The organism is Erwinia sp. PME.40.26/001, assembly GCF_055556675.1.
On the sequence record NZ_JBVHNP010000002.1, the window covers coordinates 57,672 to 113,219 of the forward strand.

At 54.7% G+C, this 55,548-nt stretch carries 61 protein-coding genes and 2 tRNA genes (2 of these 63 running past the window's edge); 34 read left to right on the forward strand and 29 right to left on the reverse strand.

Annotation, left to right across the window (positions count from 1 at the left end; translation table 11 throughout):
- The 11 genes from npr to ACZ3HG_RS07815 form a co-directional block, all read right to left on the reverse strand.
- Positions 1–91: the start of a PTS phosphocarrier protein NPr gene (gene npr, locus ACZ3HG_RS07765; RefSeq protein ID WP_191935004.1), read on the reverse strand. The gene continues 182 nt to the left of window position 1, outside the view; the window shows 91 of its 273 coding nt (coding positions 1–91); the start codon lies at positions 89–91; the stop codon falls past the left edge of the window.
- A complete protein-coding gene (rapZ, locus tag ACZ3HG_RS07770) occupies positions 88–942 on the reverse strand; it encodes an RNase adapter RapZ (protein ID WP_062744488.1) in 855 nt (284 codons plus the stop codon). The genes npr and rapZ overlap by 4 nt, the downstream gene beginning before the upstream one ends.
- Positions 943–972: 30 nt before the next feature.
- A complete protein-coding gene (gene ptsN / locus ACZ3HG_RS07775; RefSeq protein WP_062744487.1) occupies positions 973–1,455 on the reverse strand; it encodes a PTS IIA-like nitrogen regulatory protein PtsN in 483 nt (160 codons plus the stop codon).
- A gap of 176 nt (positions 1,456–1,631) precedes the next feature.
- On the reverse strand, positions 1,632–1,919 hold the full coding sequence (gene hpf, locus ACZ3HG_RS07780) for a ribosome hibernation promoting factor (RefSeq protein WP_062744486.1): 288 nt from the start codon (positions 1,917–1,919) through the stop codon (positions 1,632–1,634).
- A 22-nt stretch (positions 1,920–1,941) separates the two neighbouring features.
- Positions 1,942–3,375, reverse strand: coding sequence for an RNA polymerase factor sigma-54 (gene rpoN, locus ACZ3HG_RS07785; protein WP_191937062.1), 1,434 nt, complete (start codon positions 3,373–3,375; stop codon positions 1,942–1,944).
- A gap of 48 nt (positions 3,376–3,423) precedes the next feature.
- Complete coding sequence (gene lptB / locus ACZ3HG_RS07790) at positions 3,424–4,149, reverse strand: LPS export ABC transporter ATP-binding protein (RefSeq protein ID WP_191935006.1); 726 nt, start codon at positions 4,147–4,149, stop codon at positions 3,424–3,426.
- A 5-nt stretch (positions 4,150–4,154) separates the two neighbouring features.
- Positions 4,155–4,703, reverse strand: coding sequence for a lipopolysaccharide ABC transporter substrate-binding protein LptA (gene lptA / locus ACZ3HG_RS07795; protein ID WP_191935007.1), 549 nt, complete (start codon positions 4,701–4,703; stop codon positions 4,155–4,157).
- A complete protein-coding gene (gene lptC, locus ACZ3HG_RS07800; RefSeq protein WP_191935008.1) occupies positions 4,675–5,250 on the reverse strand; it encodes an LPS export ABC transporter periplasmic protein LptC in 576 nt (191 codons plus the stop codon). The genes lptA and lptC overlap by 29 nt, the downstream gene beginning before the upstream one ends.
- Complete coding sequence (gene kdsC, locus ACZ3HG_RS07805; protein ID WP_191935009.1) at positions 5,247–5,813, reverse strand: 3-deoxy-manno-octulosonate-8-phosphatase KdsC; 567 nt, start codon at positions 5,811–5,813, stop codon at positions 5,247–5,249. The genes lptC and kdsC overlap by 4 nt, the downstream gene beginning before the upstream one ends.
- 18 nt (positions 5,814–5,831) lie before the next feature.
- Complete coding sequence (gene kdsD, locus ACZ3HG_RS07810; protein WP_191935010.1) at positions 5,832–6,818, reverse strand: arabinose-5-phosphate isomerase KdsD; 987 nt, start codon at positions 6,816–6,818, stop codon at positions 5,832–5,834.
- Between the two features lie 15 nt (positions 6,819–6,833).
- Positions 6,834–7,814 (reverse strand): calcium/sodium antiporter, encoded by a 981-nt coding sequence (locus tag ACZ3HG_RS07815; protein ID WP_191935011.1) that lies wholly within the window; start codon positions 7,812–7,814, stop codon positions 6,834–6,836.
- Between the two features lie 228 nt (positions 7,815–8,042).
- Here ACZ3HG_RS07815 and mlaF point away from each other — a divergent pair, with 228 nt between their 5' ends.
- The 7 genes from mlaF (at position 8,043) to murA (ending at position 12,967) form a co-directional block, all read left to right on the forward strand.
- Entirely contained in the window at positions 8,043–8,864 is an 822-nt protein-coding gene (gene mlaF, locus ACZ3HG_RS07820) for a phospholipid ABC transporter ATP-binding protein MlaF (protein WP_191935012.1), read from the forward strand.
- Positions 8,864–9,646, forward strand: coding sequence for a lipid asymmetry maintenance ABC transporter permease subunit MlaE (mlaE, locus tag ACZ3HG_RS07825; protein WP_191935013.1), 783 nt, complete (start codon positions 8,864–8,866; stop codon positions 9,644–9,646). Before mlaF ends, mlaE begins: the two co-directional genes overlap by 1 nt.
- A 4-nt stretch (positions 9,647–9,650) precedes the next feature.
- Positions 9,651–10,211 carry an outer membrane lipid asymmetry maintenance protein MlaD gene (gene mlaD / locus ACZ3HG_RS07830; protein ID WP_191935014.1) on the forward strand — a complete coding sequence of 187 codons (561 nt, stop codon included), beginning with the start codon at positions 9,651–9,653 and terminating at the stop codon, positions 10,209–10,211.
- On the forward strand, positions 10,211–10,846 hold the full coding sequence (gene mlaC / locus ACZ3HG_RS07835) for a phospholipid-binding protein MlaC (protein ID WP_191935015.1): 636 nt from the start codon (positions 10,211–10,213) through the stop codon (positions 10,844–10,846). Before mlaD ends, mlaC begins: the two co-directional genes overlap by 1 nt.
- Positions 10,846–11,142, forward strand: a complete 297-nt coding sequence (gene mlaB / locus ACZ3HG_RS07840; protein WP_191935016.1) for a lipid asymmetry maintenance protein MlaB — start codon at positions 10,846–10,848, stop codon at positions 11,140–11,142. Before mlaC ends, mlaB begins: the two co-directional genes overlap by 1 nt.
- A 228-nt stretch (positions 11,143–11,370) precedes the next feature.
- The gene (gene ibaG / locus ACZ3HG_RS07845) at positions 11,371–11,625 is read left to right on the forward strand and encodes a BolA family iron metabolism protein IbaG (protein ID WP_062744541.1); all 255 of its coding nucleotides are present in this window, start codon (positions 11,371–11,373) and stop codon (positions 11,623–11,625) included.
- A gap of 79 nt (positions 11,626–11,704) precedes the next feature.
- The gene (murA, locus tag ACZ3HG_RS07850; RefSeq protein WP_191935017.1) at positions 11,705–12,967 is read left to right on the forward strand and encodes a UDP-N-acetylglucosamine 1-carboxyvinyltransferase; all 1,263 of its coding nucleotides are present in this window, start codon (positions 11,705–11,707) and stop codon (positions 12,965–12,967) included.
- Between the two features lie 49 nt (positions 12,968–13,016).
- Here murA and ACZ3HG_RS07855 read toward each other — a convergent pair whose 3' ends face one another.
- On the reverse strand, positions 13,017–13,277 hold the full coding sequence (locus ACZ3HG_RS07855; RefSeq protein ID WP_191935018.1) for a helix-turn-helix domain-containing protein: 261 nt from the start codon (positions 13,275–13,277) through the stop codon (positions 13,017–13,019).
- Positions 13,278–13,586: 309 nt separating this feature from the next.
- Entirely contained in the window at positions 13,587–14,561 is a 975-nt protein-coding gene (gene ispB / locus ACZ3HG_RS07860; protein ID WP_191935019.1) for an octaprenyl diphosphate synthase, read from the reverse strand.
- Between the two features lie 255 nt (positions 14,562–14,816).
- On the opposite strand from ispB, the gene rplU reads away from it, so the two are divergent.
- From rplU to cgtA, 4 genes are all read left to right on the forward strand, one after another.
- A complete protein-coding gene (rplU, locus tag ACZ3HG_RS07865) occupies positions 14,817–15,128 on the forward strand; it encodes a 50S ribosomal protein L21 (RefSeq protein WP_062744470.1) in 312 nt (103 codons plus the stop codon).
- Between the two features lie 15 nt (positions 15,129–15,143).
- Positions 15,144–15,401, forward strand: a complete 258-nt coding sequence (rpmA, locus tag ACZ3HG_RS07870; protein WP_013204035.1) for a 50S ribosomal protein L27 — start codon at positions 15,144–15,146, stop codon at positions 15,399–15,401.
- Between the two features lie 113 nt (positions 15,402–15,514).
- Positions 15,515–16,501, forward strand: coding sequence for an EamA family transporter (locus ACZ3HG_RS07875; protein ID WP_191935068.1), 987 nt, complete (start codon positions 15,515–15,517; stop codon positions 16,499–16,501).
- A complete protein-coding gene (gene cgtA / locus ACZ3HG_RS07880) occupies positions 16,498–17,679 on the forward strand; it encodes an Obg family GTPase CgtA (protein WP_191935020.1) in 1,182 nt (393 codons plus the stop codon). Before ACZ3HG_RS07875 ends, cgtA begins: the two co-directional genes overlap by 4 nt.
- A gap of 58 nt (positions 17,680–17,737) precedes the next feature.
- Here the strand turns inward: cgtA and ACZ3HG_RS07885 are convergent, their stop codons facing one another.
- From ACZ3HG_RS07885 to dacB, 8 genes are all read right to left on the reverse strand, one after another.
- On the reverse strand, positions 17,738–18,175 hold the full coding sequence (locus tag ACZ3HG_RS07885) for a hotdog fold thioesterase (protein ID WP_191935021.1): 438 nt from the start codon (positions 18,173–18,175) through the stop codon (positions 17,738–17,740).
- On the reverse strand, positions 18,150–18,908 hold the full coding sequence (gene dhbA, locus ACZ3HG_RS07890) for a 2,3-dihydro-2,3-dihydroxybenzoate dehydrogenase (protein ID WP_465332633.1): 759 nt from the start codon (positions 18,906–18,908) through the stop codon (positions 18,150–18,152). Before dhbA ends, ACZ3HG_RS07885 begins: the two co-directional genes overlap by 26 nt.
- Positions 18,908–19,762 (reverse strand): isochorismatase family protein, encoded by an 855-nt coding sequence (locus tag ACZ3HG_RS07895; protein WP_465332634.1) that lies wholly within the window; start codon positions 19,760–19,762, stop codon positions 18,908–18,910. The genes dhbA and ACZ3HG_RS07895 overlap by 1 nt, the downstream gene beginning before the upstream one ends.
- Before the next feature lie 18 nt (positions 19,763–19,780).
- Complete coding sequence (locus ACZ3HG_RS07900; protein WP_191937064.1) at positions 19,781–21,394, reverse strand: (2,3-dihydroxybenzoyl)adenylate synthase; 1,614 nt, start codon at positions 21,392–21,394, stop codon at positions 19,781–19,783.
- Between the two features lie 11 nt (positions 21,395–21,405).
- Positions 21,406–22,581, reverse strand: coding sequence for an isochorismate synthase (locus ACZ3HG_RS07905; RefSeq protein WP_191935025.1), 1,176 nt, complete (start codon positions 22,579–22,581; stop codon positions 21,406–21,408).
- Between the two features lie 252 nt (positions 22,582–22,833).
- Positions 22,834–23,889 carry a two-component system sensor histidine kinase PmrB gene (gene pmrB / locus ACZ3HG_RS07910; protein WP_191935026.1) on the reverse strand — a complete coding sequence of 352 codons (1,056 nt, stop codon included), beginning with the start codon at positions 23,887–23,889 and terminating at the stop codon, positions 22,834–22,836.
- A complete protein-coding gene (gene pmrA, locus ACZ3HG_RS07915; protein ID WP_191935027.1) occupies positions 23,886–24,548 on the reverse strand; it encodes a two-component system response regulator PmrA in 663 nt (220 codons plus the stop codon). Before pmrA ends, pmrB begins: the two co-directional genes overlap by 4 nt.
- Positions 24,549–24,552: 4 nt before the next feature.
- Entirely contained in the window at positions 24,553–25,986 is a 1,434-nt protein-coding gene (gene dacB / locus ACZ3HG_RS07920; protein ID WP_191935069.1) for a serine-type D-Ala-D-Ala carboxypeptidase, read from the reverse strand.
- Positions 25,987–26,235: 249 nt separating this feature from the next.
- On the opposite strand from dacB, the gene greA reads away from it, so the two are divergent.
- Positions 26,236–26,718, forward strand: a complete 483-nt coding sequence (gene greA / locus ACZ3HG_RS07925) for a transcription elongation factor GreA (RefSeq protein ID WP_062744462.1) — start codon at positions 26,236–26,238, stop codon at positions 26,716–26,718.
- Positions 26,719–26,872: 154 nt separating this feature from the next.
- On the opposite strand, the gene yhbY is transcribed toward greA, so the two are convergent.
- Complete coding sequence (gene yhbY / locus ACZ3HG_RS07930) at positions 26,873–27,166, reverse strand: ribosome assembly RNA-binding protein YhbY (protein ID WP_062744461.1); 294 nt, start codon at positions 27,164–27,166, stop codon at positions 26,873–26,875.
- 128 nt (positions 27,167–27,294) lie between these two features.
- Between yhbY and rlmE the strand changes: the two genes are divergently transcribed.
- The 17 genes from rlmE (at position 27,295) to ACZ3HG_RS08015 (ending at position 45,452) form a co-directional block, all read left to right on the forward strand.
- Positions 27,295–27,924, forward strand: a complete 630-nt coding sequence (gene rlmE, locus ACZ3HG_RS07935) for a 23S rRNA (uridine(2552)-2'-O)-methyltransferase RlmE (protein ID WP_191935028.1) — start codon at positions 27,295–27,297, stop codon at positions 27,922–27,924.
- A 114-nt stretch (positions 27,925–28,038) separates the two neighbouring features.
- On the forward strand, positions 28,039–29,973 hold the full coding sequence (gene ftsH, locus ACZ3HG_RS07940) for an ATP-dependent zinc metalloprotease FtsH (RefSeq protein ID WP_191935029.1): 1,935 nt from the start codon (positions 28,039–28,041) through the stop codon (positions 29,971–29,973).
- Positions 29,974–30,058: 85 nt separating this feature from the next.
- Positions 30,059–30,898, forward strand: a complete 840-nt coding sequence (gene folP / locus ACZ3HG_RS07945; protein ID WP_191935030.1) for a dihydropteroate synthase — start codon at positions 30,059–30,061, stop codon at positions 30,896–30,898.
- A gap of 1 nt (position 30,899) precedes the next feature.
- Positions 30,900–32,234: a phosphoglucosamine mutase gene (gene glmM / locus ACZ3HG_RS07950; protein WP_191935031.1), complete on the forward strand. Its 1,335-nt coding sequence runs from the start codon at positions 30,900–30,902 to the stop codon at positions 32,232–32,234.
- A 321-nt stretch (positions 32,235–32,555) separates the two neighbouring features.
- Positions 32,556–32,888 (forward strand): preprotein translocase subunit SecG, encoded by a 333-nt coding sequence (gene secG / locus ACZ3HG_RS07955; RefSeq protein WP_191935032.1) that lies wholly within the window; start codon positions 32,556–32,558, stop codon positions 32,886–32,888.
- Between the two features lie 73 nt (positions 32,889–32,961).
- Positions 32,962–33,048: transfer RNA gene (locus ACZ3HG_RS07960), tRNA-Leu, on the forward strand.
- A 48-nt stretch (positions 33,049–33,096) separates the two neighbouring features.
- A tRNA-Met gene (locus ACZ3HG_RS07965) sits at positions 33,097–33,173 on the forward strand.
- 209 nt (positions 33,174–33,382) lie between these two features.
- Entirely contained in the window at positions 33,383–33,835 is a 453-nt protein-coding gene (gene rimP / locus ACZ3HG_RS07970) for a ribosome maturation factor RimP (protein ID WP_048914488.1), read from the forward strand.
- A gap of 24 nt (positions 33,836–33,859) precedes the next feature.
- A complete protein-coding gene (nusA, locus tag ACZ3HG_RS07975) occupies positions 33,860–35,365 on the forward strand; it encodes a transcription termination factor NusA (RefSeq protein ID WP_465332635.1) in 1,506 nt (501 codons plus the stop codon).
- A 24-nt stretch (positions 35,366–35,389) separates the two neighbouring features.
- A complete protein-coding gene (infB, locus tag ACZ3HG_RS07980) occupies positions 35,390–38,083 on the forward strand; it encodes a translation initiation factor IF-2 (protein ID WP_191935033.1) in 2,694 nt (897 codons plus the stop codon).
- A 74-nt stretch (positions 38,084–38,157) separates the two neighbouring features.
- Entirely contained in the window at positions 38,158–38,583 is a 426-nt protein-coding gene (rbfA, locus tag ACZ3HG_RS07985; protein ID WP_062744453.1) for a 30S ribosome-binding factor RbfA, read from the forward strand.
- On the forward strand, positions 38,583–39,527 hold the full coding sequence (truB, locus tag ACZ3HG_RS07990) for a tRNA pseudouridine(55) synthase TruB (protein WP_465332636.1): 945 nt from the start codon (positions 38,583–38,585) through the stop codon (positions 39,525–39,527). Before rbfA ends, truB begins: the two co-directional genes overlap by 1 nt.
- A gap of 107 nt (positions 39,528–39,634) precedes the next feature.
- Positions 39,635–39,904, forward strand: a complete 270-nt coding sequence (gene rpsO, locus ACZ3HG_RS07995; RefSeq protein ID WP_062744451.1) for a 30S ribosomal protein S15 — start codon at positions 39,635–39,637, stop codon at positions 39,902–39,904.
- 308 nt (positions 39,905–40,212) lie between these two features.
- Complete coding sequence (gene pnp / locus ACZ3HG_RS08000; protein WP_191935035.1) at positions 40,213–42,342, forward strand: polyribonucleotide nucleotidyltransferase; 2,130 nt, start codon at positions 40,213–40,215, stop codon at positions 42,340–42,342.
- Between the two features lie 129 nt (positions 42,343–42,471).
- Complete coding sequence (nlpI, locus tag ACZ3HG_RS08005) at positions 42,472–43,356, forward strand: lipoprotein NlpI (RefSeq protein ID WP_191935036.1); 885 nt, start codon at positions 42,472–42,474, stop codon at positions 43,354–43,356.
- Positions 43,357–43,459: 103 nt separating this feature from the next.
- Positions 43,460–43,516 carry a protein YrbN gene (gene yrbN / locus ACZ3HG_RS08010; RefSeq protein ID WP_098053093.1) on the forward strand — a complete coding sequence of 19 codons (57 nt, stop codon included), beginning with the start codon at positions 43,460–43,462 and terminating at the stop codon, positions 43,514–43,516.
- A gap of 16 nt (positions 43,517–43,532) precedes the next feature.
- Positions 43,533–45,452, forward strand: a complete 1,920-nt coding sequence (locus tag ACZ3HG_RS08015) for a DEAD/DEAH family ATP-dependent RNA helicase (protein ID WP_465332637.1) — start codon at positions 43,533–43,535, stop codon at positions 45,450–45,452.
- A 62-nt stretch (positions 45,453–45,514) separates the two neighbouring features.
- Here the strand turns inward: ACZ3HG_RS08015 and ACZ3HG_RS08020 are convergent, their stop codons facing one another.
- The 3 genes from ACZ3HG_RS08020 to ubiU all read right to left on the reverse strand — a co-directional run bounded on the left by ACZ3HG_RS08020 (position 45,515) and on the right by ubiU (position 48,602).
- Complete coding sequence (locus ACZ3HG_RS08020; RefSeq protein ID WP_191935037.1) at positions 45,515–46,522, reverse strand: luciferase-like monooxygenase; 1,008 nt, start codon at positions 46,520–46,522, stop codon at positions 45,515–45,517.
- Between the two features lie 197 nt (positions 46,523–46,719).
- Positions 46,720–47,598, reverse strand: a complete 879-nt coding sequence (locus ACZ3HG_RS08025) for a U32 family peptidase (RefSeq protein WP_191935038.1) — start codon at positions 47,596–47,598, stop codon at positions 46,720–46,722.
- Positions 47,599–47,606: 8 nt separating this feature from the next.
- A complete protein-coding gene (gene ubiU / locus ACZ3HG_RS08030; protein WP_191935039.1) occupies positions 47,607–48,602 on the reverse strand; it encodes a ubiquinone anaerobic biosynthesis protein UbiU in 996 nt (331 codons plus the stop codon).
- A 208-nt stretch (positions 48,603–48,810) separates the two neighbouring features.
- Here ubiU and ubiT point away from each other — a divergent pair, with 208 nt between their 5' ends.
- Both ubiT and ACZ3HG_RS08040 read left to right on the forward strand, forming a co-directional pair.
- A complete protein-coding gene (gene ubiT, locus ACZ3HG_RS08035; protein ID WP_423244848.1) occupies positions 48,811–49,335 on the forward strand; it encodes a ubiquinone anaerobic biosynthesis accessory factor UbiT in 525 nt (174 codons plus the stop codon).
- Complete coding sequence (locus ACZ3HG_RS08040) at positions 49,329–49,832, forward strand: GNAT family N-acetyltransferase (protein WP_191935041.1); 504 nt, start codon at positions 49,329–49,331, stop codon at positions 49,830–49,832. Before ubiT ends, ACZ3HG_RS08040 begins: the two co-directional genes overlap by 7 nt.
- Here the strand turns inward: ACZ3HG_RS08040 and ACZ3HG_RS08045 are convergent.
- Both ACZ3HG_RS08045 and ACZ3HG_RS08050 read right to left on the reverse strand, forming a co-directional pair.
- Positions 49,819–50,124, reverse strand: coding sequence for a GIY-YIG nuclease family protein (locus ACZ3HG_RS08045; RefSeq protein WP_191935042.1), 306 nt, complete (start codon positions 50,122–50,124; stop codon positions 49,819–49,821). The two genes, ACZ3HG_RS08040 and ACZ3HG_RS08045, sit on opposite strands and share 14 nt — an antisense overlap.
- Before the next feature lie 101 nt (positions 50,125–50,225).
- Complete coding sequence (locus tag ACZ3HG_RS08050; RefSeq protein ID WP_191935043.1) at positions 50,226–50,747, reverse strand: type 1 glutamine amidotransferase domain-containing protein; 522 nt, start codon at positions 50,745–50,747, stop codon at positions 50,226–50,228.
- A gap of 211 nt (positions 50,748–50,958) precedes the next feature.
- On the opposite strand from ACZ3HG_RS08050, the gene ACZ3HG_RS08055 reads away from it, so the two are divergent.
- Genes ACZ3HG_RS08055 through ACZ3HG_RS08065 form a run of 3 tightly spaced genes read left to right on the forward strand, consistent with a single transcriptional unit; the run spans position 50,959 to position 53,207 of the window.
- Entirely contained in the window at positions 50,959–51,357 is a 399-nt protein-coding gene (locus ACZ3HG_RS08055; RefSeq protein ID WP_191935044.1) for a DUF350 domain-containing protein, read from the forward strand.
- Positions 51,358–51,384: 27 nt separating this feature from the next.
- Positions 51,385–52,008, forward strand: coding sequence for a DUF1190 domain-containing protein (locus ACZ3HG_RS08060; RefSeq protein WP_465332638.1), 624 nt, complete (start codon positions 51,385–51,387; stop codon positions 52,006–52,008).
- A 2-nt stretch (positions 52,009–52,010) separates the two neighbouring features.
- A complete protein-coding gene (locus tag ACZ3HG_RS08065; RefSeq protein ID WP_191935046.1) occupies positions 52,011–53,207 on the forward strand; it encodes a glutathionylspermidine synthase family protein in 1,197 nt (398 codons plus the stop codon).
- 2 nt (positions 53,208–53,209) lie between these two features.
- Here ACZ3HG_RS08065 and nrdG read toward each other — a convergent pair whose 3' ends face one another.
- Together nrdG and nrdD are read right to left on the reverse strand one after the other, a co-directional pair.
- Positions 53,210–53,674 (reverse strand): anaerobic ribonucleoside-triphosphate reductase-activating protein, encoded by a 465-nt coding sequence (gene nrdG / locus ACZ3HG_RS08070; RefSeq protein ID WP_191937067.1) that lies wholly within the window; start codon positions 53,672–53,674, stop codon positions 53,210–53,212.
- Positions 53,671–55,548, reverse strand: the 3' portion of a protein-coding gene (gene nrdD, locus ACZ3HG_RS08075) for an anaerobic ribonucleoside-triphosphate reductase (RefSeq protein ID WP_191935048.1). 261 nt of this gene lie beyond the right edge of the window; the window shows 1,878 of its 2,139 coding nt (coding positions 262–2,139); the start codon falls outside the window, past its right edge; the stop codon is at positions 53,671–53,673. The genes nrdG and nrdD overlap by 4 nt, the downstream gene beginning before the upstream one ends.

The following is a 55,548-nucleotide window of genomic DNA, read 5'->3' on the forward strand; positions in this document are numbered from 1 at the left end:
CAAAACTCTGTACCAGTTCAAACAGCTTCATCGCCGGACGGGCGTGCATGCCCAGCTTGTTTTTAATCTCAACGGTCTGTTTCACGGTCATGATTTACGTTTTTCCAGCGTGCGGTGACGGGACTGTACGTTCTTACCGCGAGAGCGGAAATAATCTGCCAGCTGTTCGGCAATGTAGACGGAACGGTGTTTGCCGCCGGTACACCCAATCGCCACGGTCAGATAGCTACGGTTATTGGTTTCCAGCATCGGTAACCATAACTCAAGGTAACTGCGCGTCTGATAGATGAAGTTATGCACTTCCGTGTGGCGATCGAGGAAGGCAGCAACCGGGCGATCGAGTCCGGTCATCGGGCGCAGCTTGGGATCCCAGTGCGGGTTAGGCAAAAATCGCACGTCAAATACGTAATCAGCGTCAATCGGAATGCCGTGCTTAAAGCCAAAGGACTCAAACACCATCGTCAGTTCACGCTCTCGCTTGCCCAGCAGGCGGGTACGCAACATCTCGGCCAGCTCGTGCACGGACATCTCTGAGGTGTCGATAATCAAATCGGCCCGGGAGCGCAGGGGCTCCAGCAGATCGCTCTCTTCATCAATGGCGCTTTCCAGCGACAGATTTTTACTGGAGAGCGGATGCAGACGACGTGTATCACTGTAGCGACGAATTAAGGTATTACGGTCAGCATCAAGGAACAGAAGTTGCGGCGAAAAACAGTCTGGTAAACTGTTAAGTGCGGTTTCAAACACTTCCGGAGATTCCGGCATGTTGCGGACATCAATACTTACCGCAGCAGATATGTTGCGTTCGGCCAGCGAATTCGCCAGGTCAGGCAGCAGGACCACGGGCAGATTATCCACGCAGTAAAAACCCATGTCTTCCAGGGCGCGTAACGCCACAGATTTTCCTGAGCCTGAACGACCGCTGACGATCATCAGCACCATTTCACAATTCCCCTCATTTAACCTGCCTGACTAGCTCTGTTCGTGATCTTCCGTGATGATCGCATAAAGATCTTCATCGCTCTGTGCGGAACGCAGACGCCGCAGTACGGTTTTATCCGCCAGGCGCTTGGCCACCAGTGAGAGCGTATGCAGATGCGTTTTACACTGATCGGCGGGTACCAGCAGGGCAAACAGCAGATCCACAGGCTGATTATCAATGGCATCGAACGCAATGGGCTGGTCAAGGCGAATAAAAACGCCGACGGCACGCAGCGTATCTTCCTCAAGCTTGCCGTGCGGGATGGCAATGCCATTACCGATACCGGTACTTCCCATTCTCTCACGCGTCAGAATCGCTTCAAAAATTGTCTGATGCGGAAGGTTTAGCTGTTTAGCTGCCAGTTCGCTGATAATTTCCAGCGCCCGTTTTTTGCTCTGGCAATGCACGCCATTACGCGTACATGAGACGCTCAGCACGGAGCCCAGTTCCAGTTTCAAATCATTGTTCATCATAGTTTCACTTAACTTTTCACTGCCGCAGGCGAGTTATCCTCTTCCCCGTTTCGGAGTCAAGATTAACATGCTGTATTGATTAACGGCTCGTATTCCCGGAAGAATACGAGCCGATACCGCTTTCAGCTTAACCTTTAAAGGGGTGGCTGCTGAAAAACCATCAACGCATGGTGAATTTAGTGTTGTTTAAGCTTGTCTTTATGTTTATTTAACTGGCGAGTCAGCTTGTCAATCAGCCCGTCAATCGCCGCGTACATATCTTTATCTTCCGAGGTGGCGTGCAGCTCCCCACCGTTCACATGCAGCGTAGCATCTGCAATCTGTGTCACTTTCTCCACTTTCAGCACAATATAGACCTGATTAATGCGATCAAAATAATGTTCCAGTTTGGCAAACTTTTCAGTCAAAAATTCGCGCAGTGGTTCGGTGATTTCTACGTGTTGTCCAGTGATATTGAGCTGCATAGTGTCTTCCTTCTCAGTTCGTTCAGACCAGCTGTTTGCGCTGGTTTGATGGCGGGATGGATAAAGACTCTCGGTATTTTGCCACAGTGCGCCTTGCTACCATAATCCCCTGTTCGGAAAGCATGGAGGTCAGCTTGCTGTCGCTGAGTGGTTTGACGGGATTCTCCGCCGAGATTAACTTTTTCACCAGCGCACGGATAGCCGTGGATGAGGCTTCGCCTCCGCCCTCGGTGTTGACGTGACTGGAGAAAAAATACTTCAGTTCAAAGATGCCCCGTGGGCTGTGCAGATATTTCTGGGTGGTCACACGGGAAATCGTCGATTCATGCATTTCAACAGCACTGGCAATATCGGCCAGCACCATCGGGCGCATATGCTCTTCGCCCTGCTCAAAAAAGGCCTGCTGCTGCTCAACGATGCAGCGTGTCACTTTCAGCAGCGTGTCATTACGACTTTCCAGGCTTTTAATCAGCCATTTCGCTTCCTGCAGGTTACTGCGTATAAACTGCGAATCACTGTCGCTGCGTGAGCTGGAGCCTAACGACGCATAGTGCTGATTGATTTTCAGGCGCGGCACGCTGTCGGCATTGAGCTCAACGGTCCAGCGGTTACTGACTTTACGTACCAGCACATCCGGAATGACATACTCGGGTTCCTGAGTATTAATCGACTGCCCTGGACGCGGGTCAAGGGTCTGTATTACCTGCATAGCACCTTTGAGTACCTCTTCCTTAAGGCGGGTGACGCGCATCAGACTGCGGAAGTCATGATTCGCCAGCAGATCAAGATGCTCGCTGACAATCAGACGCGCTTCTTTCAGCAGGGGAACATCGGCCGCGAATTGTGACAGCTGAACCAGCAGGCAATCGCGTAAATCACGAGCGCAGACGCCGACCGGATCAAATCGCTGTACACGTTTCAGCACGGCTTCCACTTCGTCGATAGTCAGCTCATCGCTGCCCATACTTTCCAGAATTTCTTCCAGCGAGGCCGTCAGATACCCCGTATCGTCCACCGCATCCACAATCGAGGTCGCGATCGCCCGGTCAGTGTCGGTGAACGGCGTCAGTTCTACCTGCCACATCAGATAGTCCTGCAGTGTCTGGGTGGTTTCACCCTGATAGACGGGCAATTCATCATCGTGGTAATCCGTCCCGGTACCGGACGGGGTCCCTGCGGTATAAATTTCGTCCCAGGTGGCGTCCAGCGGCAGTTCTTCAGGCATGTCCTTCTGTTCCAGCGCTTCCCGGGTATCCAGCGCTTCAGTTTCCTGATATTCGCGGGTATCGACTTCTTCATGAATGTCGGTTTGTTCAAGCAACGGGTTACTTTCCAGCGCCAACTGAATTTCCTGCTGGAGCTCAAGCGTAGAGAGTTGCAGCAGGCGAATGGCCTGCTGCAACTGTGGCGTCATGGCAAGCTGTTGACTGAGCCTGAGTTGTAAACCTTGCTTCATGTTCAGAGTCTTAATTCCCCAGAAAACTTACCGAATGCAAACACCTTATCAGAGTCTGAACTCTTCTCCCAAATAGACACGCTTAACTTGTTCATCGGCCAGGATCGCTTCCGGGGTGCCGTGGGCGATCAAATGCCCCTGGCTAACGATATAGGCACGCTCACAGACTGCCAGCGTTTCACGGACGTTGTGGTCGGTGATCAGGACACCCAGCCCGCTGTCGCGCAGGTGTTCAATGATCTTTTTAATATCAATAACGGAAATCGGGTCAACACCGGCAAAGGGTTCATCCAGCAGGATGAACTTCGGATTAGCCGCCAGCGCGCGGGCAATCTCGACACGGCGGCGTTCACCGCCAGACAGCGCCTGACCCAGGCTGTCACGCAGGTGCTCGATATGGAACTCTTCCAGCAGCTCATTCGCACGATCTTCACGCTGTTCGCTGGTCAGGTCGTCACGGATCTGCAGCACCGCCATCAGGTTATCAAACACGCTCAGACGACGGAAAATGGAGGCTTCCTGTGGCAGATAGCCAATACCACGACGCGCGCGGGCGTGCAGCGGCAGAATACTGATGTCTTCATCATCGATGATAATGCGGCCGGCATCGCGGGGTACGATGCCAACGACCATATAAAACGTTGTGGTTTTACCTGCACCGTTTGGGCCAAGCAGACCCACGATTTCGCCAGACTTGACCTGCAGGCTGACATCTTCAACCACGCGACGGCCTTTGTAGGCCTTCGCCAGGTTTTCCGCTATTAAGGTTGCCATGTTCGTTAGTTACTCTTTTTCTGACCGTTTGACGGTGTGCCTTTGTCCTGCAGCTGTGACGGCACCAGTACGGTAGTGACACGCTTGCCGGAACTGCCAAAGGCCTGCATTTTTTGCTCTTTCACCAGATAGGTAATGCGATCGCCTTTAACATTACTGTCCAGCTGTTCCAGATAGGCGTCACCGGTTAACTCCACCAGGTCTTTGGCCAGCTCGTAATGCATTTTTTGCGCGTGGCCCTGGACGGGTTTACCGCTGTCCTGCATCTGATAGAACGTCGCCGGGTTGCCGTAGGCATCCACAATGGTTTTATTACTGTCGCCGCCCGGACGGGTCACCACGACTTTATCCGCCGTAATTTTAATCGTTCCCTGGGTCACAATGACTTTACCGGTAAAGGTGGCCACGTTGCCCTGCATGTCCAGCGCCTGATTTTCCGAGTCAACGTTGACCGGTTTTTCTGAGTCACCGGTCAGGGCAAAAGCCGGAACGCTCGCCGCGAACAGGAGGGTAGCAGTCAGTAATTTAAGGCTTTTGTTCATTTTGAATTTCATAAGATGTTTTGACCTTTTCAATCAACTCGGCAGTTTTCTTCCGTAAATTCCCACGCATCTTCATACCTGTAGAGTTAAAGCTGCGGCCATAAAGTGTGACCTGATCGTCAGAGGTAACATCCTGCGTCGTCAGGTTGATCTGAGCGTTATCCGTTTTGATACGCTCAAGCTGTGTGTCTTTTGTCAGGCTGTTCACTTCAACATGCCCGTAAAGATACAACATGCGATCGTTCGTCAGTTTGGCCTTATCCCCCCGGACCGACCAGGTGGGCACCTTATTCTCGTCGTACGTTGTCATTACCGGATTGTCGAACCAGCTCACTGCGTCGGCTGAGAAATAGGTCACTTTGTCTGAGACCAGCTTATAGCTCAGTGACCCCGCAGGGTTATAAACGACCGTATGTGAATTATCGCTCATATACGTCGGTTCATTGTTGCCATTGTTTACCGCGTCGTCATTGTCATCCGTCGCAGTCAGATTCCAGCCGATCAGCACAATGGCGATCAGTGCCAGAATCAGCGTTATCCAGCGTCTCGTTTTACTCATACAGACTGCCCTTTGGCCTCATCAAACTTACCCTGTGCAATCAACAGAAGATCGCAAATTTCCCGCACTGCACCACGGCCACCCGCAATCCGCGTCACATAGTCGGCGCGCGGAAGGAGAACGGGATGGGCGTCAGCAACGGTAACGCTCAGGCCGACTTCGGCCATAACTGGCCAGTCAATCAGGTCATCGCCGATATAGGCAACCTGTTCAGCACTGAGTGACAGTGTATCCAGAAGTTCACGGAAGGCCAAAAGCTTATCAGTCTGTCCCTGGTAAAGATGAGTAATCCCCAGTGTGGCACAGCGATCTTCCAGCAGTTTGGCTTTACGGCCGGTAATAATCGCCACCTCTATGTCGCTGGTTAGCAGGCAGCGGATACCGTAGCCATCACGGACGTTGAAGGCTTTCAGCTCTTCACCGCTGTTGCCCTGGTAAATCACGCCATCCGACATCACACCGTCCACATCGCAGATCAGCAGTTTGATTTTCTGCGCGCGGGAGATGACCTGCTGGCTAACCGGGCCGTAGCAGGTCGCTACGGTGGCTGATGAATCACTCATTGATCTCGACTTCCTTTGTTAAACAACGCCGGCCCGCAGCATGTCATGCATATGCACCACGCCCAGCAGAGTGTCGCCATCGGCGACCATCACGCAGGTAATATTCTTACTCTGCATCAGATTCAGTGCATCGACAGCCAGCGTATTGGGCCGGACGCGGATACCGCCCGGCGTCATGACACTTTCAATGCCGGCACGCTGGATATCGATGCCCATATCAAACACGCGGCGTAAATCCCCGTCGGTAAAGATGCCTTCGATTTTCATTAAATCGTTGCAGATTACCGTCATCCCCATGTTTTTACGTGTTATTTCCAGCAAGGCATCTCGCAGTGAGGCATCGCGACTCACATGCGGCATATCGCTACCGGAGTGCATGATATCATCAACGCGTAGCAGCAGCTTACGGCCCAGCGCACCGCCAGGGTGGGAGAGTGCGAAATCTTCCGGCGTAAAGCCCCGTGCTTTCAACAGTGCGACGGCCAGCGCATCCCCCATCACCAGGGTTGCCGTGGTGCTGGTGGTGGGGGCAAGGCCCAGCGGACAGGCTTCCTGCGGCACTTTAACACAGAGATGCACATCTGCTGCGCGGCCCATTGCACTTTCCGGCCGTCCCGTCATGCAGATCAACGTAACCCGCAGGCGTTTCAGCACCGGGATCAGGGCCAGAACTTCTGAAGACTCGCCGGAATTAGAGATGGCAATCACGACGTCACTGGGGCTCACCATCCCAAGATCGCCGTGGCTGGCTTCCGCAGGATGAACAAAGAAAGCCGGGCTACCGGTGCTGGCGAAGGTGGCAGCGATCTTCTTCCCCACATGCCCGGATTTACCCATTCCCATCACGACCACTTTACCGGAACAGTGATAGATCAGTTCGCAAGCGCGGGTGAAGTCATCATTGATGTACTGGTCGAGCTGCTCCAGCCCTTCACGTTCAATTCGCAGTACTTCTTTCCCGGCCTGTTGAAAGTCAAAGTCGGGATGGGCAGTGATATGCGCCATAATTCTCCAGTCCTTTTACCAGAAGGTCACTGAGGGGAAGCCATACAGCATTCCTACCCAGACGATAAATCCGCACAGCAACAACGCGCCAGCCAGCCGACCAATGCGGCGACTGCGCTGCAAACAGATCAGTGTGAACACAGCACTGACACCGAGCATCACCCAGTAGTCACGGGCAAAGATAGCGGTGTCGAGCGTACCGGGGTGGATTAGCGCCGGGAGACCCAGCACAATCGCGGTATTATAGATGTTAGAACCAATCAGGTTACCGATGGCGATATCATCTTCACCTTTTAATGCTCCGGCGATGACGGTGGCCAGTTCAGGCAGGCTGGTGCCTACCGAAATGATCGTCAGACCAATCACCAGCTCACTGACGCCAAAATAGTCAGCGATGACCGTTGCGTTATCGATCACCATGCGCGTGGACATCGGCAGCACAATCAGCGCCACCGCCAGCCACAGGAAAGCAACGGTATTGCCCACCTCGTCACGGGGCAGTTCGGCAAGTTGCTCACGCGTCAGCGAATCATTGTTATCGCGTTCAGCCCGGCGGGCAATCTTGATAATAAACCACAGATAGAGTGCCGCGATGGCGATCAGGGCCAGACCATCATTGCGGCTCAGTTCATTATCGAACAGCGTGACGCCGCACAACAGGGTAACCAGCAGCATCAGCGGCAGTTCACGACGCACCAGGTTCGAATGTACGCTTAACGGGTGAAGCAGTGCTGCGCCTCCCAGAATCAGCAAAATATTGGTAATATTCGATCCCATCGCGGTACCGACAGCAATATCCATCTGCCCGTGCGAGGCGGCAGAGAAAGAGACGATCAGTTCAGGCAGCGAAGTGCCGATTCCGACGACGGTCATCCCGATGATCAGCGGCGGGATACCGACAGCACGACACAAAATAGCGGCGCTAAACACCAGACGATCGGCTCCATAAACCAGTAAGACTAAACCGATAATCAGTAGTGCTGTAGCGACGAGCATGAAGTGTCCTTTTAATGAGGTATTATCGTCAAAGGCGGCTAGCGGCAACGACGTCAGGCAAGGTCATTTTAGTGGCCATGATTTTGACGATCTCAGGACAAAAAGTAAAACTTATGCCAGCTTTAGCTACGCAACAGAGGTAAGTTTCTGTAAAAATGCCCGGTCCGAGGGTTAATACGTTACCATCGGGAGTAAATTAATCGTCTTAGAATAGAGGTCGAGGTAACTATGAGCCAGACGGAGATGAATCTGGTGGATGTCCAGGGGGTGAGTTTTTCCCGTGGCAACCGGCTGATTTTCGATAACATCTCGCTTACGGTGCCCAAAGGAAAAGTGACCGCTATCATGGGGCCCTCCGGCATTGGTAAAACCACGTTGCTGCGTCTGATTGGTGGTCAAATCCCGCCAGATAGTGGCCAGATCTGGTTTAACGGTGAGAATATACCTACGCTGTCCCGTTCGCGGCTTTATGAGGCGCGAAAAAAAATGAGCATGCTGTTCCAGTCAGGAGCCTTGTTTACCGATTTAACGGTATTTGACAACGTAGCATGGCCGTTACGGGAACATTCCAAATTACCGCTGCCGTTGTTGAACAGCACGGTGATGATGAAGCTGGAAGCCGTTGGGTTGCGGGGGGCGGCAAATCTTAAGCCCTCCGAGCTGTCAGGGGGGATGGCGCGGCGTGCTGCGCTGGCGCGTGCTATCGCGCTGGAACCCGACCTCATCATGTTCGACGAGCCGTTCGTCGGGCAGGATCCCATTACTATGGGCGTACTGGTCAAATTAATCGATGAGCTGAATCACGCTTTAGGCGTGACCTGTATTGTCGTTTCCCACGACGTGCCTGAAGTGCTCAGTATTGCTGACTACGCGTATATCATTGCCGATCAAAAAGTGATTGCGCAGGGTACCGCGCCAGAATTACGTGAAAATAATGATGCCCGTGTTCGACAGTTTATTGATGGCATTGCCGATGGGCCAGTGCCGTTCCGCTTCCCGGCAGGGGATTATCTGCAAGATTTGGTCGGCTCAGGGAGGGTGAAAGACTGATGTTTTTACGCGCACTGGCATCACTAGGGCGACAAGGGATTAACACCTGCGCCTCCTTCGGCCGTGCAGGGCTAATGTTATTCCATGCGTTATTTGGCATTCCCCGCTTTCGTAAACATACGCCGTTACTGATAAAACAGTTATATAGCGTTGGCGTACTGTCATTACTTATTGTCCTGGTTTCAGGGTTGTTCATCGGTATGGTGTTGGGTCTGCAAGGTTATCTGGTATTGAAAACCTACAGTGCTGAAACCAGCCTGGGAATGATGGTGGCGATCTCCCTGCTGCGCGAACTGGGACCGGTGGTCACCGCGCTACTGTTCGCCGGGCGTGCCGGGTCGGCGCTGACCGCTGAAATTGGGTTAATGAAAGCCACCGAACAGCTTTCCAGTATGGAAATGATGGCTGTTGATCCGCTACGTCGCATCATCTCACCGCGTTTCTGGGCGGGGGTGATCAGTATGCCGCTGCTGACCCTGATTTTTGTCGCAGTCGGCATTCTTGGTGGCGGACTGGTGGGGGTCAGCTGGAAGGGGATCGACCCCGGGTTCTTCTGGTCAGCGATGCAGAACGCGGTCGATCTGCGCACCGATATTATCAACTGCGTGATCAAAAGTGCCGTTTTTGCGGTGACCGTGACCTGGATTGCGCTGTTTAACGGCTATGACGCCATTCCGACCTCTGAAGGGATCAGTCGGGCAACGACGCGTACCGTAGTACATGCCTCACTGGCAGTGCTCGGTCTGGATTTTGTGCTTACGGCACTGATGTTTGGGAACTGATTCGATGCAAACGAAAAAAAGCGAAATTTGGGTAGGTGCCTTTTTAATGCTGGCGCTATGCGCGATTATTTTTCTCTGTCTGCGCGTGGCTGACCTTAAATCACTCGGCAACGAGCCCACCTGGAAGCTCTATGCGACTTTCGATAATATCGGTGGTCTGAAAGCCGGTTCACCGGTGAAGGTGGGCGGTGTGGTGATCGGTCGTGTGGTGGATATCAGCCTCGACCCGAAAAATTACTCGCCTAAAGTGACCATGGATATTGAAGATAAGTACAACAATATCCCTGATACCAGCTCACTGGCGGTGCGCACTTCGGGTCTGTTGGGTGAACAATATCTTGCCATGAATATCGGTTTTGACGACCCGGAAATGGGCACTGCTACACTGAAAGATGGTGGTACGATTCAGGACACGAAGTCCGCTATGGTACTGGAAGACCTGATTGGGCAATTCCTGTACAAAAGTGGCAGTGGTGACGACAAAGACAAAAATGCAGCTGCCACGGGCGAACAGCCTGCAGCAGAATCTGCACCGGCAGCGAACAATCCAGAAGAGGTTAAATAATGTTTAAACGTTTACTGATGGTCGCGATGCTGATCGTCGCTCCCCTGGCGGCAAATGCGGCCGCGGATCAAACCGATCCCTACAAATTAATGGGAGAGGCAGCGGAAAAAACCTTTACGCGTCTCAAAACGGAACAACCTAAAATCAAGCAGGATCCAAACTATCTGCGTCAGATCGTTCGTGATGAACTGTTGCCGTATGTGCAGATTAAATACGCCGGTGCACTGGTGCTGGGCCGCTACTACAAAGATGCTACGCCTGCGCAGCGTGAGGCTTATTTCAAAGCCTTTGGTGATTACCTGGCCCAGGCATACGGTCAGGCACTGGCCATGTATAACGGACAGACCTACCAGATCGCCCCGGCGCAGCCACTGGGCGATGCCAATATTATTGCCATTCGCGTAACGATCATTGACCCGAATGGGCGTCCGCCAGTCCGCCTGGACTTCCAGTGGCGTAAAAATAGCGTGAGCAACCACTGGCAGGCGTACGACATGATTGCTGAAGGCGTCAGCATGATCACCACGAAACAGAATGAGTGGAGCGATATCCTGCGTAAGAAAGGCATTGATGGATTAACAGAACAGCTGAAATCCTATGCTAACCAACCGATTACTCTTAATAAGCAGTCGTAATGAGCGATCAACTGCGTTGGGAGGTGGAGTCGGATACTCTGCGCCTCTCGGGAGAACTGGAGCGCGAAACGCTGTTACCCCTGTGGCAACAGCGTGATGCGGTGATGCAGTGGGTTGAGACGATAGATGTCTCCGGACTGGAGCGCGTTGACTCAGGTGGGCTGGCTTTGCTGGTTCACCTGCGACAGATTGCCATACAACGGGGGCGCGTTCCCCGGTTTACCGGCATTACGGATAAGCTCCGATCGTTGATCACACTGTATAACTTGCAGAAAATTATCCCGGGCAGTGAGTAAATCACTGCGGCAGGTGTTTCCCACCTGACCTTAGCGGAACATCATGAGTTTGCTCATTTTTACCCCAGGAACCGGCTCCCCGGTTCCTTCCTCCCTGCATCGTCTGAGTGGTTATCCCTTCCCGTTTACGCTTTTTCTCTTACCCCAGGCATTTTTTGCTTGTTTAAGAGTGGGGCAGATTCCACTAAGATGTGTGCCTGTTTAATATCAAGTGAATTTGAAAGCATCATGGAAAATAGTGAAATTCAGTCCGTGCTGATGGGCGCGTTACCGCTGCAGGAAGTCCACGTAACGGGTGATGGCAGCCATTTCCAGGTTATCGCCGTGGGTGAGCTGTTTGGTGAGTTGAGCCGCGTTAAGAAACAGCAGACGGTTTACGCCCCCCTGATGGCATATATTGCGGATAATCGCATCCATGCGGTGTCCATCAAGACTTACACCCCTGAAGAGTGGGCGCGCGACCGTAAGCTAAACGGTTTCTAAGCTGTGCAGAGCTTACCCCGCCTCGCGTGGTGAGCGTCTGCGCAGCAGATTTTTTGACTGACAACAGAGAGCAGTTGCAATGGATAAATTTCGTGTACAGGGTCCGACCCGACTGAGTGGTGAAGTCACAATCTCCGGCGCTAAAAATGCCGCATTGCCGATCCTGTTCGCTGCTTTGCTGGCTGAAGAGCCGGTAGAGATTCAGAATGTCCCGAAACTGAAAGACATCGATACCACCATGAAACTGCTCAGTCAGTTGGGTGTGAAAGCGGAACGCAATGGTTCCGTGCATCTGGATGCCAGTGACGTCAATATTTTCTGTGCGCCTTATGATTTGGTGAAAACCATGCGTGCATCTATCTGGGCCCTGGGGCCGCTGGTGGCGCGTTTTGGTCAGGGGCAAGTATCACTGCCTGGCGGTTGTGCGATCGGTGCCCGTCCGGTTGATCTGCATATTACCGGTCTGGAACAGCTTGGCGCAGAGATTAAGCTGGAAGAGGGCTATGTGAAGGCCTCAGTCAATGGCCGTCTCAAAGGCGCACATATCGTGATGGATAAGGTCAGCGTTGGCGCGACCGTGACCATTATGAGTGCCGCGACCTTGGCTACCGGGACCACGATTATTGAGAATGCTGCACGTGAGCCGGAAATCGTTGATACCGCCAACTTCCTCAACACCCTGGGAGCCAAAATCACTGGTGCAGGCAGCGATCGCATTACCATCGAAGGCGTAGAGCGCCTGGGTGGTGGTGTCTATCGCGTACTGCCTGACCGTATCGAAACCGGTACGTTCCTGGTGGCTGCTGCCATTTCCGGCGGCAAAGTTGTCTGCCGTGCGGCTCAGCCGGATACGCTGGATGCGGTACTGGCCAAACTGCGCGAAGCGGGTGCCGAAATTGAAGTGGGCAGCGACTGGATCAGTCTGGATATGCACGGTAAACGGCCAAAAGCGGTTAACCTGCGTACGGCACCTCATCCTGGCTTCCCGACCGATATGCAGGCGCAGTTCAGCCTGCTGAATCTGGTGGCGGAAGGAACCGGGGTGATCACTGAAACCATTTTCGAAAACCGCTTTATGCATGTGCCTGAACTGGTGCGTATGGGCGCACACGGTGAAATTGAAAGTAATACGCTGATTTGCCATGGCGTAGAGAAACTTTCTGGCGCCCAGGTGATGGCGACCGACCTGCGTGCCTCCGCCAGCCTTGTGCTGGCAGGCTGCATTGCGGAAGGCACGACCGTGGTCGATCGTATTTATCATATTGACCGGGGATATGAGCATATCGAAGACAAGCTGATTGCCCTCGGTGCCAATATTCAGCGCGTCAGCGGCGAAGAGTAACTTTTTCAGCAGTAAAACGAGGGTCGGTAGTGAATACCGGCCCTTTTTTTTATCCCCGGATCAGTTTTTTACGGTCAATAAGCTGGTGCGTTACCGGGTCGTAATAACGGCTGGGCCAGATTTCTGCCGGATGAACGTTCAGCGCATCCGCAATGATCCATTCTCCTTTCGGCCATGGACGACACAGCGTATTGGCGAGCGTTGATGAGCTCAAGCCCGCCAGACGCGACTGAGCGGCGAGAGTGGTGCCTTTTTTGCGTAGCGCAGCGATGATGTCGGCAGGATGCCAGTCTTGCGGGGTCTGTTTCATGTGCTTATCCTCCATGTGCACTGTGGTCAGGCAGGGGCAGAATGTTGCCGGTGCCAGCCTGTGGTCGGTATTTCCTGGTAAAGCGACGGGTTATCATTCGCTATAACAGGATATTTATAGCAAATAGTTTCCATTAAGTTCCAGTTAATTTCAGATGTAAGATGCTTTTTTGCGTAACGCTACGCAAAAGTGTCGGTGCGGCGACGGGGTAATTTCAGCAAGAAGGGAGAGGAATCGGGTTATGAACAGAGAAGGGGCAGAAAATAAGGAAAGCGCGGACAGTCCGCACTTTCCTTATTGTTTCAGCAACTAAAACTCGCGCTGAACGGACATATGTGCAATCGCTTCGAGCGCACTACGCCACGGAGATTCAGGCAGGATTTTCAGAGCGGCAATGGCTTTATCCGCCTCCTGTTCCGCTGCGCTCCGCGTCCATTCCAGTGAGCCACACTGGTGCATCGCTTCCAGAACAGGTTCCAGTAAATGGCGACCGTTACCGTCTTCGATAGCCGAACGGATCAGGCTGGCCTGTTCTGGTGTGCCGTTACGCATGGCGTGGAGCAGAGGCAGGGTTGGTTTCCCTTCACTCAGGTCATCCCCGACGTTTTTACCCAGCGTTTTACCATCGGCGCTGTAATCCAGCAGGTCGTCAATAAGCTGGAAAGCGGTGCCAATGAAACGACCGTAATCCTGCAATGCCTGCTCCTGCGCCTCGCTGGCCCCCGCCAGAATGGCAGACGACTGGGCGGCCGCTTCAAACAGGCGTGCGGTTTTGCTGTAAATCACCCGCATGTAGCTTTCTTCGGTGATATCCGGGTCATTACAGTTCATCAGCTGCAGGACTTCGCCTTCAGCAATGACGTTGACCGCTTCTGACATCAGCGCCAGCACTCTCAGCGAGCCGAGGCTGGTCATCATCTGGAAGGCGCGCGTATAGATAAAGTCACCGACCAGCACGCTGGCTGCATTGCCAAAAGCCGCGTTAGCGGTGGCTTTACCACGACGCATGTCAGACTCGTCCACGACATCGTCATGCAGGAGCGTCGCAGTGTGAATAAATTCAATCAGTGCCGCGACCGTGATGTGCTGTTTACCGTCGTAGTTATTGATGGCGCGTGCTGCAAGCACTGCGATCATCGGACGAATGCGCTTACCTCCGCCGCTGATAATGTAATAACCCAGCTGATTGATGAGGGATACATCCGAGTTCAGCTGGTCGAGTATTGTCGCATTGACGTCCGCCATATCTTGCGCGGTGAGTTCGTTTATCTGTTCTAAGTTCATCAGTCTGTTCAGCTATCGCTCAGTTCGCTGCTATGATAAGCGCCTTTACCCGTGCCGGTGGCATGAAATGTATGACAGATTGTACTGCAAAAACGCGGCGGTGAAACGCCCCCATTCATGTTGCGTTTTTTTTCTGCAATACAGCACAACAGACACTTGTCTTTACCGAGGAAGTTGCGTAGAATTCGCGCCCTATTGTGAATATTTATAGCGCAGCCTGAAATCAAAGAAGGCAAGCGCGAGAGCGGAGTTTATATGTACGCTGTTTTCCAAAGTGGTGGTAAACAACACCGAGTAAGCGAAGGCCAGACCATTCGCCTGGAAAAGCTGGACATCGCAACCGGCGAAGTCGTTGAATTCGACCAGGTTCTGATGATTGCCAATGGCGAAGACGTTCAAATCGGCGCGCCTTTAGTTTCAGGCGGCGTGATCAAAGCGGAAATCGTAGCTCACGGTCGTGGCGACAAAATCAAGATTGTTAAGTTCCGTCGTCGTAAGCATTACCGTAAGCAGCAGGGTCACCGTCAGTGGTTCACTGATGTGAAGATCACTGGCATCAGCGCATAACAGGAGATCTGACAAATGGCACATAAGAAAGCTGGTGGCTCGACCCGTAACGGTCGCGACTCCAATGCAAAACGTCTGGGCGTAAAACGTTTCGGCGGCGAATCTGTACTGGCTGGTAGCATCATCGTTCGTCAGCGTGGCACTAAATTCCACGCGGGCACCAACGTAGGCTGCGGTCGTGACCACACCCTGTTTGCTACGGCAAACGGCAAGGTCCAATTCGAAGTTAAAGGCCCGAACAACCGTAAGTACATCAGCATCGTTGCTGAGTAATTAGGTTTTCGTGCCGCGGAACGGCTTTCAGGCCGTTCACTGCTGCGAAAAGAAAAGCCCCGCACTAGACTGCGGGGCTTTTTACATTCTGTCAGGGAACACTGATGTTAGCGATCAAACAGCAGGCAGGAATGGGCATTGCGCTGGCGCTGGTGACCGCTATGAGCTGGGGCTCATTACCGATTGCCATGAAAATGGTGCTACAGGTGATGGACCCATTCACCGTCGTGTTTTATCGTTTTTCCTTTGCAGCCTTAGGCCTGGGCACGATCCTTGCCCTGAAGCGACAGCTGCCGCCGCGTGATTTCTTTCGGCATCCGCGCTGGCTGGTGTGGGTGGTGGTTGCTACCGCCGGACTGGTGGGTAACTTCGTGTTGTTTGGTTCTTCGTTGCAGTACCTCAGCCCTACGGCCTCTCAGGTGATTGCCCAACTGGCACCGCCAGGCATGATGCTGGCCAGCGTCTTTATCCTGAAGGAGAAAATGCGCGGCAGCCAGGTGATTGGCGTGGCCATGCTACTCTGCGGACTGGTGATGTTTTTTAATACCAGCCTGGCAGAGATCTTTACCCGCCTGACCGATTACACCTGGGGTGTGATCCTTGGCGTCAGTGCGGCGCTGGTCTGGGTCATCTATGGGGTGACGCAAAAAATATTACTGCGTCGACTGGGTTCGCAGCAAATCCTGTTTTTGCTGTACACTTTATGTGCAGTGACGTTATTGCCTTTGGCTCATCTTGAACTGATAGGGCAATTAGATAGCTGGCAACTGGGCTGTCTGATTTTTTGTGTGCTCAATACCCTCGTGGGGTATGGCGCACTGGCGGAAGCCTACGCACGCTGGCAGGCGGCGCAGGTCAGCGCAATTGTGACGCTGACGCCATTGTTTACCCTGCTGTTTTCAGAATTTTTATCGCTTGGCTGGCCCGACTTTTTTGCGATTCCGCAGCTCAATACCTTAGGGTTTGTCGGCGCAGTGGTTGTGGTGTCAGGCGCCATGTTTTCCGCAATTGGTCATCGCTTATGGCCACGGCGGAGCAATCCCGTACCGGTGCCATCTGCATCGGGCCACGGGCGTATGAGTGACGGAGAAGTAAAATGAAGTTTGTTGATGAAGCGACGATCCTGGTAGTGGCTGGCGATGGCGGCAATGGCTGCGTGAGCTTCCGTCGTGAGAAATATATTCCACGCGGTGGCCCGGACGGCGGTGATGGCGGTGATGGCGGCGATGTGTATATGCAGGCTGATGAAAACCTCAATACCCTGATCGATTACCGCTTTGAAAAATCTTTCCGTGCGGAACGCGGGCAGAACGGCCAGAGCCGTGATTGCACCGGTAAGCGTGGTATTGATATCGTGGTCAAGGTGCCTGTCGGCACGCGTATTATTGACCAGGGCACCGGTGAAACTCTCGGCGATATGACACATCATCAGCAGAAGATGATGGTTGCCAAAGGCGGCTGGCACGGTCTGGGTAACACCCGTTTCAAGTCATCCGTAAACCGCACCCCTCGCCAGAAAACCATGGGGACGCCGGGCGAAAAGCGCGATCTGCAGCTGGAGCTGATGCTACTGGCCGATGTCGGTATGCTCGGTCTGCCTAATGCCGGTAAATCGACCTTTATCCGTGCGGTTTCCGCGGCCAAGCCAAAAGTGGCTGACTATCCGTTTACTACCCTGGTGCCCAGCCTTGGCGTAGTGCGTATGGACAGTGAGCAGAGCTTCGTCGTGGCCGATATTCCAGGATTGATTGAAGGCGCTTCGGACGGTGCCGGTCTGGGGATCCGCTTCCTGAAGCACCTTGAGCGCTGCCGTGTGCTGCTGCACACCATTGACCTTGCTCCGATTGATGAAAGCGATCCGATTGAGAACGCGCGCATTATCCTGGGTGAACTGGAAAAATACAGCGATAAGCTGTTCCAGAAGCCACGCTGGCTGGTATTCAATAAGGTTGATCTGCTGGATCAGGAAGAGGCGGAAGCGCGGGCTAAAGCGATTGCTGACGCCTTAGGCTGGACGGAGAAATATTATCTGATCTCGGCGGCTAACCGCTCTGGCGTCAACGCGCTGTGCTGGGACCTGATGTCCTTTATCAATGCCAACCCGAAAGAAGCCGAACTGGAAGCGAAACAGCCAGAGAAAGTGGAATTCATGTGGGACGACTATCACCGTCAGCAGCTGGAAGAGACACAGCCTGAAGTTGAAGACGAAGATGATGATTGGGATGACGACTGGGACGAAGACGACGAAGAAGGTGTCGAAACGGTCTATCAGCGTTAACCGACGCGAAAAAAACGGGACGCCTCTGGCGTCCCGTTTTGCTTTCCGGCAGGCCGGTTCAGCCAATAATAGCGGTGGTGAGCCGGGCCATACAGCACAACTGATCCTGACCGTTAACGATCTCAATCTGCCACACCTGATTCAGGCTGCCGCGATGCAGCGCGCGGCAGACACCGCGAACCGTTCCGCTGTAGACCGCGCGCAGATGGCTGGCACTGACTTCAATCCCTACCACGTTCTGACCCGGCTGCGAACAGAGCCATCCCGCCATGGAGCCCAGGGACTCCGCCAGCGCCACAGAAGCACCGCCGTGCAGCAGTCCAAAAGGCTGCTGTGTCCGGGCATCCATCGGCATGGTGGCTTCAAGCCAGTCCGCTTCCAGGCGGGTAAAGACCATTCCCAGACCAGCAATAAGAGTACCTTCAGCCATCTTATTCAGTTCTGCCAGGCTGCTTTGCCGTTTCCACATATCAGGCACCGAGGGTCGCTCCGCCATCGACGACAATATCCTGCATCACGATATGGCTGGCGCTGTCCGATGCGAGGAACAGCACCGTACTGGCAATCTCCTGTGGCTGAGCGATTTTCTGCAACGGAATGCCCAGTTTGTACTGCTCGGGGTAGCCGGCAATCATCTGCTGTTCGTCTTCCGGCGTATGCCACAGGCTCCGCTGCATCGCGGTGTCTGTTGAACCTGGTGATACGATATTACAACGTACGCCAAACGGAGCCATTTCCAGCCCGACGGTGAGGCAGAGACTGCGCAGGGCAGCCTTCGATGCGCCGTAGGCTGACATTCCGATACGTGGAGCATGGGCAGCATTAGAGGCGATGGTCACAATTGCCCCGGCACGCTGCTGACGGAACCGTGGCAGCGTTTGCTGGAACAGGTTAAACGCACCGCCAGCGTTGACCGCCAGGCATGCCTGCCAGTCTTCCACCGCGAGTTCTTCGGTGGTGCCGGTGCGTAAAATGCCCGCGGCATTCACCAGCACATCCAGGTGCGGCGTTTCCGCCAGCAGGCGTTGGCAAACCTCTTCCACCTGCCCGGCATCAGCAACGTCGACAAGGGCGCAGCGGAACGGGTAATCGCCGGACGCAAACTGCCGATCCAAACCCACCACGGAGGCACCCGCAGCAACAAACGCCAGTGCAGTGTGATAACCAATCCCCTGGCCTGCACCGGTGACCCATACCTGCCTGCCGCTGAAGTCAAAGCTGCATGACATTACGCACTCTCCCGTGAAAGCAGTGCCCACCAGCCGTCAATCGTGGGGTTCTTTGCCAGCGCGATAAAATCGATATCGCTGTGCGCCTGGCGCCAGCGGGCAGCCAGGGCCATCATGCGTACGGAATCCAGTCCGTAGTCCACCAGATTTTCACCGTCTTCAATGCCTTCGCTGTCCTCATCCAGCAGCGGTATCACCACAGCGCGTAGTTGTGCTTTGCTTTGTGGCAGTGGCAGCAGGGTTTCTGTCATGACGACGCGGCCGCTGCGGCCAGCGGTGTAGGTAAGCGACATCATGTGCTCTTCGCGGCTAAAGTCAGCCAGGGCATCGGCCACCATAAATGGCTTGATGTTGCGCATAAACGCATCCGTAGCGGTAGTGAGACAGCCGATATGTGCATACACACCGCAAATAATCAGCTGATCGCGTCCGCTTTCATGGAGGATCGACTCCAGGGGGGAGCGATGGAACGCGCTGTAGCGCCATTTGACCAGCACCTGGTCATCGTCATCCGGTGCCAGGGCTGCTACCACTCTCTGCTGTTCAGGATGTCTGTTCAGTCCCGGTCCCCACATATCATTCAGCAGAGCGCGATCTTCGGCACTTTGTTCGTTCGGTTGTGCGGTGTAGAAAACCGGGATCCCCTGAGATTTGCAGTATTCACGCAGACGGGCGATGTTGGCCACCACCTGCTCGATCAGAGGGCTGCCTTCGCCCCAGAAATTGAGGAAATATTCCTGCATATCGTGGATCAACAGTGCGGCGCGCGCTGGCTCAAATGCCCAGTTGACCTTGTTAGTCGGCAGTTCGGCTGCGGTTGGCAGCGCGTAAGAATGTAGCGTTGGGATCGCCATGATGTCTCTCCTGAAAAGTTATCCGTTTTGCTGAGTGGCCAGTTGCTGGCGCAGGCGTTTTTTGTCGACTTTCCCCACCGGGGTCAGCGGCAATGCCTCTACGCACTCAATACGATCCGGCAGTTTAAATTCGGCCACACCCAGCTCGCGCAGGTGACGTCGCAGTACCACCGGCTTAAGCGCACGGCGTGCGACAATAAAGGCGCAGCTTTTTTCACCCATCAGACTGTCTTCCATCGACACCAGGGCCGCATGGATCACATCTTCGTGGCGCAGCAGCAGATTTTCGACCTCCTCCGCGGCGATCTTCTCGCCCCCCCGGTTGATCTGATCTTTCTCACGGCCCTGCACGGTTATGTAGCCATCTTCGGCGATAGCAATCAGATCGCCGGAGCAGTAGAAGCCCTGCGCATCAAAACTGGCGGCATTATGTTCCGGGCTGTTGTAGTAACCCCGGAAGGTATAGGGACCACGCGTCATCAGACGGCCGGTTACCCCTGGGGGCAGCGGGTGCCCCTGTTCATCGGCAACCCAGACTTCATCATCGTCAGAAATGGGGCGGCCCTGTGTGGTGAGAATATGCGACAAGTCATCATCAAGGCGGGTGTAGTTGACCAGACCTTCCGCCATACCAAAGACCTGCTGTAGCTGGCAGCCGATGTCCGTCTGAATGCGTGCCGCCAGCGATTCGCTGAGTCTTGCCCCGCCTACCTGTAGCAGGGTGAGTGAGGCCAGCGCCTGGTTACTGCCCCACTCCTGAATCGCCTGTAACCACAGGCTGACGGCCGGTGGCACCAGCGCGGCGACGTTGACCTGATGCTGTTCAATCAGCGGAAAGCAGAGGCTGGCGCTGGGATCGTTCGCCATCACCACGCAGCCGCCAGCGTAAAACACGCCGAGGGAGCCTGGCGAACTCAGGGCATAGTTGTGCGCAGCGGGCAGGGCATTCAGGTAACGCGTCTGTTCACTGAACTGACAAATTTCGACGCTGCCCCGGATGCTGTAGTAATAATCATTGTGGGTACGTGGGATCAGCTTCGGCGTACCGGTGCTGCCGCCCGACAGCTGGAAGAAGGCAACTTCATCGGCGGCAGACGGGCAGGGAGTGAAGTCCCCGGTCCCCTCGTCAATCATGCCTGACAGTGACAGCGCAGCACTGTTATCGTTGTGCATCGCTATCACCTTCAGTGCCGGAATCTCCTGCTGAAGCTGAGTCAGATACGCATCGCTGGCAAACAGGCTGTGCTGCCGGTCGGCAATCAGCAGGGCGGGCTGGATCTGCAGCGCATAGGCGCTCAGTTCATTGCGCTGATGGCTGAACAGCGCATTCACCGGGGCGACACCCATTTTCAACAGGGCGAAAAACGTCACATAGAATTCAGCAACATTACCCAGTTGTACCAGCGCCGTGTCGCCGCACCGCAGGCCGCGGCGCTGTAACGACGCGGCCAGCCGATCTGACTGCTGAGCCAGATCCTGATAGCGGAAGCGGCGTGCGCCATCAATAACAGCAATGTCGCTGCTGTTGGCATGGCGTTGCAGGATGTCCGTGAGCGGCAGATCCAGCCAGTAGCCTTTAGTACGATATCGGGCGGCCAGGTCCTCCGGCCAGCGAGTATAAGAAATTGTCATGACAGCACTCTTTAGTTAAGGCCAAATGCCCGTAGCATGGTGTTCAGTTTGACACCGGTTTCCCGCCATTCCGATTCCGGGCAGGAGGCCGGCACAATACCGGCTCCGGCAAACAGGCGAACGCGATTGCCGTTGACCTTTCCGCAGCGGATGGTGACGACCCATTCGCCGTTACCCTGCTCATCGCACCAGCCGACAATACCGCCAAACAGGCCACGATTGAACGGCTCCAGTTCGGCAATCAGTTGCTGCGCAGTGGCGTGGGGGAAGCCGCTCAGGGCCGGCGTCGGATGCAGCAGGCAAGCCAGCGAAAGTGCGGTATCGGCTTTATCCCTTGCTTCGCCTTCAATTGCCGTCCCCAGATGCCAGAGCGTTGAGGTGGTCAGCAGTTCGGGCGTGGACGGCAGCACGAGGTGGGCGCTACGCGGCTGTAACACATCGCGCATGGCATCGGTCACCAGCTGATGCTCGTAGCGATCCTTAACCGAGGCCATCAGCTGCTCACCTGCAAGACGGTCTTTTTGCGGATCGCTGTCGCGACGGGCAGAACCGGCCAGGGGATGGGTGTAATAGCGGCTGTGGTGCTTGCGCAGCAGCAGCTCAGGGCTGGCACCGAGCAGGGAGCCCCCTTCCGGCAGCGGAACGTGGAAGTTATAGCTTCCCGGGTTCTGCGTCATCAGTCGCGTCATCAGGTTGGCAATGTCTACCTTTTCCGCAGTGACAATCTCCATCAGTCGGGACAGCACCACTTTATCCAGCTGCTGTGCGCCAGTCGCGGCAACGGCCTGGCTGACCATCTGCATAAACGCCGGCTGCGCTGGCAGGGCAGTACGACGAACCACCTCAGGTAACGGGCTTTTTGGCGCACCCATTTGCTGCAGAAAGGCGTTGCTATCGAAGTACTGGCTGGATTCCGGGATAAACAGCGAAGAGGGCTGGCTGGGATCAAAAGGGATGGCCCCGACGACGATCGGCTTTTCAATTCCCTGACGTTTCGCCTCAAGGAATCGCTGGCGGATTTCCTGCTGGAATACACCTTCCAGCGCCTCTCCCCCGAAAGCCGGGGTGGTGACGGTCGTAAAGCAGCCCTGTGCGGCCAGACTGCGCCAGGGAGACATAAAGAAAAAGCCACTGGCGGCGGCCTGTGAGGCAAACTTCAGCGTGCTGTGTGACGTTAACGATTCCATCGGGCATCCTCATTTAAATGATAAACGTAGTAATAACTATTATCATTTGCTTTCAGAGCCAGTAAGCTACGTCGATTAACACAGAGTGTCAATAAAGGTAAATTAATTTAGTTATCGTAAGGAATTTTTTACACAGGTAGCGTTATGTGCCGCTATGACTGAGTTTATCAGCGGAATGACCGGAAGAACGATCCCACACAAAAGGTAAGCATGACTGATTGGATCAGGCAGAATGGCGTCAGGGCAGGGCAGCTAATCGAGATGAGCGGGCAACCAGCAGCCTGCGTTAAGGCCGCTGCGGTCGCTGCGGTTGGTCAGGCTGAGGTGACCATGATGAATTTGCACAATACGCTGGACGATATTCAGCCCCAGCCCACTGCCACCGTAGCGCTGGTCCATCCGCCGGAAGGCTTTAATCGCCTCATTCACCGCACCGGCATCAATCCCGGAGCCCTCATCGCGGACGGTGGCCCGGCTGCCTGATTCATGATCTTCGAGCAGTAGCGTCACCGTGCTGCCTGCGGGGCTGTAGCGTGAGGCATTTTCCAGCAGGTTACGCAGCATCAGCCTGAGAAGTACGGCATCGCCCTGAACCGTACGCGTGGTGGTGGTGGTGATGGTCAGGGTCTGCTGCCGCAGCGCCAAAAGTTCATCCATTTCCTGCCGCAGAGGATCGATGATCTGGTGCCAGCTCAGCGTCTGATAATGGCCGCTGGCCAACGCTTGCCCCGCACGGGACAGCATCAGCAGTTGTTCAATGACATGCATCAGCTGGTCGATGCGCTCAACCAGCATCGGTCCCTGTTTAACCCCTTCCTGCTCCAGCAGCTCAAGGTGCAGGCGCAGGCCTGCCAGCGGCGTTCTCAGCTCGTGTGCGGCATCGGCGGTGAACAGGCGCTCCTGCTGCAGGGTGTGGTCCAGACGGCCCAGAAGCTGGTTCAGCGCCCCGGTGACGGCAACGATTTCATCCATCTCTGAATGTAGTGGCAGAGGAGAAAGATTGTCAGCAGAACGGGCGACCAGGCTTTTTTGCAGAGAGCGCAGCGGGCGGATAATCCAGCTGATGGCCCAGAAAGAGAGCAACAGGGTAAAGCAGACCATCACCAGCGACGGTAGCAGCAGCGAGGCAATCGCCTCCCGGATTTCATTTTCAACGTGGTCATTACGCGCGTGGGCAGAAAGCGTTTCATTGACCAGGAAGCTGATCTGCTCTCGGCTTTCGTGCCAGAGCCAGAAGGCACTCATCAGCTGACAGCTGAGAAGGATCAGCGCCAGCATCATCAGTAAACGCCGACGCATACTGTTCATTCGCGCTCTTCCAGCCGGTAACCCACGCCCCGCACGGTTTTAATGCGATCTTTCCCTAACTTACGGCGCAGGTTGTGAATATGCACTTCAAGCGTGTTAGAGCCATTATCATCCTGCCAGCTGTAAAGATCCTGCTGCAGGGTTTCCCGGTGTACGGTTTGCCCGATGCGCATCAGCAGGCGGGTCAGCAGGGAAAACTCTTTCGGTGTGACCTCAACGGGGTGGCCATCAACCACCACCTGCTGGGAAGAGAGGTTCAGCGCAATATCGCCGTGCTGTAGCAGGTTGTCGCTTCGGCCCTGATAACGGCGGATCAGCGCGCGGGCACGGGCCTTAAGCTCCACCAGGGCAAAGGGTTTAATCAGATAGTCGTCTGCGCCGGCATCCAGGCCCTCAACGCGATCGGATAGGGCATCGCGTGCCGTCAGGATCAGGACCGGCAGGTCGACATGCTCCTTGCGCCACTGCCGCAGCAGGTCGGTACCATCACGGTCCGGCAGACCGAGATCCAGCACGATGAGACTGTACTGACCGCTGTACACATACGCCACGGCCTGGGCGGCGTTGACAGCGCAATCCACAGCGTAACCCTCGCCCGTAAGGGCAAGGGTTAATCCCTGTTGGAGCAGCATATCGTCTTCAACGATCAGTATTTTCATTAGCTCAGTTGTTCTGATAAATGTCTTTGTACAGACGGCTTTCGAAGCGGACCAGCGGGATACGGCGCTGGCGCTGATCCTCCGGTGGCACGGCATAACCAGACAGGAACTGCACAAACGCGACGCGCTGGCCGCTGGCTGTGGTCATAAAGCCTGCGAGGTTATATACCCCCTGCAGAGAACCTGTCTTAGCCGACACTTTACCATCGACGCCCGCTTCGTGCAGGCCACCGCGATAGCGTAATGTTCCGTCGTAACCGGCCAGCGGTAGCATGGAAATGTAATTCAGCTGGGCATCATTCTGCGCGATATATTGCAGCACCTGCATCATGGTCGCCGGTGAGATCAAATCGTGACGTGACAGGCCCGAACCGTCAACCTGAATACTGTTGCCCATATCGATATTTGCCTTCTGACGCAGGATCTGACGCACGGCATCCGACCCTGCACGCCACGTTCCCGGCACGCCAAAGCGTTCATGGCCAATGGTGCGGAAGACGGTGTCAGCGATCATGTTGTCCGACTTCTTCAGCATAATCTTAAGCAGATCGTGCAGCGGTGCGGACTGCGCTTCGGCCAGCACGGTTCCGGGTTGGGTCACCAGCGTCTGTCGGACCAGATGACCAGTATAATCAATCCCGGCATTCTGCAGCTCGGCTTTCAGGATCGCACCGGCATAGCTGGCCCCATCCTGAATGGCAAAGGCCAGCGGTAAGGGTTCAGCTCGCTGTGTCAGGCAGCCGGTAAGCGTAAAGCGATTCAGCTCTCCTGGCACCACGTCCAGTTCACAGTATTGTGCATCTGGAGAACCCTTAGCCAGCGTGCGCACTTCGCTGAACATATTGACCGGATACCACGATGCTACGCGAATAAAGGCTTTATCGCCTGGCGTCGGAGCGCTGTACAGTGAAATGGAAAAGCAGTTACGGTCAACAATGGCCGCGCCCGGTGGGGCACTGAAGCATTGTGTCATATCATTCCACGGCCAGCCCGGCGCTTTGTCGTGGCTGGCAAACACCGAGGTATCAATCACCAGGTTGCCATCAATATGTTCAACGCCTTGTTTTTTCAGCGCACTGACCATATTTCGCAGATCCTGCCTGGTCAGCGTAGGATCGCCGCCAAATCGGGCGACCAGGTCACCGCGCAGCGTATTACCGCTGAGGCTGCCCTTCGTTTCCAGCTGCGTATGGAACCGGTAATCCGGGCCAAGCTGGAGCAGGGCAGCGAGCGCGGTGATCACCTTCATGGTACTGGCCGGTAAGGCCATCTGTTGGCTGTGATAGTCGATCGATGGCGTGGTAGCGCCAATCTTCTGCACAACCAGCGCAAGGTTCGCACCATCGGGAAGATATTGAGTATAGTCTTCCACAGGCGCAGCCTGCGCTTGCAGCATAAATGCGCAGGTAAAGCCGGTAACAATTCGTGAAAATCGCATAATCTCGCGGTAACTGACAGGTGATGCTGTCATACTACGGTGCATTGCGGTGCAAAGTAAACGATGACCCCCAGTGAACTCTGGGGTAAAATACGTATCAAATTGCAAAATCGATCCTGGCCTGGAGCTTGCTCCGGGTCAGGCTTCTTTCGTTTCAAATCAGTAGTAAGCGCCGCAGGACGCCTTTTCTGCATGCCACCCGTCAGGATGACGACACTTTGAACAGGACAGATTTTAAGAGGTATTGAGATGAACCAGATTCCGATGACGTTAAGGGGCGCGGAAAAACTGCGCGAAGAGCTCGAAGAGCTGAAAACCGTTAAACGCCCCAGAATTATTGCCTCAATTGCTGATGCGCGTGAACACGGCGATTTGAAAGAAAATGCCGAGTATCACGCTGCCCGTGAAGAGCAGGGGTTCTGTGAAGGCCGCATTCAGGAAATTGAAGCTAAACTGTCTAATGCGCAGGTGATTGATGTCACCAAAATGGCGGGCAATGCGAATGGCCGCGTTATTTTTGGTGCCACGGTGACCGTGCTGAATGTCGATACAGATGAAGAGTCAACCTACCGTATCGTGGGGGATGACGAAGCCAACTTTAAACAGAATCTGATTTCTGTAAATTCACCGATGGCGCGTGGCCTGGTGGGTAAAGTGGCGGATGACGTTGCCATTATTAAAACCCCGGGTGGCGACGTGGAATATGAAATCATAAAAGTGGAATATCTCTGATTTCTTGCCTGCCAAAATATCCGGTGTATTGCTGAATGTTTTGTAAAGATAAGAAAAAGGCCGCTGTGCGGCCTTTTATCAGAGTCAGGAGCATGGCACTTTCTCCCGTCCTGAGCTTAAGATGGGCAGATCGGTTCGAAAACCGATCGACTTATCAACGCGGAATGGCGATCTTGCGTTCCTTCGTTGGACGGTACAGCACCAGCGTCTTGCCGATAACCTGCACATTAACTGCACGCGTTTCGCGCACGATGGCCTCGACCACCAGGGCTTTCGTCTCACGATCTTCTGTGGCGATTTTCACCTTGATAAGTTCATGGTGCTCAAGGGCTTGTTCGATCTCGGCCAGCACCCCTTCGGTCAAACCATTGTTGCCCAGCATAACAACGGGCTTCAGAGGATGGGCCAGGCCTTTCAGGTGCTGTTTTTGTTTGGTACTCAGATTCATCGTATTTTTTACTTACATTGGGATTGAAAACGGGTCATTCTACCGCCATCTCTGGTGTATCACCAAATCGGCAACGCTGATTTGCGCGGTTTATTTATCGCTTACGTTGAATCATAGTTGGAAATTGTATGACTGGTAAAAAGCGTTCGGCCAGTTCCAGCCGCTGGCTACAGGAACACTTTAGCGATAAATATGTGCTTCAGGCACAGAAAAAAGGGCTGCGTTCGCGCGCCTGGTTTAAACTTGACGAAATACAGCAAGGCGATAAGTTGTTCAAACCCGGCATGACCGTGGTTGACCTCGGCGCGGCTCCCGGCGGCTGGTCGCAATATGTTGTAACGCAGATTGGGTCAAAAGGTCGCGTCATCGCCTGTGATATCCTGCCGATGGATCCTATCGTCGGTGTCGATTTCCTGCAGGGCGACTTTCGTGATGAACTGGTACTGAAAGCCCTGCTGGAACGCGTAGGGGAGACCAAAGTTCAGGTTGTGATGTCAGATATGGCACCCAATATGACCGGTACACCTGCGGTGGATATTCCCCGTTCAATGTATTTATGTGAGCTTGCGTTAGCAATGTGCCGTGACGTTCTGGCACCTGGCGGCAGCTTTTTAGTGAAAGTGTTTCAGGGAGATGGCTTTGAAGAATACCTCCGGGAAATTCGCTCCCTGTTTACGAAAGTAAAAATTCGTAAGCCGGACGCTTCGCGCTCTCGATCGCGTGAAGTGTACATTGTAGCGACAGGGCGCAAACCTTAACCCGAATAACTGGAACGGCTGTCAGCACCTCAGCGGTTTCAAGTATGAAGGATATGGCGTACCCTACGCTGTCTGTTAACACAGTTGTAATATGAGGTTAATCCCTTGAGTGACATGGCGAAAAACCTGATTCTCTGGTTAGTCATCGCAGTCGTGCTGATGTCTGTATTCCAGAGCTTTGGGCCCAGCGAGTCGAATGGCCGTCGGGTTGATTATTCAACCTTCCTGTCGGAAGTGAACCAGGATCAGGTCCGCGAGGCACGTATTAACGGGCGTGAGATTAACGTAACCAAAAAAGACAGTAATCGATACACGACCTACATTCCCGTCAACGATCCCAAGTTGCTCGATAACCTGTTGACTAAAAATGTGAAAGTAGTGGGCGAACCACCAGAAGAGCCGAGCCTGCTGGCGTCGATCTTCATCTCCTGGTTCCCAATGCTCCTACTGATTGGTGTCTGGATCTTCTTTATGCGTCAGATGCAGGGCGGCGGCGGAAAGGGCGCGATGTCCTTCGGCAAGAGCAAGGCCCGCATGTTGACCGAAGATCAAATCAAAACCACCTTTGCTGACGTTGCCGGTTGTGACGAAGCAAAAGAAGAAGTTAGCGAGCTGGTGGAATACCTGCGTGAGCCAAGCCGCTTCCAGAAACTCGGCGGTAAAATTCCGAAAGGCGTACTGATGGTCGGTCCTCCGGGTACCGGTAAGACCTTGCTGGCGAAAGCAATTGCTGGCGAAGCAAAAGTACCTTTCTTTACCATTTCCGGTTCTGACTTCGTCGAAATGTTTGTTGGTGTGGGTGCATCCCGCGTCCGTGACATGTTTGAACAGGCTAAAAAAGCAGCGCCGTGCATTATCTTCATCGATGAAATCGATGCAGTAGGCCGTCAGCGCGGTGCCGGTTTAGGCGGAGGTCACGACGAACGTGAGCAGACCCTGAACCAGATGCTGGTTGAAATGGATGGCTTCGAAGGTAATGAAGGTATCATCGTCATTGCTGCGACTAACCGTCCTGACGTTCTTGACCCGGCTCTGCTGCGTCCAGGTCGCTTTGACCGTCAGGTGGTGGTTGGCCTGCCAGATGTGCGCGGACGTGAACAGATTCTGAAAGTCCATATGCGTCGTGTGCCACTGTCTACCGATATTGAAGCCGCCATCATTGCTCGTGGTACGCCTGGCTTCTCCGGTGCTGACCTGGCTAACCTGGTCAACGAAGCTGCCCTGTTTGCTGCCCGTGGCAACAAGCGCGTGGTATCGATGGTTGAGTTTGAAAAAGCCAAAGATAAAATCATGATGGGGGCAGAACGCCGCTCCATGGTGATGACCGAAGCGCAGAAAGAATCGACCGCTTATCACGAAGCAGGCCATGCGATTATCGGTCGCCTGGTGCCAGAACACGACCCGGTTCACAAAGTGACGATTATCCCACGTGGACGTGCACTGGGTGTGACCTTCTTCCTGCCTGAAGGTGATGCGATCAGCGCCAGCCGTCAGAAACTGGAAAGCCAGATTTCCACGCTGTACGGTGGCCGCCTGGCAGAAGAGATTATTTACGGTGTGGAACATGTTTCTACCGGCGCGTCTAACGACATCAAAGTCGCTACGTCGATTGCCCGCAACATGGTCACACAGTGGGGCTTCTCTGAGAAACTGGGTCCGTTGTTGTATGCAGAAGAAGAGGGTGAAGTTTTCCTGGGTCGTTCTGTTGCAAAAGCCAAGCATATGTCTGATGAAACCGCGCGTATCATCGACCAGGAAGTGAAGTCTCTGGTTGAAGTGAACTATAAACGTGCCCGCGTGATCCTCGGAGAAAATCTGGATATCCTTCACTCGATGAAAGATGCCCTGATGAAGTATGAAACGATTGATGCTCCACAGATCGACGACCTGATGGCACGTCGTGAAGTGCGTCCGCCAGCAGGCTGGACAGATCCGGGTAGCAGCAGTAATTCTGATAGCAATGGTACGCCGCAGGCACCGCGTCCGGTCGATGAACCGAATACGCCAAACCCAGGTAACACCATGTCAGAGCAGTTAGGCGACAAGTAATACGTTGCGCTGTAAACTGCAGTAACGATGAACCCCGGCGATGTCCGGGGTTTTTTTATACCTGATTTACCGGAGACCCGCTGTTATGAAGCTGTATGCCAGAGATTCTGTGCTCGACCTTTCGCATCCTCACGTTATGGGGATCCTGAATGTCACCCCTGACTCTTTCTCTGACGGCGGCAAGCATAACGAGTTAATCCAGGCACTGACGCACGCCAATGAGATGATTAACGCCGGGGCGACGATTATTGATGTGGGTGGCGAGTCAACGCGTCCCGGTGCAGTGGAAGTGAGCGTTGAGCAGGAGCTGGAGAGGGTTATCCCGGTGGTAGAAGCCATTGCGCAGCGTTTTGAGGTGTGGATTTCAGTCGATACGTCAAAACCGGAAGTGATCCGCGAATCCGCCCGCGTAGGCGCGCATATCATCAATGATATCCGTTCCCTGCAAGAGCCTGGTGCGCTGGCCGCTGCTGCGGAAACCGGCCTGCCGGTCTGCCTGATGCACATGCAGGGCGAGCCAAAGACCATGCAGCAGGCACCGCATTACGCGAACATTTTGCGCGATGTGGATAATTTTTTTGTGACGCAAATCGCCCGCTGCGAAGCCGCCGGGATCAAAAAATCGCAACTGCTGCTCGACCCGGGTTTCGGTTTCGGTAAGAATCTGTCCCACAATTATCAACTGCTGGCGCACCTGGGCGATTATCACCACTTTGGTCTGCCGCTGCTGGTCGGTATGTCACGTAAGAGTATGGTGGGCCAGCTCCTGAACGTGGGTCCATCGCACCGCCTGACGGGCAGTCTTGCCTGTGCGGTAATAGCCGCGATGCAGGGTGCCCATATTCTGCGCGTACACGATGTGAAAGAAACCGTAGAGGCGATGCGTGTCGTCGAAGCCACACAGTCTGCAAGGGAAGAAAAATAGAATGAGTGAACGTAAATATTTCGGTACAGACGGCATCCGCGGCAAAGTGGGTGAGTCCCCCATCACGCCTGATTTCGTGCTGAAGCTGGGTTTTGCCGCCGGTAAAGTGCTGGCGCGTCATGGTTCCAAAAAAATTATCATTGGCAAAGACACGCGTATTTCCGGCTATATGCTGGAGTCGGCGCTTGAAGCTGGTCTGGCGGCCGCCGGCCTGTCGGCGGCGTTCACCGGTCCGATGCCTACCCCTGCGATTGCTTACCTGACCCGCACGTTCCGTGCAGAGGCCGGTATTGTTATTTCTGCCTCGCACAATCCGTTTGATGATAATGGCATTAAATTCTTCTCTACCGAAGGCACTAAGCTGCCGGATGAAGTGGAGGAGGCGATTGAAGCGGAGATGGAAAAACCGATTACCTGCGTGGAGTCTGCTGAACTGGGCAGAGCCAGCCGCATCGTGGATGCCGCCGGGCGTTATATTGAGTTCTGCAAAGGCACCTTCCCCAGTGAACTGAGCCTGAACGGCCTGAAAATCGTGGTCGACTGTGCCAACGGTGCCACCTATCACATTGCGCCAAACGTGCTGCGTGAGCTGGGCGCGACGGTGATTGCTATCGGCGTACAGCCGGACGGCATGAATATCAATGAAGGGTGCGGGGCGACCGACCTGCGCCTGCTGCAGGAACGTGTTCTGGCGGAAAAGGCCGATGTGGGCCTGGCCTACGACGGTGACGGTGACCGCATCATGATGGTGGATCACCTTGGCCATAAAGTCGACGGCGACCAGATCCTCTATCTGATCGCCCGTGAAGGCCTGCGTCAGGGCCAGCTGCGCGGTGGTGTGGTGGGAACACTGATGAGTAACATGGGCCTGGAACTGGCGCTGAAACAGTTGGGTATTCCGTTTGCCCGGGCGAAAGTGGGCGACCGCTACGTGCTGGAAAAGTTGAAAGAGAAAGGCTGGCGACTGGGGGCTGAAAATTCCGGCCATGTGATCCTGCTGGATAAAACCACCACCGGCGACGGAATTGTGGCGGGACTGCAGGTGCTGACGGCGATGGTGCGCAACCATATGAGCCTGCATGACCTGTGCAGCGGGATGAAACTGCTGCCGCAGATTCTGGTCAACGTGCGCTTCAGCGGCACCCACGATCCGCTGGAAGATGCCACCGTGAAGGCCGTCACGGCAGACGTCGAAACCGAACTGAAAGGGCGCGGCCGCGTGCTGCTGCGTAAATCCGGTACGGAGCCGCTGATCCGCGTGATGGTGGAGGGGGAAGACGAAGCGCAGGTCACCGCCCTGGCGCACCGCATCGCCGACGCGGTAAAAGCGGTATAACCCTTTGCAGTAGCGCGAAATAAAACATCGGCCCAGGGCGGGTATAGGAAGTGTGGACGGCTTTTTTTCCGGTCGTCCATACTTTATTTTCGCGTATCCTTTCCCGGTGACGGGCTGAAAACAGGCTCAACCCGATAGTAAATTCACCATTTCGCTGATTTTTTCCTCACTCGGCGAGCGCACATAAAATTGCCCTTGCACGGGCGGACGCCTTTGGTTAGTATTCACACCCGCTTCATAGGCAGGTTGTGAACTGCTTATTAAGACTAACTGGCTTGATGCTTTTGATGTGCGTGTAACGCACCAGGAACAAGGTTGATTATGTACGAAGCTCTTTTAGTAGTTTTCCTTATTGTGGCAATCGGCCTTGTGGGTCTGATCATGCTTCAGCAAGGTAAAGGCGCTGATATGGGAGCATCATTTGGTGCAGGCGCTTCTGGTACGCTGTTCGGTTCTAACGGTTCTGGTAACTTCATGACCCGTATGACTGCAGTGCTGGCGACCCTGTTCTTCATTATCAGTCTGGTTCTGGGTAACATCAACAGCAACAAAACCCAGAAAGGAAGCGAGTGGGAAAACCTGACTCAGCCGGCACAGTCTCAACAGACTTCGCCTGCTAAACCGGCAGCGCCGGGCAGCGATATCCCGCAGTAAGCAGTACAGTACCTCAGCAGTACAAGCAGTAATGATTTCGACGCGACAGAAATAAAATAGTCGCCTCTTTAGTGCCGTGGTGGTGGAATTGGTAGACACGCTACCTTGAGGTGGTAGTGCCCGCATGGGCTTACGGGTTCAAGTCCCGTCCTCGGTACCAAATCTCAGTTGTGCTTGCAAATTCTGCAAGTTTTGCGTAGTATTCGGACGCGGGGTGGAGCAGCCTGGTAGCTCGTCGGGCTCATAACCCGAAGGTCGTCGGTTCAAATCCGGCCCCCGCAACCACTTTCCCTTAGAGTTCTTTTTCAAATAAACTGTATACATCACATGGGTATCTCAGTTGATTTTGAAAAAAATTCTCTTGGATTGTGCCGAGCCGCCGACGGCGGTGTACAGGGTCCAGTCGCACTAAGCCCCGATATTTCGGGGTTTTTTGTTATCAGGAAGCAGCATCACTGGGCTATAGGCCCTTTTTTTACGTCTTGGGGGTGGGATTGTCCACATTAGAGCAAAAATTAACAGAGCTGATCTCAGCACCGGTAGAAGCGCTAGGCTACGAACTGGTTGGTATTGAGTTTGTACGCGGTCGCACATCCACCTTGCGCATCTATATTGATAGTGAAGATGGCATCAATGTTGATGATTGCGCTGATGTGAGTCACCAGGTCAGTGCGGTATTCGACGTCGAAGACCCGATTACCGTGGCTTATAACCTCGAAGTTTCCTCGCCTGGTCTTGACCGCCCGATGTTTACCGCAGAACATTATGTACGTTTTACTGGCGAAGAAGTGAGCCTGGTGCTGCGTATGGCGGTCCAGAACCGTCGCAAATGGCAGGGTATCATTAAGTCTGTTGAAGGCGAGATGATTACTGTTGCCGTTGAGGGTAACGACGAAGTGTTCGCGCTGAGTAACATCCAGAAGGCGAACCTGGTTCCCCACTTTTAAAAGTCCGGATTGAGGCATACCAGGATGAACAAAGAAATCTTAGCTGTTGTAGAAGCGGTCTCTAATGAGAAGTCCCTCCCACGCGAGAAGATTTTCGAAGCGCTGGAGAGCGCGCTGGCCACAGCCACCAAGAAAAAATACGAGCAGGACATTGACGTTCGCGTCAGTATCGATCGCAAAAGTGGCGACTTCGATACCTTCCGTCGTTGGCTGATTGTGGACGAAGTGACGATGCCGACGCGTGAAATCACGCTGGAAGCCGCCGTCTACGAAGATGAATCACTGGGCCTAGGTGGCTTTGTTGAAGACCAGATCGAATCTGTCACCTTTGACCGTATTACCACGCAGACTGCCAAGCAGGTTATCGTACAGAAAGTTCGTGAAGCTGAGCGCGCGATGGTCGTCGATCAGTTCCGCGAGCAGGAAGGCGAAATCATCACCGGCGTGGTGAAGAAAGTAAACCGCGATAATATCTCGCTCGAAGTCCGACCAAACGATGGTTCTAATACCAACGCAGAAGCCGTGATCATTCGCGAAGATATGTTGCCGCGTGAAAACTTCCGTCCGGGTGACCGTATCCGTGGCGTGCTGTATGCTGTGCGCCCTGAAGCGCGTGGTGCTCAGCTGTTCGTCAGCCGTTCCAAACCGGAAATGCTGATCGAATTGTTCCGCATTGAAGTGCCGGAAATTGCCGAAGAAGTACTTGAAATTAAAGCCGCTGCGCGCGATCCAGGCTCCCGAGCCAAAATCGCTGTGAAAACCAACGACAAGCGTATCGACCCGGTCGGTGCTTGCGTAGGTATGCGTGGTGCGCGTGTTCAGGCGGTATCCAGTGAGCTGGGTGGCGAGCGTATTGATATCGTGCTGTGGGATGATAATCCTGCTCAGTTCGTGATCAACGCAATGGCCCCGGCGGATGTCGCCTCTATCGTGGTGGATGAAGATAATCACACCATGGATATCGCAGTAGAAGCCGGTAATCTGGCTCAGGCGATCGGCCGTAATGGCCAAAACGTGCGTCTGGCTTCACAGTTAAGTGGCTGGGAGCTAAACGTGATGACGGTCGACGACCTGCAGGCCAAGCATCAGGCTGAAGCTCATGCTGCCATCGACGTCTTTACCAAACATCTCGATATCGACGAAGACTTCGCTACCGTTCTGGTCGAAGAGGGCTTCTCTTCCCTGGAAGAGCTGGCTTATGTGCCGATTAACGAGCTGCTGGAAATCGACGGTCTTGATGAAGAGACAGTAGAAGCGTTGCGCGACCGAGCTAAAAACGCGTTAACCACCCTGGCACTGGCCAAGGAAGAGAGCCTCGGCGACAGCCAACCAGCGGAAGATTTACTGAACCTGGAAGGTCTGGAGCGCGAGATGGCCTACAAGCTGGCAGCTAAAGGCGTACGTACGCTGGAAGATCTTGCCGAGCAGGGTGTGGACGATCTGTCAGATATTGAGGGCCTGAACGATGAACGGGCTGGTGAGCTGATTATGGCTGCACGAAATATTTGTTGGTTCGGCGACGACGCGTAATAAACTGTAGCAGGAAGGAACAGCATGACGACAGATGTAACCGTAAAATCGCTGGCCGCAGAGATTCAGACACCGGTAGAACGCCTGGTACAGCAATTTGCTGACGCAGGGATCCAAAAGTCTGAAACCGACTCTGTTACCCAGCACGAAAAAGAGACATTGCTGACCCATCTGAACCGCGAACATGGCGGTGGATCTGGTAAGCTTACTCTGCAGCGCAAAACGCGCAGCACCTTGAATGTTCCAGGCACCGGGGGCAAAAGTAAGTCGGTGCAAATCGAAGTCCGCAAAAAACGCACTTATGTAAAAGGCGATCCGGCAGATGCTGAACAGGCAGAAGCGGAAGCCCAGGCAGAGCGTGAAGCGGAAGAACTGGCTCGTCGCGAGGCTGAAGAACAGGCCCAGCGCGCAGCTCAAGACAAAGCAAAGCGTGAAGCCGAGGAGCAGGCCAAGCGTGAGGCAGCTGATAAAGCCAAACGTGAAGCAGCGGAAAAAGATAAAGTGAGCAATCAACATACCGACGAAATGACCCGGGCCTCTCAGTCCGATAAAGCCCGCCGCGAAGCGGAATCGGCTGAACTGAAGCGTAAAGCGGAAGAAGAAGCGCGTCGCAAGATCGAAGAAGAAGCGAAGCGCGTAGCCGAAGAGGCACGTAAAATGGCGGAAGAGAAAGGCGAAGAGTGGACACAGGTTAAAGAAGTCGAAGACACTTCTGATTATCACGTGACCACTTCAACTCATGCTCGTGCAGCAGAAGACGAAAATGACGCGCAGGTCGAAGGTGACCGCCGTACACGTACTGCTGTTCGTCCGGCTAAAGCCCCGGTTCGCAAGAAAGGCAACAAGCATTCTGAAGCGAAAACTGACCGTGAAGAAGCGCGTGCGCAGGTTCGCGGCGGTAAAGGCGGCAAGCGCAAGCCAAGCACCCTGCAGCAGGGCTTCAATAAGCCAGCACAGGCGGTTAACCGTGACGTGATTATCGGTGAGACAGTCACCGTAGCGGAACTGGCTAACAAGATGGCGGTGAAAGGTTCCCAGGTCATCAAAGCGATGATGAAAATGGGCGCTATGGCCACCATCAACCAGGTCATCGACCAGGAAACTGCTCAGATGGTCGCGGAAGAAATGGGTCACAAAGTGACACTGCGCCGCGAAAACGAGCTGGAAGAAGCGGTCATGAGCGACCGTGATACCGATGCTGTGCATGAGTCTCGTGCACCGGTCGTGACCATCATGGGTCACGTTGACCACGGTAAAACCTCCCTGCTGGACTACATTCGCTCCACGAAAGTCGCCTCTGGCGAAGCGGGCGGCATTACCCAGCACATCGGTGCCTACCACGTTGAAACTGACAACGGTATGGTGACCTTCCTGGATACCCCAGGCCACGCCGCGTTTACCTCAATGCGTGCTCGTGGTGCTCAGGCAACGGATATCGTTATCCTGGTTGTTGCTGCAGACGATGGCGTGATGCCACAGACTATCGAAGCGATCCAGCATGCGAAAGCGGCCAAAGTGCCGGTTGTCGTGGCGGTGAACAAATGCGATAAGCCTGATGCCGATCCAGACCGTGTTAAAACTGAACTGACTCAGTACGGGATTATCCCGGAAGAGTGGGGCGGCGAAAACATGTTCGTCAGCGTTTCAGCGAAAGTCGGTACCGGTATTGATGACCTGCTGAACGCTATCCTGCTGCAGGCGGAAGTGCTGGAACTGAGCGCTGTTCGTCAGGGTATGGCAAGCGGTGTGGTAATCGAATCCTTCCTGGATAAAGGTCGTGGTCCGGTCGCAACAGTTCTGGTTCGTGAAGGTACGCTGAATAAAGGCGATATCGTTCTGTGTGGCTTCGAATACGGCCGTGTGCGTGCGATGCGTGACGAGATGGGCCGCGAAGTGATGACTGCCGGTCCTTCTATTCCGGTTGAGATCCTCGGTCTGTCCGGTGTTCCGGCAGCGGGTGATGAAGCGACCGTCGTACGTGACGAGAAGAAAGCGCGTGAAGTGGCACTGTATCGTCAGGGCAAATTCCGTGAAGTTAAGCTGGCACGTCAGCAAAAATCTAAGCTGGAGAACATGTTTGCGAACATGACTGAAGGCGAAGTTTCCGAGCTGAACATCGTGCTGAAAGCTGACGTACAGGGTTCTGTCGAAGCTATCTCCGAGTCACTGCTGAAGCTTTCTACTGATGAAGTAAAAGTGAAAATCATCGGTTCCGGCGTAGGTGGTATTACTGAAACCGACGCGACGCTGGCTGCAGCTTCTAACGCCATCCTGGTGGGCTTCAACGTGCGTGCTGATGCTTCAGCGCGCCGCGTGATCGACTCAGAAAGCCTGGATCTGCGTTACTACTCCGTCATCTATAATCTGATTGACGAAGTGAAAGCCGCGATGAGCGGGATGCTGGCACCAGAGTACAAACAGCAGATCATCGGTCTGGCAGCGGTACGTGACGTGTTCAAATCACCGAAATTTGGTGCCATCGCCGGTTGTATGGTGACGGAAGGTAATATCAAACGTCACAACCCAATCCGTGTTCTGCGTGACAACGTGGTGATCTACGAAGGCGAGCTGGAATCTCTGCGCCGCTTCAAAGATGACGTTAACGAAGTCCGTAACGGCATGGAATGTGGTATCGGCGTGAAGAACTACAACGATGTGCGTGTTGGCGATATGATCGAAGTCTTCGAAATTATCGAAATCCAGCGCACCATCGACTAAGTCGACGTCCGCAATCAACAACACTAATTTGGGAGGCTTCTGGCCTCCCAATCTTTTATAAGAGAGATAAAATTATGGCGAAAGAATTCGGTCGCCCGCAGCGTGTTTCTCAGGAACTGCAAAAAGAGATCGCCATGATCCTGCAGCGTGAGATTAAAGACCCGCGCCTGGGCATGATGGTAACGGTTTCCGGTGTGGATGTGTCACGTGACCTGGCCTACGCCAAAGTGTTCGTGACCTTCCTGAACGATAAAGACGAAGAAGCTATCAAAGGCGGCCTGCGTGCCCTCGGTGATGCGGCTGGCTATATCCGCTCCCTTCTCGGCAAAGCGATGCGCCTGCGTATCGTGCCTGAGCTGACGTTTTTCTACGACAACTCACTGGTTGAAGGGATGCGCATGTCTAACCTGGTAACGAACGTGGTCAGAAATGACGAAGAGCGTCGTGGCCCGGTTGAAGATGGCCAGGAAGAGAACCAGGAAGAAGGCAAAGCAGAGTAATGAGTCGTCCTCGTCGTCGCGGTCGTGATATCCATGGCGTTCTGTTGCTGGACAAGCCTGGCGGTTTGTCCTCCAACGACGCGCTGCAGAAAGTCAAACGCCTGTATAACGCCAATCGCGCGGGCCACACCGGCGCGCTCGATCCTCTGGCGACCGGCATGCTGCCGATCTGTTTGGGTGAAGCGACCAAGTTTTCCCAGTATCTGCTGGAATCGGACAAGCGTTATCGGGTCATTGCCCGTCTCGGGCAGCGCACCGATACCTCCGATGCCGATGGGGTGATTGTCAGCGAGCGTCCGGTCGCGTTCAGTGCCGAGACGCTGGCGCAGGCGCTGGACAGTTTCCGCGGTGAAACGCAGCAGATCCCGTCCATGTATTCAGCGCTGAAATACCAGGGCCGCAAGCTGTACGAATATGCCCGTGAAGGCATCGAAGTGCCGCGCGAGTCGCGCAGTATCACGGTCTATGAACTGCTGTTTATTCGTCACGAAGGTCATGAGCTTGAGCTGGAAATCCATGTCTCAAAAGGCACTTACATTCGCACTATCATTGACGATCTTGGTGAAAAGCTGGGCTGCGGTGCGCACGTCACCTACCTGCGCCGTTTGCAGGTAGCCACGTATCCCATTGAAAAAATGGTGACGCTGGAACAGCTTAATGCCCTGACGGAAGAGGCTCACCGTAGCGAGCAGTCACCTGCCGACCTGCTGGACGCACTGCTGATGCCAATGGACAGTCCGGCGGCAGAGTATCCCGTGGTGAATCTGCTGAGTGCTGTCGCGGCTTACTTTAAGCAGGGCATGCCGGTACAGGTTGTAGGGGCCCCCGCCAGCGGACTGGTGCGGGTAACGGAAGGCGAGGAGAAGAAGTTTATCGGTATGGCGGAAATCGCCGACGATGGACGCGTTGCCCCGCGCCGGCTGGTTGTAGAATATTTCGACTAGCTATTTGCGCTTAAGTAGCGCGAAGAGTAGAATGGCGCGGCTTTACACTGGGTTGCTGAATTAGAGATCGGCGCCTGTACATTTATCTTAATTTTTGGAGTTGTCTCATGTCTCTAAGTGTTGAAACTAAAGCACAGATCGTTGCTGATTTCGGTCGTGGCGCAAACGACAGTGGTTCTACTGAAGTTCAGGTTGCACTGCTGACCGCGCAGATTACTCATCTGCAGGGTCACTTCTCTGAGCACAAGAAAGACCACCACAGCCGTCGTGGCCTGCTGCGCATGGTATCCCAGCGTCGTAAGCTGCTGGATTACCTGAAGCGTAAAGACGTTGCACGCTACACCAGCCTGATCGAACGTCTGGGTCTGCGTCGCTAAGTCTTACAGGTTGTCCCGCCACGGTTTCGGATCTTCTGAAAGTGTAAGTGGGTCATCGGACAACCTGGTGCGAGTTTCGCTGGAAAGGGGCCTTTAAGGCCCCTTTTTTCAAGCAAGCGGCAGCAATTACACGCAAACTATTGTATTGTTGCTGAGTGTGATCTTCAGTTGCAGACGTTCGCGCGGCTAATGAGAGGCTTTATCCCATCTGGGGTTAGGGTTGTCATTAGTCGCGAGGATGCAAAATGAAGATTAAATATCCACGGTCGGTATAAAAAACTACCGGCCCTGAAGTTAAGGAACTAATTTTGCTGAACCCGATCGTAAAAAAATTCCAGTATGGTCAGCATACCGTCACTCTTGAGACCGGTATGATGGCCCGCCAGGCAACGGCTGCCGTGATGGTAAGCATGGACGACACCGCGGTGTTCGTGACAGTTGTTGGCCGTAAAAATGCAAAACCAGGTCAGGATTTCTTCCCGCTGACTGTTAACTATCAGGAGCGTACCTACGCTGCTGGTCGTATCCCTGGCAGCTTCTTCCGTCGTGAAGGCCGTCCAAGCGAAGGCGAAACACTGACTTCACGTCTGATTGACCGTCCGCTGCGCCCACTGTTCCCGGAAGGTTTCGTCAACGAAGTGCAGGTTATCGCTACCGTTGTTTCCGTTAACCCACAGGTTAACCCGGACATCGTTGCTCTGATCGGTGCTTCTGCGGCGCTGTCACTCTCTGGCCTGCCGTTCAACGGCCCAATCGGTGCTGCGCGCGTCGGTTACCTGAACGACCAGTACGTGCTGAACCCAACGACCGATGAGCTGAAAGAGAGCAAACTGGATCTGGTCGTTGCCGGTACCAAAGGCGCAGTGCTGATGGTGGAGTCAGAAGCTGAACTGTTAAGCGAAGACCAGATGCTGGGTGCTGTGGTGTATGGCCATGAGCAGCAGCAGATTGTTATCGACACCATTAACGAACTGGTGGCTGAAGCAGGCAAACCTCGCTGGGACTGGACACCAGAAGCACCGAACGACGCGTTGAACGCCCGTATCGCTGCGCTGGCTGAAGCCCGTCTGAGCGACGCTTACCGTATCACCGAAAAACAGGAGCGCTATGCTCAGGTTGACGTGATTAAATCAGAAACCACCGCGACCCTGCTGGCTGAAGACGAGTCACTGGATGCCGGTGAGATCAGCGACATTCTGCACGCGCTGGAAAAAGACGTGGTACGTAGCCGCATTCTGCGCGGCGAGCCACGTATTGATGGCCGTGAAAAAGACATGATCCGTGGTCTGGATGTGCGTACCGGCGTTCTGCCACGTACCCACGGTTCAGCACTGTTCACCCGTGGTGAGACTCAGGCACTGGTTACCGCGACACTGGGTACTGCCCGTGATGCGCAGAACCTGGATGAACTGATGGGTGAGCGTACTGATAACTTCCTGTTCCACTACAACTTCCCTCCGTACTCTGTCGGTGAAACCGGCATGGTCGGTTCGCCTAAGCGTCGTGAAATTGGTCACGGTCGTCTGGCGAAACGTGGTGTTCTGGCCGTCATGCCAAAAGGCGATGCGTTCCCGTACACTGTACGTGTCGTGTCTGAAATCACTGAATCTAACGGTTCATCCTCCATGGCGTCTGTATGTGGTGCTTCTCTGGCACTGATGGACGCCGGTGTCCCTATCAAAGCAGCCGTAGCCGGTATTGCGATGGGTCTGGTGAAAGACAACGATAACTTCGTTGTTCTGTCAGACATTCTGGGTGACGAAGATCACCTGGGCGACATGGACTTCAAAGTAGCCGGTAGCCGTGAAGGTATCACCGCGCTGCAGATGGACATCAAAATTGAAGGCATCACCCGCGAAATCATGCATGAAGCGCTGAACCAGGCTAAGGGTGCGCGTCTGCATATCCTGAGCGTTATGGAGCAGGCAATCAGCACCCCGCGTGGCGATATCTCTCAGTTTGCTCCACGTATCCATACCATCAAGATCAGCGTTGATAAGATTAAAGACGTGATCGGTAAAGGTGGTTCTGTGATCCGTGCGCTGACCGAAGAGACCGGTACTACCATTGAAATTGAAGATGACGGTACGGTTAAAATCGCAGCGACTGACGGTGAGAAAGCGAAATTCGCTATCCGTCGTATCGAAGAGATTACCGCAGAAATCGAAGTGGGCCGTATCTATAACGGTAAAGTGACCCGCATCGTTGACTTCGGTGCCTTCGTTGCTATCGGCGGTGGTAAAGAAGGTCTGGTTCACATCTCTCAAATCGCTGATAAGCGCGTTGAGAAAGTGACAGACTACCTGCAGATGGGCCAGGAAGTACCAGTGAAAGTACTGGAAGTTGACCGTCAGGGTCGCGTACGCCTGAGCATCAAAGAAGCCAGCGAACAGGCCCAGCCTGAAGCTGAAGCTCCTGCAGCACCTGAAGCAGAGTAACGGCAAGACCATTGAGTTCTCCGCACCTTCGGGTGCGGAGGATTGTTTCATCGCGAGGGCTGGATGGCCTTGTGAACGGCAGGCGGATGACAGGATGTGCATCCCAATGTTTGTTTTCGGGAGTGGTAAATGAAGCCATTTTTGCGCTGGTGTATTGTTGCGACAGCTTTGACGCTGGCAGGATGCAGCAACACCGATTGGCGTAAGAACGAAGTACTGGCGGTCCCCTTGCAGCCTACGCTGCAGCAGGAAGTCATTCTCGCGCGCATGGAACAAATACTTGCCAGTCGGTCATTGACCGATGATGAACGCGCACAGCTGTTATATGAGCGCGGAGTGTTGTATGATAGTCTCGGTTTGAGAGCACTGGCGCGAAATGATTTTTCACAAGCGCTGTCTATCAGACCGGATATGCCTGAAGTATTCAATTACTTAGGCATATATTTAACGCAGGCAGGCAACTTTGATGCTGCCTATGAAGCGTTTGATTCTGTACTTGAGCTTGATCCAACTTACAATTATGCGCGTTTAAATCGTGGTATCGCTCTGTATTACGGCGGAAGATTTAAACTGGCGCAAGATGATCTGCTGGCGTTTTATCAAGACGATCCTAACGATCCCTTCCGCAGCCTGTGGCTGTATCTCACTGAACGTGAGATCAACGCAGACCAGGCAAAAGTCTCGCTCAAGCAGCGTTACGACAAAGCGGTGAAGGAGCAATGGGGATGGAATATTGTCGAGTTCTACCTGGGCGATATCAGCGAAAAAACGCTGATGGAACGGCTCCAGGCGGACGCAACGGATAACACCTCGCTCGCTGAACATCTCAGTGAAACCAACTTCTATTTAGGTAAGTATTACCTAAGTCTGGGGGAGAAGGACAACGCAGAAGCGTTGTTCAAGCTGACGGTCGCCAACAACGTTCACAACTTTGTTGAGCATCGATATGCATTGTTGGAGCTGGCGCTACTCGGCCAGACACAAGACGATTTATCAGAATCTGACCAGCAATAGCTGACGAACTTCATTGCCCGTTTTTTCGAAAAGTCATCATCTTAGCGGATGAGGGCCTTTTTGTTCGTCAAAACCACTAATTTGAGCCGGTTCACACTTTTTGATGAAAATGACTGAAAGTTTTCACGACGAGTTATGTAGACTGGCCGCCGCAATCTAAGAGGCACGTGTACTACATGACTGATATCCAAACTACTTTTGCTGACCTTGGCCTGAACGCCGACCTCCTCGAATCACTGACCGGCATGGGCTACGTGAAGCCTTCCCCAATCCAGCTTGAGTGTATTCCTCATCTGCTGGCGGGCCGTGACGTGCTGGGTATGGCGCAGACCGGGAGTGGCAAAACTGCAGCCTTCTCGCTGCCGTTATTACATAACATTGACCCAACCGTAAAAGCACCTCAGATCCTGGTGCTGGCACCGACCCGCGAACTGGCGGTGCAGGTTGCAGAAGCGATGACTGAATTCGCTAAACATATGCGCGGCCTGAACGTGGTAGCCCTTTACGGCGGCCAGCGTTATGACGTGCAGCTGCGCGCTCTGCGCCAGGGACCACAGGTTGTTGTGGGTACGCCTGGTCGTCTGCTTGACCACCTGAAACGCGGCACGTTAGATCTGTCTAACCTGCGCGGCCTGGTGCTGGACGAAGCCGATGAAATGCTGCGTATGGGCTTCATCGAAGACGTTGAAACTATTATGGCGCAGATCCCGGACAATCATCAGACTGCTCTGTTCTCTGCGACCATGCCAGAAGCGATCCGTCGTATCACCAAGCGCTTTATGAAAGATCCGCAGGAAGTGCGTATCCAGTCAAGCATGACCACCCGTCCGGACATCAGCCAGAGCTACTGGACTGCGTACGGCCGTAAAACGGATGCACTGACCCGCTTCCTGGAATCAGAAGACTTTGATGCTGCGATCATCTTCGTGCGGACTAAAAACGCAACGCTGGAAGTGGCTGAAGCGCTGGAGCGCAGCGGTTACAACAGTGCTGCACTGAACGGTGATATGAACCAGGCACTGCGTGAGCAGACCCTGGAGCGTCTGAAAGACGGTCGTCTGGACATCCTGATCGCCACCGACGTTGCGGCCCGTGGCCTGGACGTTGAGCGTATCAGCCTGGTGGTTAACTATGACATCCCGATGGACGCAGAATCTTACGTTCACCGTATCGGCCGTACCGGTCGTGCAGGTCGTGCCGGCCGTGCTCTGCTGTTCGTTGAGAACCGCGAGCGTCGTCTGCTGCGTAACATTGAACGCACCATGAAGCTGACCATTCCTGAAGTAGAGCTGCCAAACGCAGAGCTGCTGGGTGAGCGTCGTCTGGCGAAGTTTGCTGCTAAAGTTCAGCAGCAGCTGGAAAGCAGCGATCTGGAGCAGTACCGTGCTCTGCTGGCTAAAATGCAGCCAGAAGAAGAGCTGGACATCGAAACGCTGGCCGCAGCACTGCTGAAAATGGCTCAGGGCGAACGTCCACTGATCGTTCCTGCTGATGCGCCACAGCGTCCGCGCAGCCAGTTCCGCGATCGTGATGACCGCCAGGCCGGCCGCAGCGATCGTCCGGATCGTGGCCCACGTGAACCACGTGAACCCCGCGCAGAAGGCGATCGTCCACGTCGTGAACGTCGTGACGTCGGTGATATGGAAGTGTACCGCATTGAAGTAGGCCGTGATGACGGTGTTGAAGTGCGTCACATCGTTGGCGCTATCGCTAACGAAGGCGACATCAGCAGCCGCTACATCGGTAACATCAAGCTGTTCGGTACGCACTCCACTATCGAACTGCCAAAAGGCATGCCGGGCGAAGTTCTGTCACACTTCACCCGCACGCGTATTCTGAACAAACCGATGAATATGCAGCTGATTGGTGATGCACAGCCACGCAGCAACGACCGTGGCGGCGAACGTCGTCCGGGCGGCCCTGCACGCGGTGGCTTTGGCGCTGGCGCTGGCCGTGAAGGTGGAGCCCCACGCGGTGGTGCTGAAGGCGGTCGTCGCTTCAGCAATGACCGTAGCGGTGAACGTCGTCCGGGTGGCCCTTCACGTGGCCCGCGCACTGAAGGCGGCGCAGCACCTACCCGTCGTCGTGACGCGTAACCACTGATGCCCCATAAAAAAACCAGCCTTCGGGCTGGTTTTTTTTTGCCCTGCTGTCAGGGTTACAAAGCGTTACGGGCCTGCATGGCCAGCTCAAACGAGTAGAGCCGCGCCTGAGTATCAAAAATCTGCCCGTTGACCATCACTTCATCCGCCTGGGTTTCACGCATCAGCGCCGCCAGCCCCTGACGGACTTTATCTTTATCACCCACCACCGACATGCTCAGCGCCTGCTGCACGCCGTACTGTTCTGACGGTGACCACAGGTTGTCCATGTTATCCACTGGTGCGGGCAGCGGACCCGGTTTGCCGCGGCGCAGATTGATAAACTGCTGCTGCATGGAGGTAAACAGGAAGCGCGCATCGCGATCGCTGTCAGCGGCGATCACGTTGACACACACCATCGCATAGGGTTTATCCAGCCGCGCAGAGGGTTTAAAGTGCTCGCGGTATAAATGCAGCGCCTGTAGCAACATATCGGGGGCGAAGTGGGAAGCGAAGGCAAACGGCAGGCCCATCTGTGCCGCCAGCTGCGCGCTGTACAGGCTGGATCCTAGCAGCCAGACCGGGATTTTCAGGCCGGTTCCAGGCACCGGCTGTACCACCGGCATCTCTTCGCCTGTGTGATCGAACCAGCGGATGAGTTCACTGACATCGGACGGGAAATTATCGACATGTCCCGCCATGTGGCGGCGCAGCGCCAGCATGGTGCGCTGATCGGAACCCGGTGCGCGGCCCAGACCCAGATCGATACGGCCTGGGTAGAGCGACTCCAGGGTACCGAACTGTTCGGCAATCACCAGCGGGGAATGATTGGGCAGCATCACCCCGCCCGAACCCAGGCGCAGGGTTTGCGTATTCGCTGCCAGATACCCAATCAGCACCGAGGTGGCCGCGCTGGCAATCCCGGACATGTTGTGGTGCTCTGCCAGCCAGTAGCGGTGAAAGCCAAGAGTCTCAGACTGCTTTGCCAGAGAGAGTGATGCGTGAAACGCATCGCGCGCCGATGCACCCTGAGGAATGGGGGCGAGATCCAGTACCGAAAGCGGTACATTTTTTTTATCAGGCATAGTTGCTCACTTTGTCTAACGGCCGACGCTGCGCCAGGTACAAAAGAGACAGATTAAGGCATTTGCTGTCCGTATTGTTGTCCGTTCGCAGCACTCCTGAAATTAACGGTGCCGCGGGGCGGCTGATCCACCGTTATTATAATAGCGGGATTTATCCCGGCGGAAATCCTCCCCGCCAGGATCGGCGCGAGCGTGATTTAACTGACCAGCTCCAGCCCTGCTACCCGTCGCCAGTAGCCGTTACAGTCTGCGTGGTGATCCCTCTTCAGCGGCATCTGGCCTGCTTCGTTAGCGCGGAACTGGGTGATCACCGACAGTGTTCCTGCATCCTGCGGTGAAAGGCGCACAATATCGACCAGTCCCTGCATGGAGGGCAGGTCGTTACCCAGGTTGTAGCAGCTGCCGCTCATGGTCTGAATGCCGTTCAGAACAAACACCTGCTGATCCTCCTGGGTATGTACACGGCGTCCCTGGGGATAGTCAATACAGCAGGTCTGACATTCATCCTTGCTGCGATTTTCTGAACGTGCGGTAAAGCAGCGGGCTGACAGGGCCAGCGGCAGATGACCATAGCTCAACACTTCAACCTCAAACCGCTGGCGGATGCCCAGTTCTTCACACTGAGTGATCAACTGCATCAGCCAGTCTCGCGACAGTTCCACCGGCATGCACCAGCGCATCATTCCCATGTCCAGCAACAGTTTCAGTGCGACAGCATTATAGACATTAAGCGCAGGCCCGGCGACGAAGGGGATACCGGCTTCGCTGGCCAGCGTCACGGCACCGACATCATTGGCTTCGATCAGAAATTCGCCGTTATCCACATAGCGCTTCAGCTCGGTCAGTTCCGAAGGAGACTGCACCAGCGCCAGCGTACTGAGCACCACCTGCTTCCCGGCATCAGCCAGCTGCCTGGCCATACTCAGCCAGTCGCTGGTTTTCGTGGCGCGGCGTTTACTGCACACCGACTCTCCCAGGTAGACAATGTCAGCATCACTGTCGGCGGCCGACTGATAAAAAGCGTTCAGCGTCTCTTTTGGCCAGTACCACAGTACTGGTCCCAGTGAATATTTCATCCTGCCTCCTACTGCCACTGCCGGTGATACGCACCGAGCGTGGTTTGTGTGCCTTCACTCAGCGCACTGAGCGCCGCCATCCACTGGGGCTGTGCGGTAAAGTTCTGCGGGTCAGCGTGACAGCGATCAATGGCCTGACGCCAGATACGTGCCACCTGTTCAACATAGGCGGGGCTGCGCTGACGCCCTTCAATTTTAACCGAGACGATATTCGCTGCCATCAGCTCAGGCAGCAGCGCCAGCGTATTGAGGCTCGTGGGCTCTTCGAGGACATGATAATGGGCCTTGTCGACCTTATAACGGCCTTTGCACAGCGTCGGGTATCCGGCATTTTCTCCCGCGTCATAGCGATCGATCAGCACCTCATTCAGCCGGGATTCCAGCCCGGCCGGGGTCTGCTGCCAGCGAACAAAACGGGCCGGTGAGCAGGCGCCGACCGTATTGGGGGATTCGCCCGTCAGGTAAGAAGAGAGGTAGCAGCGGCCCTCTGCCATAATGCACAGACTGCCGAAGGCAAAGACCTCCAGTGGGACGGTGGTATCGCGGGCCAGCTGGCGAACCTGATGCATCGATAGCACTCGCGGCAATACCACGCGTGATACATCGAAGTTACGCTGGTAAAAGCGAACGGCAGCCGCATTTGTCGCGGAGGCTTGTACCGAAACATGACGTTCAATATGGGGATATTTTTCTGCGGCGTACGCCAGCATGGCAATATCTGCCAGGATTAAAGCATCAGCACCGGCATGTGCGGCCATATCGACGGCGCGCTGCCAACGCACATAGCCATCAGGATGGGCAAAGGTGTTGATCGCCACATGCAGTTTGCGTTTACGCTGATGAACGTAGCGTGCTGCTTCCTGCAGGCGTTTGTCGGTGAAGTTCAGGCCCGCAAAGTGGCGGGCATTGGTTTCATCTTTCAGGCCGATATACACCGCATCGGCACCGTTATCGATGGCCGCCTTCAGCGCCGGTAGGTTTCCGGCCGGGCAGAGAAGTTCCATAGGGGTCGATCCAACTAATCAGAAGAGTTGATGAGTTTAGTGAGGAAAGCGGCGACAAATTTTGATTTAAGGCAGCTAATGGCGTATTGATGGGGTTCGTGATCCCTGATAAAACTCGTATAGTTCGCACACTTTGTTGATCCAGCCGTCAGACGCATTTTGCTGTTGTGGCAAAATAGCTGAAATTTATTCGTAAGGAGTGATAATGGTGTTGAACCCGCTACGCAGCCACTGTGTCCGCCACGGACCGCAATTGCTGCGCCTTCCACTGCGGTTTACCCCGTTTGCCGTGAAGAAACCGCTACTGCAGGTATTGCTACGCTGGCAGTTTCAGCAGGCGCTGGAGGAAGGTGAGCTGGATTTCCTGGAAGGGCGCTGGCTGGGAATCGAGGTTAGCGATCTCGAACTGTGCTGGTCAGTGACGCTGCAGCAGGGCAAACTTCAGGTAGCCGAACGCGCGGAAGCCGATGTCTGGTTTCGTGGCAATGCCAACGATCTGGTGCTGATCGCCGCCCGCAGACAGGACCCGGATACCCTGTTTTTTCAACGTCGTCTGCTGATTGAAGGTGATACAGAGCTGGGTCTGGAAGTGAAAAACCTGATGGATGCGATCGATCTGGAATCCATGCCGAGGCCGTTACGCATCGGACTAATGCAACTGGCTGACTTTATTGAAGCCGGACTGAAAAAGGACGCGATTTCCCCGGCGGATCGCGCAGGTGTCTCATGTTAATTCGTTCCGAAATTGGTATCGATGCTGCCAGCATCGACAGCCTGCTGCGCCGCAGTTTCCCCACCTCTGCTGAGGCGGAGCTGGTGCAGCAACTCCGTGAAGACGGATTGTTAACTCTCGGCGTGGTGGCCACGGATGATGAGGGCCAGGTGCTGGGCTATGCGGCGTTCAGCCCGGTCACGCTGAACGATGAAGATCGTCAGTGGGTGGGATTAGCGCCGCTGGCGGTCGATGAATGCGTCCGCCGGCAGGGCATCGGTAAGCAGCTTGTCTATGAAGGGCTGGATACGCTCAATGAGTTCGGCTATGCCGCCGTGGTGGTGCTGGGCGATCCCGCTTACTTCGGGCCTTATGGGTTTGAGCCGGCTGCGCGCCACCAGCTGGACTGTCGCTGGGAAGGCACTGAAGCGACTTTCCAGGTTTATAAGCTGGCAGATGATGCCTTTAACGGCGTGGAAGGCCGCATCGAATTCTCTGCGCCGTTTACGCGTTTCTGAGCGCCGCAAGCCACTGAACAAGTGACACAGGCTGGTGTTCAACCAGCCTTATTTTTTGCGGCTTTTTTAGCTGTTTTACCTGATATTCCAGCTTTGACGCCAGCGATCGATCCCCTGCCTCACAGTGAAACAGCAGCTCAAGCGGCCCCTTACCCCGTAATGCCTTCGCGCCTTTACCGCTCTGGTGCTGCGCAAAGCGTCGTGCCACGTCATTCGTGATGCCGGTGTACAGCATCCCACTGGCGGTACGCACAATATAAAGTTGCCAGCCGGCAGTTGCAGCAGAATACATAAAGCGTCCCAATCCACACAAAGAAGGAGGAGGCTACTTTAGCGCATATTGGGCGGGATCTTAAGGGGGGCAAGGCCAGCCGCAGCTGGCCAGGGTGACGATCAGGCGGCGTTCAGAATACGCAGGGATTCACGGTTAAAGGCGGGCAGATCGTCCGGCGTGCGGCTGGTGACCAGGCGATCGTTGTCGACTACAACCTCTTCATCGTAAAAATCGGCACCGGCATTTTTCAGGTCAATCACCACCGGTTTCACCGTGGTCATTTTACGCCCGCGTACCGCATTGGCGCTAATCAGCAGCTGCTGGCCGTGGCAGATGGCAAAAACGGGTTTACCCAGGGCCACAAAAGCTTTAGTAAATTCAACAAACCGGTCGTCACCGCGCAGCGTATCCGGGGAGTGACCGCCCGGCAGCAGCAGGGCATCAAATTCAGCCGGATGAACGTCATCGATACTTTTATCGACCTTCACGCTGGCTTTACCCTGTTTCCCGGTCAGGGTTTTACCCGCCTCAGTCTCAATGGTAATCACCTCGTGGCCGGCATTTCGGTAAGCCTCGGCGGGGGAAGTAAATTCTGAGTCTTCAAATTCATCGGTCATCAGCACCGCAATCTTCTTGCTCATATTTCCTCCTGTGAGCTTTCGTTGAGAACGGAATAAGTGTGGTTCAATGATGCTGAAAATCAACCCGGTGTGGCTTTTCAATTCACAGGTTACTGATTTTTTGGGAAAAGAGGGCGCACACAAAGGTAAAGAAAATGCAGCCTGCTGGCGTTTGCCAGTACCGCCCCTTATGATGAATTCTCACTCTGCCCATCACCTTCAGGACGAACCCATGGCTACGCTGCATCTGTTACTCGCTTTCGGCTCCTATTTTTTCACCAGTTGTGCAATGGTGCTGATATTTCTGTTTATCTACACCCGCATTACCCCCCATAACGAATGGCGTCTGATTAAAGAGAATAATCTGGCGGCGGCACTGGGTTTCATTGGTGCGCTATTAGGTTATATTATCCCGCTGGCCAGCGTGGCGATTAACTCCATCAATTTACTCGATTATGTTTTATGGGGTGCAGTCGCGCTGGTCGTACAATTACTGGTGTTTGGTCTGGCGCGTATTTATCTGCCGAAAATCAGCCAGCATATTGAAGATAACCATCTGGCTGTTGGCTTATTTCTCGGCGGGGTCTCCCTTGGCGGAGGGATCATTAATGCAGCCTGTATGACCTACTAAAACTTTTCAGGCAGGGAAGCAGTAACCTTGAAAAAGAAACGTCGCCGCTCACGTTCGGGCGGTCAAAAGTCGGGGGAATTTAAGTCCTTCTCGCAAGGCGCAGCCCTGAATGACGCGCCGCGTAAATCCACGTCATGGCTGACGCTGGTTATTATGGGCGGCACCGGTATGGCACTCCTCCACAGCTGCCAGGATAAGGGGGAAGAGCAGACCATCTTTTCCAGCAGCAATGAGTGTACGCAGGCAGGCTATTCCCTCCGGGCCTGTGAGGTGCAGGAGCAGGCCGCCCAGCAACAGCTGGATGCCAGTTCACAGGGGTTTGATAACAGTTATGCCTGTCAGAGCTATTATGGCCTCGGAAACTGTCATTACAGCCTGGCAACACACCGTTTTCTGCCCCGGCTGGCGGGTTTCACTATGGGTAAGCGCCCGCAGGAAGACGTCCAGGGGAGTTCCTCTTCCGGTGGCGGTTACTACGGTGGTGGGCGCGCCTTCTATCGTGACCCGAACGATCGTGAGACGCTGAGGACGCCGGGCAGTGAAGCACGCTGGACGCGTTCCTCTGCTGATACTGACTCCCACAAGTTCAGTGGGCGCACGGTCTCACGCGGCGGGTTTGGCGGCAGTTCATATCATCGTTCAGGGGGCTGAAGATGATACGTATCGCCTGCACGCCCCGGCGCGATCTTCCCGCTATTGCCGCCCGCTACGGTTTTAACTTCCATATCATTGATGATGAGGTGTACTGGGATGAAACCCGGGCCTATCGCTTTACCCTGCGTCAGATCGAGCAGGATATTGAGGGGCCAACGGAAGAGCTGCATCAGATGTGCCTCGATTTGGTCGATCGCGTTACCGGCGATGAAGAGCTGCTGACAGCACTGGCGATCCCGCCCCTCTACTGGGAGGCCATTGCCCGCAGCTGGCAGCGCCGCGAACCCTCACTCTATGGCCGGATGGACTTCAGCTGGGGAGGGCAGGGGCCGGTTAAGCTGCTGGAATACAATGCCGATACGCCCACGTCTCTGTATGAAGCCGCGTTTTTTCAGTGGCAGTGGCTGACCGATGTCGCGGGCAGGGGGCCGGTCCCCCATCATGCCGATCAGTTCAATTCCCTGCAGGAAAAGCTGATCGCCCGGCTGGGGCTCTGGCGCAATCAGCACCCGCTCTATTTTTGCTGCTGTCAGGGATCGGCGGAAGATCGCGGCACGGTGCAGTATCTTGAAGATTGCGCCAGACAGGCAGGCCTTGAAACGCGCTTTCTCTATCTGGAAGAAGTGGGCATGGGCGTGGGGGGCGTGCTCACGGACTTGCACGACCGGGTGATTGAACAGGCATTCAAGCTTTACCCGCTGGAGTGGATGCTGCGTGATGATTACGGTCCGCTACTGCGCAAGGGCCGCGAACGCTGGATTGAACCCCTGTGGAAAACCGTGCTCAGTAACAAGGGCATCTTACCGCTGCTGTGGCGCTGGCATCGCGGGCATCCTAACCTGCTGCCTGCCTGGTTTGCCGGGGAAGTGGATAAACCGGGCTGGCGCTTAGCAGAAGAAATGGGCGCTCAGTGGCGCGGTTTTGTCAGTAAACCATTGTTCTCGCGCGAAGGGGCGAACATCACGATGTATGCCGATCGCGATGGCCGGCAACGGCTGGCCAGTGAACCCGGCGAATACGCGGATGAACCCCGTATCTGGCAGGCCAGTGCGCCGTTACCCCGGTTCGGGCATGACCATACGCTGATCGGCAGCTGGATTGTGGGTGACAGCGCCGCGGGTATCGGTATTCGTGAGGATAACGGGCCAATCACCAAAGACAGTTCAAGGTTTATCCCGCACTTTATTGCTGACTGATCTCAGCGCAGCTGATGAATGACCTGGTTGCTGCTGCCGCGCCAGCGCAGCGCCGGATCTCTGAGCGCCTGGATATATTTCCCGTCAATCAGTACGTTAACCTCTGCGACCACCCGCTGCTGCTGCGCGTCCAGCTCCTCCCGCCGATAGCCGGTCCACATCCAGATATCCTTTCCCGCACAGTCACGGCGCACCCGGCGTAACAGCCGTCCGACATCGGCGAGATTAGCCGGATGCAGGGGATCGCCGCCGGACAGCGACAACCCCTGGCGCGGAATGCGCGTGTCGTTGAGATCGGCAATCAGCCGTTCTTCCATTTCCAGCGTAAACGGCACCCCGGAGTTTACCCGCCAGGTACTTTTGTTATAGCAGCCCGGGCATTCATGCACGCAGCCAGACACAAACAGCGTGCAGCGCGTGCCGGGGCCGTTAACGATGTCCACCGGGTAGTACTGATGGATGTTCATCCCAGCTGGCCGTTGTGCAGATGTTTAACCCGACGTTTTACCTCTTCCTGCTTCCCGGCGTTAAAGGGGCGGGCATCCGGGCTGCCAAGATAGCCGCATACCCGACGGGTGACGGAAACGCGGGTGCTGTCGTGGTTACCGCATTTCGGGCAGGTGAAGCCTTTGCTGGTGCAGTCGAATTCGCCAGTAAAGCCGCACTCATAGCATTCGTCAATCGGCGTATTGGTACCGTAATAAGGCACCCGGCTGTAGCTGTAATCCCAGACGTCTTCCAGCGCCTTCAGGTTGTGCTGAATATTAGGATATTCGCCGTAACAGATAAAACCGCCGTTGGCTAACGGCGGGTAGCCCGCCTCAAAGTCGATTTTATCGTATGGGTTCACCTTCTTCTCCACGTCAAGGTGGAAGCTGTTGGTGTAATAGCCCTTATCCGTCACACCCGGCACCACACCAAACTCGGCGGCATCAAGGCGGCAGAAGCGATCGCACAGATTTTCGCTGGGGGTGCTATACAGGCTGAAGCCGTAGCCGGTCTCCTCTTTCCAGGCTTCCACGGCCTCACGCAGCCGGGCGACAATCTGCAGCCCTTTCGCCCGCAGTTGTTCATCGTCATAAGGATGCACGCTGCCGCCACTCAGGGCGTTCAGCGTTTCGTGAATGCCGATGTAGCCCAAAGAAATGGAGGCTCTGCCGTTGCGGAAGATCGAGGCCACCGGCTCATCGGCCTTCAGGCGTACCCCGCAGGCACCTTCCATATAGAGGATCGGCGCAACGCGGGCTTTGACATTTTCCAGCCTGGCGATACGTGTCATCAGCGCTTTTTTCGCCAGCAGCAGGCGCTGCTCAAGCAGAACCCAGAAGCGCCTCTCATCCCCCTCCGACTCCAGCGCAATACGCGGCAGGTTCAGGCTGATCACGCCGATATTGTTCCGGCCATCGTGGATCTGTTCGCCGTTCTCCTCATAGACCCCGAGGAAACTGCGGCAGCCCATTGGCGTTTTAAATGAACCGGTGACTTTCACCACCTGGTCGTAATTGAGGATATCCGGGTACATACGTTTACTGGCGCACTCCAGCGCCAGCTGTTTGATGTCGTAGTTAGGCTCGCCCGCCGCCTGGTTCAGACCGGCTTTAATGGCAAACACCAGCTTCGGGAACACCGCCGTTTTATGGTTTTTCCCCAAGCCGGCAATACGGTTACGCAGGATCGACTGCTGAACCAGACGCGCCGACCAACGGGTACCCAGGCCAAAACCGAAGGTGACAAAGGGCGTCTGGCCATTGGCGGTGTGCAGGGTGTTGACCTCGTATTCCAGTGACTGGAAAGCGTCATAACACTCTTTTTCAGTGCGCGAATGCGCATAGGCTTCAGCATCCGCAATCTGCCACTGCAGTGCGGTCGCGCGGTGCTTCTCCAGGCTGGCTTCAACAAACGGTGCCAGCACCTCGTCAATACGGTTAATCGTGGTCCCGCCGTAAATATGGCTGGCAACCTGCGCGATGATCTGGGCGGTGACGGCGGTGGCGGTAGAGATCGACTTCGGCGGTTCGATCTCCGCATTGCCCATCTTGAAGCCGTGCGTCAGCATGCCGCGCAGGTCGATCAGCATGCAGTTGAACATCGGAAAGAACGGAGAGTAGTCGAGATCGTGATAGTGGATCTCACCGCGTTCATGGGCGCTGACCACATCACGCGGCAGCATATGCTGACGGGCATAGTGTTTAGCCACAATACCGGCCAGCAGGTCGCGCTGGGTCGGGATCACTTTACTGTCTTTATTGGCATTTTCATTCAGCAGCGCGGGATTGCTCTGCTCAACCAGACCACGGATCTCATGATTCAGACGACCACGCAGCTCGCGGGCGACGTCGCG

Coding starts and splice junctions, on each gene's coding strand:
- rapZ (WP_062744488.1), bottom strand. CDS start 942: ATGGTGCTGATGATCGTCAGCGGTCGTTCAGGCTCAGGAAAATCTGTG.
- ptsN (WP_062744487.1), bottom strand. CDS start 1,455: ATGATGAACAATGATTTGAAACTGGAACTGGGCTCCGTGCTGAGCGTC.
- hpf (WP_062744486.1), bottom strand. CDS start 1,919: ATGCAGCTCAATATCACTGGACAACACGTAGAAATCACCGAACCACTG.
- rpoN (WP_191937062.1), bottom strand. CDS start 3,375: ATGAAGCAAGGTTTACAACTCAGGCTCAGTCAACAGCTTGCCATGACG.
- lptB (WP_191935006.1), bottom strand. CDS start 4,149: ATGGCAACCTTAATAGCGGAAAACCTGGCGAAGGCCTACAAAGGCCGT.
- lptA (WP_191935007.1), bottom strand. CDS start 4,703: ATGAAATTCAAAATGAACAAAAGCCTTAAATTACTGACTGCTACCCTC.
- lptC (WP_191935008.1), bottom strand. CDS start 5,250: ATGAGTAAAACGAGACGCTGGATAACGCTGATTCTGGCACTGATCGCC.
- kdsC (WP_191935009.1), bottom strand. CDS start 5,813: ATGAGTGATTCATCAGCCACCGTAGCGACCTGCTACGGCCCGGTTAGC.
- kdsD (WP_191935010.1), bottom strand. CDS start 6,818: ATGGCGCATATCACTGCCCATCCCGACTTTGACTTTCAACAGGCCGGG.
- ACZ3HG_RS07815 (WP_191935011.1), bottom strand. CDS start 7,814: ATGCTCGTCGCTACAGCACTACTGATTATCGGTTTAGTCTTACTGGTT.
- mlaF (WP_191935012.1), top strand. CDS start 8,043: ATGAGCCAGACGGAGATGAATCTGGTGGATGTCCAGGGGGTGAGTTTT.
- mlaE (WP_191935013.1), top strand. CDS start 8,864: ATGTTTTTACGCGCACTGGCATCACTAGGGCGACAAGGGATTAACACC.
- mlaD (WP_191935014.1), top strand. CDS start 9,651: ATGCAAACGAAAAAAAGCGAAATTTGGGTAGGTGCCTTTTTAATGCTG.
- mlaC (WP_191935015.1), top strand. CDS start 10,211: ATGTTTAAACGTTTACTGATGGTCGCGATGCTGATCGTCGCTCCCCTG.
- mlaB (WP_191935016.1), top strand. CDS start 10,846: ATGAGCGATCAACTGCGTTGGGAGGTGGAGTCGGATACTCTGCGCCTC.
- ibaG (WP_062744541.1), top strand. CDS start 11,371: ATGGAAAATAGTGAAATTCAGTCCGTGCTGATGGGCGCGTTACCGCTG.
- murA (WP_191935017.1), top strand. CDS start 11,705: ATGGATAAATTTCGTGTACAGGGTCCGACCCGACTGAGTGGTGAAGTC.
- ACZ3HG_RS07855 (WP_191935018.1), bottom strand. CDS start 13,277: ATGAAACAGACCCCGCAAGACTGGCATCCTGCCGACATCATCGCTGCG.
- ispB (WP_191935019.1), bottom strand. CDS start 14,561: ATGAACTTAGAACAGATAAACGAACTCACCGCGCAAGATATGGCGGAC.
- rplU (WP_062744470.1), top strand. CDS start 14,817: ATGTACGCTGTTTTCCAAAGTGGTGGTAAACAACACCGAGTAAGCGAA.
- rpmA (WP_013204035.1), top strand. CDS start 15,144: ATGGCACATAAGAAAGCTGGTGGCTCGACCCGTAACGGTCGCGACTCC.
- cgtA (WP_191935020.1), top strand. CDS start 16,498: ATGAAGTTTGTTGATGAAGCGACGATCCTGGTAGTGGCTGGCGATGGC.
- ACZ3HG_RS07885 (WP_191935021.1), bottom strand. CDS start 18,175: ATGGCGGAGCGACCCTCGGTGCCTGATATGTGGAAACGGCAAAGCAGC.
- dhbA (WP_465332633.1), bottom strand. CDS start 18,908: ATGTCATGCAGCTTTGACTTCAGCGGCAGGCAGGTATGGGTCACCGGT.
- ACZ3HG_RS07895 (WP_465332634.1), bottom strand. CDS start 19,762: ATGGCGATCCCAACGCTACATTCTTACGCGCTGCCAACCGCAGCCGAA.
- ACZ3HG_RS07900 (WP_191937064.1), bottom strand. CDS start 21,394: ATGACAATTTCTTATACTCGCTGGCCGGAGGACCTGGCCGCCCGATAT.
- ACZ3HG_RS07905 (WP_191935025.1), bottom strand. CDS start 22,581: ATGGAATCGTTAACGTCACACAGCACGCTGAAGTTTGCCTCACAGGCC.
- pmrB (WP_191935026.1), bottom strand. CDS start 23,889: ATGAACAGTATGCGTCGGCGTTTACTGATGATGCTGGCGCTGATCCTT.
- pmrA (WP_191935027.1), bottom strand. CDS start 24,548: ATGAAAATACTGATCGTTGAAGACGATATGCTGCTCCAACAGGGATTA.
- dacB (WP_191935069.1), bottom strand. CDS start 25,986: ATGCGATTTTCACGAATTGTTACCGGCTTTACCTGCGCATTTATGCTG.
- greA (WP_062744462.1), top strand. CDS start 26,236: ATGAACCAGATTCCGATGACGTTAAGGGGCGCGGAAAAACTGCGCGAA.
- yhbY (WP_062744461.1), bottom strand. CDS start 27,166: ATGAATCTGAGTACCAAACAAAAACAGCACCTGAAAGGCCTGGCCCAT.
- rlmE (WP_191935028.1), top strand. CDS start 27,295: ATGACTGGTAAAAAGCGTTCGGCCAGTTCCAGCCGCTGGCTACAGGAA.
- ftsH (WP_191935029.1), top strand. CDS start 28,039: ATGGCGAAAAACCTGATTCTCTGGTTAGTCATCGCAGTCGTGCTGATG.
- folP (WP_191935030.1), top strand. CDS start 30,059: ATGAAGCTGTATGCCAGAGATTCTGTGCTCGACCTTTCGCATCCTCAC.
- glmM (WP_191935031.1), top strand. CDS start 30,900: ATGAGTGAACGTAAATATTTCGGTACAGACGGCATCCGCGGCAAAGTG.
- secG (WP_191935032.1), top strand. CDS start 32,556: ATGTACGAAGCTCTTTTAGTAGTTTTCCTTATTGTGGCAATCGGCCTT.
- nusA (WP_465332635.1), top strand. CDS start 33,860: ATGAACAAAGAAATCTTAGCTGTTGTAGAAGCGGTCTCTAATGAGAAG.
- infB (WP_191935033.1), top strand. CDS start 35,390: ATGACGACAGATGTAACCGTAAAATCGCTGGCCGCAGAGATTCAGACA.
- rbfA (WP_062744453.1), top strand. CDS start 38,158: ATGGCGAAAGAATTCGGTCGCCCGCAGCGTGTTTCTCAGGAACTGCAA.
- truB (WP_465332636.1), top strand. CDS start 38,583: ATGAGTCGTCCTCGTCGTCGCGGTCGTGATATCCATGGCGTTCTGTTG.
- rpsO (WP_062744451.1), top strand. CDS start 39,635: ATGTCTCTAAGTGTTGAAACTAAAGCACAGATCGTTGCTGATTTCGGT.
- nlpI (WP_191935036.1), top strand. CDS start 42,472: ATGAAGCCATTTTTGCGCTGGTGTATTGTTGCGACAGCTTTGACGCTG.
- ACZ3HG_RS08015 (WP_465332637.1), top strand. CDS start 43,533: ATGACTGATATCCAAACTACTTTTGCTGACCTTGGCCTGAACGCCGAC.
- ACZ3HG_RS08020 (WP_191935037.1), bottom strand. CDS start 46,522: ATGCCTGATAAAAAAAATGTACCGCTTTCGGTACTGGATCTCGCCCCC.
- ACZ3HG_RS08025 (WP_191935038.1), bottom strand. CDS start 47,598: ATGAAATATTCACTGGGACCAGTACTGTGGTACTGGCCAAAAGAGACG.
- ubiU (WP_191935039.1), bottom strand. CDS start 48,602: ATGGAACTTCTCTGCCCGGCCGGAAACCTACCGGCGCTGAAGGCGGCC.
- ACZ3HG_RS08040 (WP_191935041.1), top strand. CDS start 49,329: ATGTTAATTCGTTCCGAAATTGGTATCGATGCTGCCAGCATCGACAGC.
- ACZ3HG_RS08045 (WP_191935042.1), bottom strand. CDS start 50,124: ATGTATTCTGCTGCAACTGCCGGCTGGCAACTTTATATTGTGCGTACC.
- ACZ3HG_RS08050 (WP_191935043.1), bottom strand. CDS start 50,747: ATGAGCAAGAAGATTGCGGTGCTGATGACCGATGAATTTGAAGACTCA.
- ACZ3HG_RS08055 (WP_191935044.1), top strand. CDS start 50,959: ATGGCTACGCTGCATCTGTTACTCGCTTTCGGCTCCTATTTTTTCACC.
- ACZ3HG_RS08065 (WP_191935046.1), top strand. CDS start 52,011: ATGATACGTATCGCCTGCACGCCCCGGCGCGATCTTCCCGCTATTGCC.
- nrdG (WP_191937067.1), bottom strand. CDS start 53,674: ATGAACATCCATCAGTACTACCCGGTGGACATCGTTAACGGCCCCGGC.